Genomic DNA, 57671 nt, shown 5'->3' on the forward strand with positions numbered 1-57671 from the left:
GGATTTCGAGTTGCCGCGCCTGTTGCTGCTTTTCATCCTCCACTTTTTTGCGGTCCGTAATGTCCAGCATGACGGCCAGCAGCCCATCGCCCAGCCGGGTTATGGATACGTCCAGCCACTTGTTCAGGTGCGGATAAAAATGCTCCCGGCGGAGGGGATGCCCCGTTTCAATCAACTCAATATACCGTTTCAGTAGTCCGGGATTTTGCTCTTCCGTCAGCCGTTCCTGGAAGGTGCGGTTGTAGACATCGTCGGCGGTGACGGCAAAAACGGTTTCGTAAGCTGCGTTATGAAAAACCGTTTTCAGGTTGATGATCGGCCCCGGTTTTCCGGCTTGCCCCGGCGCACGCACAGCCTGGTAGGCAATGATGGCGTAGGGCGAGGTTTGTAGCAACTGGTCGAGGAACGTGGCCTGCTCAAGGCGGTTCAGTTCGGCCTTTTTGCGGTCGGTACTATCCAGAAAGCTGACGAGTAAACCGTCTTCGTGCTTGACCCCGGAGATGTCCAGCCAGTGATCCAGCCCATCCCGGGTATACTGAATTTCGGATCGCCGGGCTTCTCCGGTTTCCATCAGTTCGAGCGCCTGATCGAAAAGGCCAAGCTCCTGGTACGACGGTAGTACGGCCAGCATGGGTTGCCCGATCAGGTAGTCGGGCTGGAGCCCAATCAGGCTGGAGGCCATCTGGTTGACTTGCCGAATGACAAAGTCCGTAATCCGGCCGTCGTCGGCGCGCAGCGCCTGGTAGAGTACAATGCCGGTCGGGACGCTTTGCAGGATGTTTTGCATCAGCTCCGACGTTTGCTGTGCTTCCAGCTCCGATGCTTTGCGAACGGTGATATCGAGGAAAGTAATCACCAGCCCGTCGCCCAGCTTGTTAATCGCTACATCGAACCAACGGGCAAGTTCCGGATTAAATTGCTCCGCCCGGACCGGCTGGCCGGTTTGGTAAACGGCTCCGTAAAACGGCCACATCCCGGTTTTTTTCGTCTGCGGATAAATCTGGGTAATGGTCTTGCCCACGACCTCGGCCCGGTTTTTTTCGGCTAGCCGGAGGGCAATTTCGTTGGTGAGTACCACCCGAAAATCCGGCAGATCGCCGTTTGGGTCATGAACCGCCTGGCAGACAGCGATCCCGGCAATCGAAGCATTCAGCACACCGTCGAGCAGGTCGTGCTGCTGCTGAATCTGCTGGCGGGCTTCAACGAGTTGGGTAATGTCGCGGAAGGAAGTGAAAAAACCGTCCCCCAATGGCCGGTTAAAGACTTCGAACCAGCGGCCGAGCCGTGGGTTGAAATACTCCCAGTTCCATTCGTGGCCGGTTTCGACCACCTGCCGAAAGGTGTCGGCAAACCGTTTTCCGTCCGGTTGTCGTTCAAACAGGGTCTGTTGCTGTAATTCAGATTCGGTGAGGCCGGTTATTTCCAGTGCTTTGGGGTTGTAAAAGAGCGTGCGGTAATCGTCAATCGTTCCGTCGGCTGCCCGAACGGCCTGATAAACCACCAGACCGTTTGGCGAATGGGCCGCGATGCCTTCCAGCAGCGAAACGCGGTTTTCGGTGGTGGGCTGTGACAACAGCGTGATGGCGATGCCGTCGGGCGTAGGTACCAGCCGAACCGACTGCTTCATCCGGTTGCCGTCCCTGAGCGTTATCCAGCCGTCGACCGGTGCCGTCGGTCCAACATCGGTCCAGTCGGGGGCCGGGAATGTCAGGAGATGATCAAGCGGCTGTCCCTGTAGCTCGGTGGTTGAATACCCGGTCAATTCTTCCGCCAATCGGTTCAGCAGGCTGATGCGAAAAGGAGTGGAGAGGCTATTAGCAGGAGGGGCGGTTTGGCAGAGAATGATGCTACAGGCGGCATAATCTAAAATGGTACGTGTCAAAGGCAGGCTGGCGGGTAAACTCATATCACAGGTACGGCAAGCAAATTCATATCGTCTGTCTGCCCGGAACAGGGGGCGTTGGGCAAAACTCTAAGGTAGGCATTTTCCCGGATTTAACCGCACGGATTGCGGGCGATGGGTTGGCTGGAAATGCGATCAGACAGGCAGCAGACGGATTTGGATGCGGAAAAGCACAAAAACCGGCCGGACCGGAGTTTATAAAAAGTTCGGACTGAAGGCGTCGATGGATCGTTAAATTTTCATTATTATGCCGGACGAAAAGTGTGCGATTCCTTAATAAGAGCCGGAGATGATTAGAATAAAATTAGACCGAACTTTGTAGAGCAAGCTTATCCGGTTACGGACTTAGGGAATCCAGGTTATGAACGCAGCGTATTGTGCATATTCCGATGAAAATCTCCTGATGATGATCGGTGAAACCGACGACGAACTGGCGTTTGCCGAGCTTTACAACCGTTATTTCCGGCTTCTGTTCAATTACGTTTTCAGCAAAGTCGACGACCGGTTTGTGGCGCAGGAGATTGTTCAGGAGCTCTTCGTTACACTCTGGCAACACCGTCACCGCGGCCCCGTCCTGGCTTGTCGCCCCTACCTGTTTGCCTGCGCTAAGAAACTCGTTATTTCGCATTACCGGAAAGAATACACCCGGCAGTTTCATTACGGCCAGTGGGAAGCGCGGCACGAATCGGCTACGCTACCGACGGACCAGCCCCTGCTGACGGCCGACCTCCAACACCGTTACGAGCAAAGCCTTTACCGGTTACCGCCCAAGTGCCGCGAAGTGTTCGTGCTGAGCCGCCAGGGCCACTCCAACCGGGATATTGCCTTGCAACTCGCCATCTCCGAAAAAACCGTCGAACAGCATGTTACCAAGGCAATCCGGCTGTTGAAAGATTACCTGAAAGAGCATTTTGTCTACGCCTTGCTTCTGAGTGCGTTTTTCTGAGCGAAGTAACTCCGCAGGAGCAGCTTATGGATAACCCCGAGTGCTGGGGCTGTCGGGGATCAGTGTATCCGGCATCCAGGCAGGTCCGGGCGGCTGGGGTGTGCCTCTCCCCGTATACAGGGGCTGTCGGGTGTTGGTGTAGGCGTCCGGTGGGTTCGCGGTCGTCCCGGGGTTGCACCCGGGGATATCCAATGTCAACCCCGTTGGGGTTGGTGGGTCGGGTCGCTGTTTTTGTGAATTTTTTTTCAAACCGACTAAGGGTCGGGTGCTTGGCGGGCGACATGGGGAATAGTTATCATCCCAATCGCTATGCCGCCGTCGAAAATCTCCCCGCTTTTGCTTGAAAAATACCTCCGCAACGAATGCACGGAGGAGGAAAAGAAACGGGTGGAAGCCTGGTATGCCGCCTTGGATGGCAAGCCGGATTACCTGGACACGCTGCCTCAAGAACAGCAGCAGGCGATTCAGAAAGAAACCTTCGCTCAGATTCGGGGCCAGATTCAACCCGCAGAAGCGAAACCGGTGCCGGTTTTCCGCTGGGGCTGGCTGACCGGGCTGGCGGCTTCGGTCGCGCTGGCGATCGGATTTTTCCTGGTGTATCGGTACGCTGATGAGCAAAAGGATTCGACTTCCACCACCGTAACGGCTGCGAAACAACCGGTTGAAAAACCGGCTGAACTGGTTCGGTTCGTCAACCAAAGCCCCCGGCCTGTGAAGCATGTGCTCCCCGACCAGAGTTCGGTCTGGATGCACCCGAGCGCGTCGATTGCTTACCCGAAAAAATTCAGCGCTGACCAACGGCTGGTGACGTTCGCGGGGGAAGGCTTTTTCGACGTTCGGAAAGATCCGGCGCGCCCGTTCCGGATTCAGAGTGGGGAAATGCAGATTAAGGTGCTGGGTACCAGCTTTAACGTAAAGGCCCCGGCGACGCACCCGGTTTTTCAGATTTCGGTCGTCACGGGTCGCGTGCAGGTCAGCGCACCCGACCACCGGCAGCACGAGCAACAGGTGATTCTGAAACCGCAGCAGCAGGCGGTTTTTGAAACCGAATCGAAGCGGCTAATAGCCTCGGCGATTTCGGTGCGGGCTAAAAAGCCGATTTACGAACCTGTCACGATCACGTTTGCCGAAACCCCGCTGGATCAGGTCGTGAAGAAGCTTGAGAAACGGTTTGCCGTCCGGATTCGTCTGGCCAACCCGAAAGCCGCGTCCTGTCTGTTCAGCGCCGATTTTGAAAAGCAGCCGTTGCCGCTGATTCTGGAAATGCTCTGCACGGCTTTGGAGGCAACGTATACCATGAACGGTAATTCAATTCTGCTCGACTGCCCGCCCTGCACAGCATGAACTCAAAACCCATACTCATAAACCAACTTTCATGAAAAACCGCTACCCGCTTCCTCCTTAATGCTAAAAACCGGGAGTGTACCACCACCCCCGGCTCAGGTAACCCCTTCTGCTTCGTACCACCGAACGAAGGGGCAATCATCCAACAGCTCTCAACTATCAGACAACCAAAAGTATGCAAATTTTCATCCCTAACAAGTCCGTCGACTGGCGAAAAATCATGCGTATCGGATTACTGCACTGGATTCTGGCCGTATTGCTGACGGGCATCGCCAATGCCCGGGAAATTGCGGCACAGTCGATCCTGAGTAAGGATATGACGCTCCAGCTTACCAATGTTACGCTCAAGGAAGCACTGGATCAGATCCAGGAAAAAGCCAATACAAAGTTCGTCTACAGCAGCCGCGTTTCCCTGCGGGAACAGGTTTCGATTAACGTGAAAAACCAGAAATTGTCCCGGATCCTGGATCAACTGCTGATGCCCCGGGGCATTACCTACAAAGTGATCAACGAACAGATTGTGCTGGCCCGCGAACGGGGCTTTAAACCGGAAACGGTGCTGCCGAATCTCGACGAAAAAATGGAAACCTACCTGGCCCGCCAGGAAATCCGGCTGAAAGGAACCGTGCGGGCGTCCGACGGACAGGGCGAAACGCTGGCCGGGGTGAGTGTGGTGCTGAAAGGAACCACGCGGGGAACGACCACCGACGTCGGCGGAAACTACGAACTGGTGGTGCCGAATGCGTCGGCGGTGGTGGTGTTTAGCTTTCTGGGTTATACCTCGCAGGAAATAACTGTCGGCAACCGCTCGGTCATCAATGTGACGCTGAACCCCGACAGCAAAAGCCTGGAAGAACTGGTGGTAGTCGGTTACGGAACCCAGAAGAAAGTGAACCTGACCGGCGCCGTGTCGCAGGTGCAGGCCAAAGACCTCGAAAACCGGCCCGTGAACAATATGTCGCAGATTTTGCAGGGAATGATTCCGAACCTGAACATCACGTTCAGCACCGGGCAGCCGGGGCAGGGCGGGAGCCTGAACGTGCGCGGAGAGACCTCCATCAATGGCGGGGGGCCACTGGTGCTGATCGACGGTGTTCCGGGCGACATCAACCGCCTGAACCCGAACGACGTCGAATCGGTATCGGTCCTGAAAGATGCGGCCGCTTCGGCTATCTATGGCGCGCGGGGTGCGTTCGGCGTGGTGCTGGTGACGACCAAAACCGCTAAAAATGGCAAAACGAGCATTTCGTACAGCAACAACTTCGGCTGGTCGAAACCGACCGTGAGCACCGACTTCCTGACGAACGGCTACGAGCACGTCCGGCTGAACGACGAAGCGTTTATCCGGGCGACCGGTAACAGTTACACCCGGTATTCGGAGGAAGATTACAAGGAACTGGAAGCGCGCCGGTACGATAAAACCGAAAACCCGGCCCGGCCCTGGACGGTCGTCAAAAACGTCAACGGCAAGGATATCTACAATTATTACGGCAATTACGACTGGTGGAATACGCTGTTTAACATGACGCAGCCGTCGGCCCAGCACAACCTGAACCTTTCGGGCGGAACCGACAAAATCAATTACTTCCTGTCGGGATCGATTTTCCAGAAAGACGGGATCATGCGGATCAATACCGATAAATTTACGCAGTATACGCTGCGGAGCAAGATCAACGCCCAACTGACGCCCTGGCTGCGGGTGAGCAACAACACCCAGTATTTTGACTCCAAGTACACGTATCCGGGTCTGGAAGGGGGCGCCAATGCCAACTTCGTCGCCATTACGGTGCACGCCTTACCGGCCTATGCACCCCGCAATCCGGACGGTACGGCTACGTACAACACGCTGAAAAACAACTATTCAATCGGCGACGGTTTGTTTGCGAACCTGTTGAAAGGCGTCGCGGGCGGGAAGAAAGGCGTACACGAACTGACGACGATCAACTCGGTGACCATCGACTTCACCAAAACCTGGAATCTGGTAGCCAATCACTCGTACTCGTTCTACATCGCTGACGACTGGTACCGCTCGGCCGTGGCGCAGTACTCCATCCAGCCCGGTATTCTGACGACCGTGCCGAACTACAACACCGACCAGTACCGGCAGACGATGTGGTTTGACCCGATGAACGTCACGAACCTGTTTTCGTCGTATAACCACACCTTTGGCAAGCATTACATGTCGGCCACGGCCGGGATCAACTACGAATCGAAAAAACACCAGCGGTTGTTCGGTGCGCGGAAAAATCTGCTTTCCGAAAGCCTGAACGACCTGAACCTCGGCACCGGGGAGCAATTGTCGGGGGGTGATTCGTACCGGTATTCGTTGTTTGGTGCCTTTTTCCGGCTGAACTATGATTACGTCGGCAAGTACCTGCTGGAAGTCAACGGACGCTACGACGGCACCTCCCGGTTTGGCGAAGGTCGTCGGTACGGTTTTTTCCCGTCGGTGTCGGCAGGCTGGCGGATCAGTGAAGAGAACTTCTTCGAGCCGCTGCGGAATGTGGTAAATAACCTCAAAATCCGGGCGTCGTACGGGACGCTGGGCAACCAGTTACCGTCGAACAACGCATCGGCCAGTTTTTATCCCTACGTCTCGATTATGCCGACGGCCCAGTCGAGTTGGATCAACAATGGGCAAAAACTGTATTACGTCAACAGCCCGACCCCGATTTCGCCCGATCTAACCTGGGAAAAAGCCACGACTTCTAACCTGGGTCTGGATGCCGATCTGTTGAAAAACCGCCTGAATCTGTCGTTCGATGCCTATATCCGGAACACCACGGACATGCTGGTGCCGGGCCAGGTGCTGCCGGCGGTGTACGGCGCGACCGTGCCGACCCAGAACGCCGGAGATTTGCAAACCAAAGGCTTTGAACTGTCGCTGGGCTGGCGGGACCAGTTTAAAGTAGCGGGCAAGACGCTCTCGTACAACGCTTCCTTTATTGTATCCGATTCGAAATCGACGATCACCAAATTCGACAACCCGAACAAAATTCTGTCGAGCCGCTACGTAGGGCAAGTCATTGGCGAGATCTGGGGCTATTCCATCGATGGGTTCTTCAAAACCGACGAAGAAGCGCAGGCCTACACCGTTGATCAGACGCTCGTCAACCGGCAGCGGCTGAGTGCGCCTGGCGAATGGAGCAAACTGCGGGCGGGTGATCTGAAGTTTATTGATGTGGACGGCAATGGCAAAATCGATCAGGGAGCCAATACGCTTTCCGATCACGGTGATCTGAAAATTATCGGCAACAGCCGGGCGCGGTATCGCTACGGAATGAATCTGGGCGCATCCTGGAACGGGTTTGATGTGTCGCTGCTGGCGCAGGGCATTCTGCGGAAACACTGGTATCCGGGCAACAATGCCGACAAGTTCTGGGGACCGTACTCGCGCCCGTATTACTCGTTCATTCCCAAGGATTTCGAAAAGGATGTCTGGACGCCGGAGAATCCGGATGCGTACTTCCCGGTTTTGCGCGGCTACACAGCCCTCAACGATGGGGGTGACCTCAGAGCGGCCAATGACCGCTACCTGCAGAACGCGGGTTACCTGCGGTTGAAAAACGTGGTTATCGGCTACACCTTCCCGGAATTGCTGACCCGGAAAATCCGGATTCCCCGGGCGCGGATTTACGTAAGCGGTGAAAACCTGCTGACTTACACGCCCCTGCGGACCAAGTACATCGACCCGGAACAACTGGACGGCGACGCGACGAACGGCCGGACCTATCCGTTGTCGAAAACCATTTCGGCCGGTCTGAACATCAATTTCTAACAACGACTTTCGATGAAAAAAATAATTAGTCTGATTGCGCTGGCCGTGGGCCTGAGTTCCTGCGATCTGGACCTGCTGCCGCAGGATGCCATTTCGCCCGAGACATTTTTCAATACTGAAAACGATTTGTTGCTGTATACCAATTCGTTTTACAACGCCCTGCCGTCGGCCGAGGACGTGTACAACGAGGATGTGGATAACATCGTAAAAAATAGCCTCCGCGACGAGTTGCAGGGCACGCGGGTGGTGCCTACGAGCGGGGGCGGCTGGTCGTGGGGCAACCTGCGGAACATCAATTATTTTCTGGCCAACTCCAATAAGTGTCCCGACAAGCGGGCTGTGGCCAAATACAACGGGCTGGCGCGGTTTTTTCGGGCGTATTTTTACTACGGCATGGTGAAGCGGTTTGGCGATGTGCCCTGGTATTCACATACCATCGAAATAACGGATCAGGACATGCTGACCAAAGCCCGCGACCCGCGAACGATGGTAATGGATTCCGTGCTGGCCGATATCAACTACGCCATCGCCAACCTCGACGCTTCCCGTCAACTGAACACCGTGACCAAATGGACGGCGCTGGCGCTGAAATCGCGCCTGGCGCTCTACGAGGGCACGTTCCGGAAATACCATCCGGAATTCAACCTGCCCAATTCGGATAAATGGCTGGACGAGTGCATTGCCGCTTCGGACGAGTTGATGAAAAACAGTGGCTATACCATCTACAAAGCCACACCCTCGACGGCTTATCTCCGCTTGTTTTCGTCCGACAACGCCATCCCCGACGAGGTGATTCTGGCCCGGGATTTCAGCGACGAACTCCAGGTGTACCACAACCTGAACTACTACACGATGACGGCTTCGTACGGCCGGCCGGGTTTGGAAAAGAGATTGGTGAACAGTTATTTGATGGCCGATGGGACGCCGTTTACGGATGTCAAAGGCTACGAAACCATGCAATTCGCGGAGGAAGTGCAAAACCGTGATCCCCGCCTGGCCCAGACCATCCGGACGCCCGGCTACACGCGCATCGGCGAAAACACCCCGCTCGTGCCGGAATTCGGTGCGACCGTAACCGGGTACCAGTTGATCAAGTTTGTGTCGGCTCCGAAATGGGATACGTTCAACAAGGACATTACCGACATGCCCATTTTCCGGTACGCCGAAGTGCTGCTGAACTTCGCGGAAGCCAAAGCCGAGCGCGGCACGCTGACGCAGGCGGATCTGGATGCGTCCATCAAGCTAATCCGCGACCGCGTCGGGATGCCGAACATCAACCTGGCGGCCGCCAACGCCAAACCGGACCCATATCAGGCGCAACTGTACACCCAACTGAAAGGAGCCAATACGGGGGTGATGCTGGAAATCCGGCGCGAACGGCGCATCGAACTGGTGATGGAAAACTTCTTCCGCTGGGACGACCTCATCCGCTGGAAAGAAGGCCAGGCCCTCACGAAGCCGTTCAAAGGCATGTACTTCCCCGGCCCCGGCAGCTATGATCTGGATAAAAACGGGAAAGTCGATCTGGTCATTTACGAAGGCACCAAACCGACCGTGCCAGGCGCGCAGTTGCTAAAACTCGGCAGTGAAATCCTGCTCGAAAATGGTACTAAGGGCGGTAATATTGTGATCAACGGGCACATCAACAAGAAGTTCAACGAAAACCGGGATTATCTGTATCCGATTCCGAAGCAGGAGCGGCTGCTAAATCCGAATCTGACCCAGAATCCCAACTGGGAGTGAGTCCGAATTGAATTTAAAATGTAAAACTATAAATGTCGGATGTAAAACTGAGGTGTCCGACCCAATGAGCAGTTCTACTGCTACATTCGACATTTAGAGTTTTACATTTTAAATTAAAAAGCCTTATCTATTCCTAAATCCTTCTTTAAATGCTAGCTGACCGACGTTCGTTTCTTGAAAAAATGTCTCAAATCGGGGCGCTGGGCCTGTTGCCCGGCATCCCGGCGGTGGCCGCTCCGACGGAGGAGAAAAACCACTTTGTCGTGGGGCCGTACCTGCAAAATTTGGGCAACCGCGAGGTAACCATCCTGTGGATCACCCACAAAAACTGCTTTAGCTGGGTCGAATATGGGGCCGGAACCTACACCAGCAAGCGGGAATTCGGCTACCACAACGGCCTGATTCAGGCCAACAACCGCATCAACAAAATCACGCTGACCGGCCTGAAACCTGGCACGGAGCACAAATACAAGATCGTCTCGACGGAAGTGCTGGGCTACAAAGGATCGAAAGTGGAGTTTGGCGAAACCATCAGCAGCCCGCTCTACGGTTTTAAAACCCCGGCCGAGAACGAGGAAGAATTCCGGATGGTGGTGCTGAACGACATCCACGACCGACCCCAGACCATTCCGCACCTGCTCTACCGGCACGGCTACACCGGCAACCGGCGGGATTACGACTTCGTGGTGTTTAACGGCGACTGCTTCGACTGGGTGTCGGACGAAAATCAGATGGTCGACCACCTGCTTAAACCGGCAGTGGATGTGTTTGCCACGGAGGTGCCGTTTATTTTGACCCAGGGCAACCACGAGTGCCGGGGCAGTTTTTCGCGGCAGATTCCGGCCTATTTCGCTTATCCGGAGGGAAAATACTACTACGCCTTCACACGCGGACCCGTGCGGTTTGTGGTGCTCGATTCGGGCGAAGATAAAACCGACGACAGCGTGGAATACGGTGGGTTATCGGCCTTCGACCGTTACCGCGAAACGCAGGCCAGGTGGCTGGAAAAGGAAATTGAAAGCCCGGAGTTCAAAAAAGCGCCGTTCCGGGTGGTGCTGATTCACATATCGCCCTACCACTCGGGCGACTGGCACGGTCCGATGCACGGGCAGCAGGTGTTTGGGCCGTTGCTGAACAGAGCCAAAATCGATCTCCAGATTTCGGGCCATACGCATCGCTACATGACCCATGACCCGGACGCAACCCATAACTACCCAATCGTCATCGGGGGCGGCCCGCTCGAAGGCAAACGGACGATCATCAAACTCCACGCGACCGCCAAAGCCCTGGATCTGAAGATGATCCGCGACGACGGCGAAGTAGTGGGCAAATACACCCTCCCGAAGAAAAACCGGACTTAGCATTCATCCATGAAAACCGTATCATGAAACCACTTTTTGCATTGCTGCTTGCCCTTCTTTCAGGATTTGGATATGCCAATGATGGCACGGCCGCATTGTCGAAAAAACCGAAAAGAGTGCGCGTGATGACCTACAACATTCATCACTGCAACCCGCCCTCGGCCGGAACGAACATTGAAGTCGAAGCCATTGCGCGGGTTATCACGAAGGAAGAACCGGATCTGGTCGCCTTGCAGGAAGTGGATGTCAATACGGAGCGTTCGGGAAAAGGCATCCACCAAGCCCGCGAGCTGGCCCGGCTGACCGGAATGTATTATTTCTTTTCGAAAGCCATCGACCACCAGGGGGGCGATTACGGGGTGGCCGTGCTGTCGCGGTTCCCGATCCTGGATTCGAGCCGGTTTATTCTGCCCGTCGACCCGGTTCTGGGGGGCGAAACCCGGACCATTGCGGCCGTTACCGTCGAGGTGGCGAAAGGGAAGAAAATCATTTTTGCCAGTACGCACCTCGATTTGAAAGAACCGAACCGGCTTTCGCAATCCGAATTGATTGTGAAGCAGTTTGAAAAAACCGGGTTGCCAATGGTGCTCGGGGGCGATTTCAACGCCCGGCCCGACAGCAAAGTCATTCAGTACCTCGACCAGCATTTCGTCCGAAGCTGCCAGGAGTGCGCGCCGACGATTCCGGTGAAAAATCCGAACCGGGCCATCGACTTCGTGATGTACACACCGAATGGCCTGATCAAAAGCCTGTCCACCCGCGTGATTGACGAGCCGTATGCCTCCGACCATCTGCCGGTGGTGGCTGAGTTGGAGGTGAACTAACTCAGAAAAATAGGGTGCGACGGCGAACGCCCGTGTGAATCGGGCCACGGAATACGGTTTTTCCCTTTCTACAGTTTCAATAAATCGGCGGCCAGCAAGCCAAAGGTTTGCACCGCCGAGTCGTCTTTGTTGTTGACCAGCATGATGATCACCATTTGTTTCGTTTTCGAGGTCACGAGCAGGCTGCTAAAACCACCCGTGCCGCCGGATTTCAGCACCCCGTCGAATTCGGGGTCGGTGAGCACCCAGCCCAGGCCCTGACGGCCGTCGGTGGCCGACACAAACGAAACCTGCCGGGTAGGGGCCAGGATCTTCTCCAGCGGGCTGTCGCCCCGCAGGTGTGCCTGTCCGAATTTCATCAAATCAGTACCCGACGACACCAGAATACCGGCGGCTGCAAAACCGCCCAGGTTTTTCCAGCGGGCCACGGTTTTGCCCGAGGCATCATAGCCCTGCGCCATCCGCTTTTCCTGCTCCGCCGACAACGTTATTCCCGTATCATTCATCTGGAGCGGCCCGGTAATGCGCTCGCGGACCAGCGTTTCGTAAGTCTGCCGGGTGTTGCGTTCGAGCAGAATCCCGGCCAGCCCGAACGCCAGATTCGAGTAGCTGTAGGTTGTTCCGGGGGTGTTGGTCAGCCCCCGGTTTTTCAGGTAATTGTAAACCTGAGTGCTGTCGAAATGCTGGAACGGATTAGCCGGATTGTAGCCGGGGGCACTGATTAGGTCCGGGGCCAGGGTGCCGTCTTCGGGCAGGCCGCTGGAATAATCCAGCAAGTGCCTGAAAGTCATCGGTTTGTTGTTCTTGCTGGCTCCCGAACGGGCTTCGGCAGGAAGATAGGCAGCTACCGGGGTGTCAAGTGTCAACTGGTTCTGTTGAAGCCAGTCGATTACCAGAGCGGCCGTGATTGGTTTGGTGATTGAGCCGATTTCGAACAGGGTATTGGCACCGGGGCGCTGGCCCGAGCCTTTGGCCGTCTCGCCGTATTCGTACCAACTCACGGTGCCTTGCCGGTAAACGCCGACCAGCGCACCGACATGCACTTTTTGCCGAAAATAAGGCCGTAGTCGGGCATCGATGGTTTTATCCTGCTCCGATTGAAGCGGATTATTGGTCGAAAGGTCGTCGACGGGTGTACCATCTTCTTGGGTGCAACCGGCCATTGCCAGAACGGCCAAAAGGACAAACCATTTGTTTTTTTTCATCGGTGTGTAAGAAAAACGGGTAAGCCAAAGATCGGTACTGTTGCCCCGCAAATCCACAGAAAACCGGCTGAATCTTGAAAATTACCATGTGAACAGGGCAAATTGAGCCGTAGTGATCAGGGGCCTGGCATAAAAAAAGCCATCGAGAGACAGTTGATAGTCCAAGTGAAAAACATAGCGTGTCAACGTAGGATGATGCGGTTAATATAGAATCGCATCCTAAAATCCGAAGTGGTGTTACGGCACTGACGGTTAATAAGTTAGTTTTCTTCCAGCCACTGCCGGAATTCGCGCACCCGGCTGGCCGACACCACGATCGGCTTCGGCGTTTGAACCGCCAGTTTGATCGCATACCGGCTACCGGGATAGGTTTCTACTTCCCGAATGGCCTTGACATGAATGATATGCTGGCGCGAAATCCGGAAAAAATCGGTCGGCGACAACAGGGCTGTCAAGTCGTCCATGCGGTAGTCGACCACGTATTTACGGCCTCCGGTGTCGTACAGGGTTACGTAATTGCCTTCCACTTCGAAGTAAGCGACCTGGCTGGTGTCGATCAACTTGAGGCCGGTACCGACCCGGATGGCGAAGCGGGTTTTGTAGACCGGTTTCAGGTTTTGCACGGCTTCGCGCAGGTCCGTGAGGTCGGCGCGGGAAATCCGCGATGCGGTTTCCGCTACGCGCTGAATGCTGCCTTTCAGTTCAGCAGGATCGATGGGCTTGAGCAGGTAGTCAACACCTTTGACCTGAAACGCCCGCAGCGCGTACTGATCGAAGGCCGTTGTGAAGATGACCGGCGCACCTGGTTCGGTTTCTTCAAAAATCCGGAAGCTCAGGCCGTCGGACAACTGGATGTCCATGAAAATCAAGTCGATTCGGGGCTTCTCCGAAAACCACGCTACGGCATCCTCAATCGTGGTCAGGTGTTCGACGACCTGCACCTGCGGAGCCACCTCGGCCAGCAACCGACACAACTCCTGGTAAGCAGGGTATTCGTCTTCGATAATTACGGCGTTCATAGTTTTTAGTTAAGAGTTAAGAGTTATGAGTTGCGCTGCCTCAATGGAATAGAATGCGTCAGCCAACTCATAATTCATAACTCATAATTCATCATTCATAACAGTGGTAGTTTAACGGTAAACCAGTCGGTGGTTTCTTGAATGGATAATTGCTTGTCGGTCAGGTAACTGTAGCGGGTTTGGATGTTGGTCAGACCCATGCCCGACGAATACACCTGGTCGATTTTGGGTTGGCGGTTATTGCGTACAATCAGTTGATCGCCCTCCCGGTAGACCTGAATCCGCAGCGGTTTTTTAATCGAAACCATGTTGTGCTTGACCGCATTTTCGACCAGCATCTGCACCACCAAAGGCGGCACGTAACCACTGGAATGAACCGCGTTTCCCGGATCAATTTGCAGGGCCGGGCCGAAACGGGCCTGGAGTAAATTCCCGTAAGCAGTCAGAAACTGAAGTTCCTGCTGCAAAGGCACCAGGTCGGCATCCCGGTTTTCGAGGACATAGCGGTAGACCCGGGCGAGTTGCTGAATGCAGTCGCGGGCGCGGGCGGGGTCCTGGTGCGTGAGCGAGGCCAGCGTGTTGAGCGAATTGAACAGAAAATGCGGATTGAGCTGGCTTTTCAGGGTCGCCAGTTGGGCTAACGCTTTTTCTTTCTCCAGCGTTTCACTGCGCACCAGTTCGCGACGCCAGTAGGCAAAAAAATCCGTCGAACTATAAATTGCGGCCCCGATCATCGTAATCAGAAAAGCAAACAGCAGGTCGTGAAAGTTACGCGAGGGTTCGTTTTCGGCTTCGTTGAACAGCACCATAAACAATTGCAACTCGGCCAGCAGCACCAGTACGGCCCCTAAACCCGACAGGAAAATAGTAAACAATAGTTTTCGGTAGGGTGCATCCCGCCAGCTCAGCCAGCGGTCGGAGAACCACTTGACCGGCCTGATGACCAGCCAGAAGACCACAAGGGTGAGCACAATTCCGTTGACTGTCAGCAACAGCAGCAAATCGGGTTGCCAGCCCACTACATTCAAGTCACTCACAAACCCCAGCAGGAGCGTAAAGCCAAACAACTGCCACAGCAGCGTCCGGGCCGAAAACGGTTTTTTACCAGCCTCTTCAGGTCGGGGAGGAGCAGTCCGTTCGAGGTTATTCATCATCAATCCATTCAGCGGTCCTTTGGCGCAGGTTCGTTGAGGGCCCCAAGTTCCGGAATCGAGCCGGTTTTGAAAAGCAGTATCCCGATGAAGGTAGAATTACCGCCTTTGAAGTCTGGTTTAGACCGGATGAACGGCCAAATACAACGCCAGCCTCCCAAGTTTTCCGCTCTTTCGGGCTGAAATCATGAGAAACTGACGCGGTAATTCGCAATCGGAAGAGACGAGCGATAATGATCAATCGCCAAGAGCAATGCGCTCTATTTTCGGACGGTTACCCGCAGGAAGGTCGCCGGTATGGATGTCTCATTTTCCCGGGAACTTTGATTCTGACTGACAAACAGCGCTTCCAGTTCACGCTGTAGCTCATCCGTTTTTCCGTTCTTTTCGGCGGCTTCAAATGCATTCATAGTCGGGCCGTAGTAGGTCCGGAACCGGCTCAGGAACTCGGCGGGCGGAAAGGCCGCGTTGAAAGTGTAGGTGTCCCTTTCAAACGTGATATTCCCGGCCGGTATTCCGGTTTGTCCGAAGCGTTCGAGCACCTGGCTCTCGACGCCCCACAGCATGGGACTGACAAAGCCCTCCGGGGGCGGGGGCGTGTAAGCCGAACTGATTTTCAGGATCTGGGCGACCAGGGTCGGGTCGCCCGGAATCCAGTTACCCATTACAATGCGGCCACCGGGTCGGGTCACTCGTACCATTTCCCGGGCTACGTCGAACGGTTTGGGCGCGAACATGGCCCCGAAGATGCTGATAACCAGATCGAATGTTTCGTCTTTTAATTCACTCAGATTCGTGGCGTCGCCTTCCCGGAAGGTACAGGTGGTCAACCCTTCGCTTTGTACCCGCTTGTTACCGGCTTCAACCAGATTCCGGGCAATATCGACACCTAACACCTCAGCGCCCGCTTTGGCGGCTGGTATGGCGGTCGTGCCGTCACCGCAACCCAGGTCGAGTACCTTCAGGCCTTCTGTAATGCCGATTTTTTCGACCAGAACGGCACCGCTTTCGCGCATTGTTTCGGCCAGGCGAGTAAAATCACCTTTTTCCCATAATGCTTTGTTTGGATTCATGCTTTATTGTTTAATGCGTTAACATGAAAAGGGATGGATACACATTGCAAGAGCCTGGTTGGGAGCGAAAACCGGTCAGTTTCAGGCTTTAAAACCCGGATGCTACCCAAAACAGGCGCGGTAGGACGCCGGAAACAAACCCCGCTAAACTTGGGCAAAGGTATCGGGCATTTTCGTCGGAACCGTCACCGAAATCAGTGATTTAGAAGTCCCTGAACCGGGTGATTTTGGGCGGCTCGCTACTTGACCGTCTGAACTGGCAGGAAACTGCCAATGGCTTAAAAGTCGGGAAATCAGCCGATCTGGTGACAAATGTCACTGACTTTCCGGTACTTAAGTCCGTGTTTCGTACAAAAAAAGGCCATGAAAAAGAACATTGGATTTTCCGACAAAACCGTTCGTATGCTGATTGCTGCTGTCCTGTTGGGCGTGTTCATCGCCGACCTCCTGAGCGGAGTATGGGCTGCGGTGGCGCTGATCGTCGCTGGACTGATGATTGTGACCAGTCTGGTGAACTTTTGTCCCTTGTATCACCTTCTGGGAATTAGTACCTTCCGTCGGAAAAAGATGTCCTGAAGCCGGATGGCTGGTCTGGAGCGGATTCGACCGATTCCGTACCGACACATCGGGTCCGAATAGATTCGCGAATGGTGAACGACAGTCAACGTGTTTTTGACGCCCTGCAGGGACATTTCGAACCGGCATTGATTGAAGAAATCAGCCGGGTCGGAATTGAACAGGAAATTGAAGAAGGCGACTATCTGATTCGTCCGGGCAGTTACGTTCGGTCGGTACCGATTCTGCTGAGCGGTTCGGTCAAAATCATGCGGCCTGATGCCGAGGGGCGCGAAGCATTGCTCTACCACCTGGGTGGGCTGGATTCCTGCGCCATGTCGCTGACGTGCTGTCTGGAAAACAAACCGAGCGAAATTGTGGCCGTGGCCGAAGAAAAAACGCGGCTGATCGCCATTCCGATTGGAAAGGTGGAAGAATGGATTTGCCGGTTTCCGACCTGGAAACAATTCGTTTTTCGCACCTACCAGCGCCGGTTCGACGACATGATTGCGACCATCGACAGCATCGCGTTTCAGAAACTCGATGAGCGGCTGCTGACCTACCTGCGCAAAAAAACGCAGAATGCCCAGTCGGCGGTTTTGCAGATCACGCACGAAGAAATTGCCCGCGAAATGGCGACCTCCCGCGAAGTGATCTCCCGGTTATTGAAACAACTCGAACGGGTGGGCTACCTCCGGTTGTCGCGAAACAAAATCGAAATTCTGGATAAAAACCGCTTCCGTGTGACATAAATCACGGAAAGCGCCCGGTTTCGTGCCGTGTTTTGCTGAAAAAACGGCATGAGTACACAGGTGATTCTGGGCTTTTTAGCCTCCATCCTGATCGGCGTGGTGCTGGGGCTGGTCGGGGGCGGAGGCAGTATTCTGACGCTGCCGGTGCTGGTGTACCTGCTCGGCATCAATCCGGCTATCTCCACCACCTATTCGCTGTTTGTGGTCGGCACGACCTCGCTGGTCGGCACGGCCCGATACCTGCGGCAAGGGCTGATCAATTACCCGGCCGCGCTGGCGTTTTCGCTGCCCTCGTTCGGCGCCGTTTACCTCACCCGCACCTACCTCGTTCCGGCCCTGCCTGACCCGGTTTTCGCCACGTCGGTTTTCTCGCTGAGTAAAAACGTGACCATCATGGTCGTCTTTGGGCTGGTGATGCTGGCCGCTTCGGGGGCCCTGATTCGTGACCCATTGCCGGATTCCGACGTTTCCGGAAAACCGCCCCGACTGAATCCGCAGTTGCTGGCGCTCGAAGGGGTGCTGGTGGGAGTGCTCACGGGTTTCGTTGGGGCCGGGGGCGGTTTTCTAATCATTCCCTCGCTGGTGATGCTGGCCCGGTTGCCGGTTAAAATGGCGGTCGGAACGTCGCTGCTCATCATCGCGGCCAACTCACTGATCGGTTTTCTGAGCGGGTTGTCACAAGTGGCCATCGATTGGCGGTTTTTGCTCGAATTTACGGCGCTGGCGGTGGTCGGTATTCTGTTCGGGAGTTACCTCGCGCGCTTTATTTCCGGGCAGAAACTAAAAAAGGCATTCGGCTGGTTTGTACTTGTGATGGGGGTGTACATCATCCTAAAAGAAACATTTTTTTAAGCGCATCGTCTTGTAATAAAAGTCACTGACGGCCCGAAAGAAGCGCCGTAGTTTTGCTTTCTGAACGATAAACCTGAAGTATGGAAATAATTGAATGGCTCCGGAAGCCCTGGCCCTGGTACGTGGCTGGCCCGTTGATTGGGCTGACGGTGCCCGCGTTGCTGTTGATTGGCAATAAATCATTCGGAATTTCGTCGTCGCTGCGGCACATCTGCGCGGCTTGCCTACCGGCCGGACTCCCGTTTTTTACGTACAACTGGAAAAAAGAAAGCTGGAATCTGCTGTTTGTTGCGGGCATATTCGTGGGCGGTTTTCTGGCGACGCAGTTTCTGGCGAGTCCCGATGCGATTCGGATTGCGTCCGAAACCGTTGCGGCCCTGCACGGTCTGGGCATTCGGGACTTCTCCGGCTTGATGCCCTCGGATTTGTTCCAGGCCAGCAATTTGTTTACGCTCAGGGGCTTGGTTTTCTTTGTGGCAGGCGGTTTTCTGGTTGGTTTCGGAACGCGGATGGCGGGCGGCTGCACCTCCGGTCATTCGATCATGGGCCTTTCCAACCTGCAATGGCCCTCGCTCGTGGCGACCTGCTGTTTTATGGCGGGCGGTTTTGCCATGACGCACCTGATTCTGCCGTATCTCCTGCAATGGTTTTAACGAACACAACAATCAACGTACACCATGAAAGAGATTATTTCTGAGCAGGAACTAACCTGCGATGCCCCCAACGACATGAAACGGCCCGAAACCGGGTTGGCGAACCTTAAATACGGGCTACTGGGGGTTGCGTTCGGAATTGTTTTTGTCAAAGCCGAAATCATCTCCTGGTTCCGGATTCAGGAGATGTTCCGGCTCCACAGTTTTCACATGTATGGTGTCATCGGCTCGGCGGTACTGGTGGGGATGCTGTCGGTCTGGCTAATCAAACGGTTTGACATCAAAACCCTGGCGGGCGAAAAAGTCGTCTTTCATCCGAAACAATTTCATTCGGGCCAGATTTGGGGTGGTTTGCTGTTCGGCCTGGGCTGGGCCATCACCGGCGCTTGTCCGGGGCCGTTGTTCGCGCAGATCGGCAGCGGTTTTCTGGTCGTCACAGTTACCCTTCTGAGCGCCATTGCCGGAACCTGGGTGTACGGTTATTGGCGAAGTCGGAAGGGCTAAAACCAAATAATTGGATTGCGGATCGGCAGGTTGCGCAGCACTTCTTCCACCTGCGGCTTGTGATCCAGTTTCTGCCAGGCTGTCAGCCAGTTTTTCTCCTTGAACGCCACTGCTCCAAACGCCAGAAATGGGTGCGCCACGGGCCAGTCGTTCCAGTACATTACATCCGGTTTTAGGGGCCAGCGGCTTTTGTCGGCCACGAACGGGTACAGATATCGGATGCCTTTTTCGATGCTGCGCCCGTCGGGGGTCTGATAGGTCCAGAGGTTGTCGGCGGGGGTCGCCAGAATCTGACAAATCGTGGTCATGGCATCCAGGTTGAACAGCGAATAACCGTACGGTTTGGTCCGGCGGAGTTCGAGCGGAAAGCTCCCGTCAGCGGCCATCTGCTCGGGCAGCAACACGGTTTTGTAGCGATTTCGGCAGAAGGCCAACACGGAATCGTTGCGGGTCAGTCGGGCAAACGAAGCTGCCTGCATGACCCAGCAGGTGGCGTGGTTGTTTTTGGCGTTCATCTCGTCCCGGCCGTACGGATGCGTGGTCAGCCAGGTGAGGTAATTGGCAAACCATCGCCGGATGGCGGCCACGGCGCGCGGGTCGCAGCTTTTTGCCTTTTCCATGACCATCAACCCCTGCGCCACTTCCATCAGGTGAATGGTGTCGATGATGCCGATGCCCCGGCCCGTGGCCCGGCCTTTGATGGCCTGTGCGTAGAGCAGGGATGGATTCATGCGGGTAGTCGTGTCGATAAACCAGGCGTTGAGGTGCCGCAAAGCGTGCCGGACGTAGGTTTCATCCCGAGTGACGACGTAAGCCGACGCCAGCGCCCCCACAACCCGGCTGAACCGGATCATGGCCTGGCGGTGGGCCACAAAATTGTCTGGATTGGTCATGCCGTCGCGCTGGATGTATGGCCCCTGCGGATTCGTGGAGTCCGGCCACCAGTAGTCGCCCTCCGAGAAAAAGTCATGTTTGCTGCCCGTGCTCCGGGGCGAGGTCTGGGCCGTCACGGTCACCGGTTGTTGTTGCATCGCCCAGTGGGCTTCGGCCAGAATCGTCGGTTTTAGCGTGGAAACGACGGTTTTGGGCGGTTGGCTGTGTGCTCGCCCAACGACCATCAGGCCAATCAGAAGAAGAAAAAGAAACCGCATCAGTAGCGAATGAAAGATAGAGCCCGGGAAAACAACCATGCATAAACGGATAATAAAGCGGTTCTTCGAGCGATCTACTCGCCTGGCAGTGAGCTAATTTTTATGCTGATAGAACGAAATCAACGAACGGACAAAAGGATACGGCGGTAGCGGGTCAGCGCGGGCTGGCCCGAGTCGGTCACCGTCAACAGCAGCGGAATGGTTTGGGGCTGGGCGGTGGCAGCAATACGCACGGTCAGACGCGGAGTGCGGTCACCTTCCAGCACGACAACCGGCGATGCGGTTTGGGGGTAAACCTGCCAGTGGTACGAGAGCGAATGCCCGTCGGGGTCCGACGACTTTCCGGCGTCGAATCGGATGCGGTTTCCGGGCGCTGCCAACTGCGTGATCGGCTGGTGGGTGGCATCGCCATTGACTACAATCCGGGGGTGATGATTGGCCGCTCCATAAGGTTTCGTACACCACTGCAAACGGGCTTCGAAATCGGCCTGCCAGTCGGCGCGCCAGCGATAGACAGCGGCCATGTACGGCGTCGGATCGGTCGCAACAGCGGCCGTGGAATCGGCCTGATCCTGAAAAAAGCCGGTTTCGTTTCGTCGGAAAAAACCGCTCCATCCACCCAGTTCCGGTTTTTCGGGAATGGGTAAGCCATTGGGAATCAAGCTGAGGAATGAGGGCGTGTCGCCCTCCTTGATGCCCTTTACCCGTCCGATTCGCGCGCTCCAGATGTCGCCCCCCGCGTAGTTAGGGTACAGCGCGCCGAGCCGATTGCCGCTGCCCTGAATGCGGGTAGCCACCCAGGTCGAGTCGACCAGCCGGATGTTGCCGCCCCGGTACATACCCCGGAAATTGTGCCGGTTCAGGATGTAAAAGAGTGATGGAAATTCCGCGCGAATCCACGGACCCGTGGCGTCCTGATCGCTGATGGCGTGAACGCGCAGTTTCCGGACAAAAGCCTGCACGGCCTCGGCCGAACGGGTTTGCCGGACCTTCCAGAGTGCCTGGGCCAGATCCGTCGTGCCACCCCAGACGCACACCCAGACCGGGCGCGGATCGGGCCGGTCAACGACCCGGATGATCCATTCCGACGCATCCGTGTCGAGCCCCAGGCCGACGCTGCCCGTAACCGGAATCGTTGGCCCGGCCAGTGGCTGCCCGGCTTTGACCAACGTTTTTAAGTAACTGGCCGATGGATAGGCTCGGTCGTGCTTTAAAAGGGTCGGCTGAACAGTTTCGTACGCGTCAATTACCTGTTGAATCAAGCCCGGTTTTACCCGTTGACCGTGTCTCAAATTCGAGGAAGCAATCAGGCCCTCAATCTGTAATTCGTTGGTATACAGCATGAGCCGGATCAGCGATTGGCCATCGTCGGGTTCGGCAACGCCCGCTTGCAGGCTGCTGATGTCGGTTAAAATCAGCACCCGGGGCTTTTCCGGATTTTCCAGGCGGGGTGAAGTTTCCATTCCGCTGAAAAGGAACGCCAGCAAGCCCAGCGGGCTGGCCCAAATCCAGGGAATGCCTGATCGTTTCAGCGAGGAAAACCGCATCATGGAGGTCCGTTTTTACTGGGGAGTTTGTACGAACTCGTTTATATTTTCCTTCGTGATGCGCAGCAAACCGGTGTTGACCGTGGCCGGAATCGTGGTGATGTCGGAGCGCGCGCCGGTGTGTCCCAGTTGGTTCGTTTGGTGCACCATGTCGTACAGAAATTGCGCGCCGTACCAGGTGAACAACTCGCGTTTCTGGCCCGCCAGCATCTGAATGACGCCGTCCTGGACCAACCGCAGATGTTCCGGTTCCCAGTCGACGGTCGTGATCTTGACCTTCCCGGCTTTTCCGGCTTCCCGAACCGCCAGTGCCATACCCGGCCCGGAGTTGGAGTCGAAACCGCACAAACCGGTCAGGTCGGGATGAGCCGCCAGCAGGTCGGCGGTGATGCGGGCGGCTGCTTCCACGTTCGCTTTGTCGTCGAATTTTCCCACAACTTCAATGCCCGGATGCTGTTTCAACACGTCGAGCAGTCCCCGAAAACCGTCTTCCATGTTCGTCAGGCCCAGGATGCCCATGTAGGCGATCTTGCCTTTACCGCCCAGCAACTTCACCATTTCGCGGCCCTGCATTTGCCCGATTTCGTACCAGTTAGTGCCCAGAAAAGCGTGCCGGTTCGAGTTCGGAATGTCCGAATCGTACACCACCGTCGGAATCCCGGCGGCCACGGCTTTGTTGATCACCGGAGCCAGGGCTGGATCGGTGCCGTTGATGAGCAGGCCCGACGGCCGCGTGCCGATCACCTCCTCGATGGTGTTGATCTGCGCCGGAACATCCCAGTCGGCCGGGCCAAGAATGGACACCTTGACGTTGCGCGCGTCGCCCCAGCGCCGGAACGTGGCCTGGTCGTGGTTGACGTACATCGGCATGGTCACGGCTGTCGTCACCATCACGTATTCTTCCTCCGCCCCGGTTTCGGCGGCTGTCGTGGCCGTTCGCAGGGCGGTGGAATTGCCCGCGCCCCGGGGAGGCAGTTCGCAGGCCAGCAGCAGGAGCAGCGGGAGGAGGGCCAGTTGTTTCATGGCGAAATCGAAATTAGCGGTTTTGTCGTTGCAGTGCCAGATCGCTCCAGACGGCGGCAATCAGAATCAAGCCAAGGATGATTTCCTGCCAGTAGCCCGACACCCGGGCCAGAATCATGACGTTGCTGACGAGGCCCATGAACAGCGCCCCGAGTAGCGCCCCCAGAATTTTGCCGTGCCCGCCCGACAGGCTGGCCCCGCCCAGAATCACCGCCGTGATGACGCGCAGTTCGAGGCCCCGGCCCGCCGTGGGTAAGGCTGTGCCCAGCCGCGACGCCAGCAGCAATCCGGCGACCCCCGCCAGCAGGGCGGTCAGCACGAAGCTCCATAGCTTCATTCGCCGGACGCGAATGCCCGACAGATCGGCCGCCCGTTCATTGCCGCCTATGTAATAATACCGCCGAAAAAAGACCGAGCGATTGGCCAGAAAGGAGAAAATGCTCACCGTCAGCAGCATGTACCAAACCGGCATTTGCACGCCCAGCAGCCTCGATTGCCCAATGGCGTTGAACCAGTAGGGGAGATTCTGAATACCCGAACCGCCCAGTAACAGCGTGGCCCCCCGCACGATACCCATCATCGCCAGCGTCTGAATCATCGGGTTAATGCCTTGATAGGCAATGAGGTAACCGTTGGTCAGGCCCACCAGCCCGGCGCTGAGCAACCCGAGCAGCAGGGCCAGGGGCACCGGCCAGCCCAGTGAGACCATCGCCATCGCGGCCATTCCGCCCGAAAACGCCACCACCGAACCGACCGACAGATCGAACACCCCGCTGATGAGCAGCAGCATCATGCCGACGGCCACGATGGTATCGATCGACATATTGAGCAGAATCTGACTCAGATTGCCGAAGGTCGGAAACGTTTGCGGAAAAACAACAGCGGCCCCCGCGCCGATTAGCAAAATCAGCCCGGCCAGGGAATAAATCCGGTCGCGCAGCAGGACTCGCATGACGGCCGGGTCTTAGCGTTGCGTGATGTCTTTCACCTGCTCGCGAATGTCGTCCATCTCGAAGATATGCTGCCAGCCCTCGCGGAACAGAATCGGCTTGGCGCGTTTCGAGATTTTGTAGGCCGCATCCGAGAACGTGCCGTTGACTTCCTTGAACAAAACCGCAATCTGGATGCGCAAATGGCCCAGCACAAAATCACGGGCGGCTGCTTCCGGAACGCCCAGCGACACAATTTTGTCGTAGCCTTCCCGCACGACTTCCATGCAGGTTTGCGCCAGTGTCTCGACCATCGCTGGTTCCAGCATCGCCATCTGTTCCAGCGTGATCCGGTGCGTTTTGTCAATCGGCCCGTACATGTCCTGCGATACTTTTTCGCCCAGCGCGTAATGGTCTTCGCTGCCGTGCATCAGGGCCACTACGATGGACTGCTTGGCCGAAATACCGCCGTAGAAATCCCGGAAAGCTGCTTCGGTGGGTTCCCAGTTGAAAACCGAGGGGTGACAGGGGTGGGCGATGACGTAGCCCAGCTCGTCGCGGTGGAAAAGTACGCCGTCGAGCGGGGCGGCCGGGTCCAGCGTCAGCACGAGCGCCCCCGGTTTCATGGCCGGAATAAGGTTTTCCGAAATCCGGCCAATCGCCACATCCGGCACGGCCAGAATCACCACGTCGGCATCCGGAATTACCTCGCCGGGCTGGCTGGTCGTGACGCCCCGTTGCCGGAGGTTTTCGCAGCCCTGCTCACTGACTTCCAGGTAGGCCACGTCGTAGTCGGGATATTTCAGGAAATTGTCGGTCAACCGGCAGCCCATTTTGCCACCCGCACCGACCAGCACGATCTTGCGCATAAAAATTGGGTAAGGAGTTTAAAAATCGAGTCCGTTAATTGTTCGTAAAAACCGGATACTTTCGTCAGCCCAGGCCGCTTCTTTATCAAGGGTGGTCGGCAAATCCGGTTCCGGTACAACCCACTGTTCCAGAATAGCTGTCTGACAACGGCCCTGCGCCTGAATCGTTTCGACCAGCCAGGGAATGTTCAGCATCCCTTGTCCGGCGATTCGCCCGTCGATCTGGAAGCCCATCAGATGCGGCAAACGCGCGATGCCGAAATCCTTCAAATGCAGGTTCACCGTGTACGGGGCCAGCGTCCGAACCACTTCGTGCAACCCTTCGCCCGCACCCATCGAATTGACCGAATCCAGGCAAATTCCGACCCAAGGGCTTCCGACGCGCTCGATGATCCCGGCAAATTCCCGCGCTAACAGCCGGTCGTGGTTTTCCAGCCCCAGCGTTAGGTTGTTGGTCCGCAGCGCCGGTTCGGCATTCCGGAGCAGCGCCACCACCGCATCGACCGACGGTTCGTAACCCGGCGCATCGACCACAAACCGCAGTAGGCGGCTTTCCAACGGCTCGCACAAGTCAATGTATCGCTGCAAATGACTGTCTGTTAACCCACGTGCCCCCACTTCAAGAGCGACGCTTTCCCGTTTCGCCCGTTGGTGCAGCGCGTGAAGTCGTTCGGGCAAGAACTCATGGAGCGGCAAATTGTCGCCAACCTGTACCAACCGAACACCAAATGCCCCGGCCCGGTCCAGTAAACCGACCTCATCCAGCGCAGAAGTGGGGCGGTTTTCCGGCGTACCGACGGCCCAGCCGTAGGTATAGGTGCTGATTCCCAGTTGCATCGGCTCAGAGCGATTGTCGTAACAGTAAACCGCCCGGATTGGCTAGTTTCGCCCGTTTACGCTCGGTCAGCAGTTGCCCAGCGGTTTGGCCCATCTGGGCAAAATCCGTTGAAATCACGGTGATGCCGCCCGCCAGAATCTCCTTCATCGGCGTGTCGTCGTACGAGATCAGACCAATATCCTGCCCCAGTTGCCAGTTCATCCGGCTGGCGTGTTTGATGAACGCAATCAGGTCGCGGTCGGCAAACAGCAGATACGCTTCGCCCGGCTGAACGAGGTCGTCGCGGTAATTGTCGACCACGGCGCATTCAAAACCGGTTTCGTCGCCAAACCGCCGAAAACCGGCCAGCGTGCCCGCCGGAATGTATTGGAAATGCGCTTTCGACCGCACCAGCGTCAGTTTCCGGTAGTTCAGAAGCGACGGCAAACCGGCCACCAGCGACTGATACATATCGGTTTCAAAGTCCTGATAAACAGCCGCGTACTCACCCGGTAAGGACGGAAGGTCCTGGTCGATCAGCAGCAGTTTGTCGGGCGGAATCTGCTGCACAATACCTGTTACGTCAGTATCAAAATGCGGCATGAGCACGTAGGCGTTGTAGCGGCCCAGGCCATTCCGCACCAGACTTTCGAACACCTGCGGGTTGTAATGGTGAAAGAAAATGCTCAGGGCTGTATCGGCGGGCAGAGCGGTTTTTAGCGCTTCGTACAGCGTTTCCTTGTAAGCGTTCAGCGTATCAAAAATCACCAGCACGTTCAGGGGCGTCCGCACGTCGGTGCTGGCCACATAAAAGCCTTTGCCGTGCTGGGAGCGAATGACGCCCCGTTGCCGGAGTTCTTCGTACGCCTTCGCCACCGTTACTTTGCCAATCTGTTGCAATTCAGCTAGTTCGCTAATGGAAGGCAACTGCTGCCCGTGCGTGAGCGTGCCGCGTTCGATGGCCGTCAGCACCGACTCGATAAGCTGCTGGTATTTCGGTTGTCCATCCTGAGAAAGCGCGGGCCAGACGAGCGAAGAAGCTTCCATGTGCCGTATAATTTTTACCGGAAAGGGGGTTGCATTACATGGAAAAACGGCTACTTTTGCTCAGAACCACTAGAGTAGAGTACAGTAGAGTTTCCGGGGCAAAAGTAGTAGCTTTTTATTTTTCTGCAATAATTTCATGCAAAAATTAAAATTTGCGGTGATCGGGACCGGTTTTTGGGCCAATTACCAGATACCGGCCTGGCTGATGCTGGATGGTGTGGAACTGGTAGCGCTTTACAACCGCACCCGCAGCAAGGCCGAGGAATTTGCCCGTCAGTTTGCCGTGCCGCATGTGTACGACAACATCAATGAACTGCTGGACCGGCACGCCGACGAACTCGACTTTGTCGACATCATCACCGATGTGGACACGCACGCCCTGTTCACCGACAAAGCAGCCGCGCGGGGGCTGGACGTGATTTGCCAGAAACCGATGGCCCCGAATCTAGAAACCGCCCGGGCGATGGTCGAAACCTGCCAGCGGGCGGGCGTCCGTTTTTACATCCACGAAAATTTCCGCTGGCAAACGCCCCTGCGGGCGCTGAAAGCAAGGCTGGATTCGGGCATCATTGGTCGGCCGTTCAAGGCGCGGGTGAGCTTTTGCTCGGCCTTCCCGGTTTTTGACAATCAGCCGTTTCTGGCCGAACTCGACCAGTTTATCCTGACCGATATTGGCTCGCACACGCTGGATGTGTGCCGGTTTCTGTTCGGGGAAGCGACTTCGCTATATAGCCAGACCACCCGCGTGAATCCGGCCATCAAAGGCGAAGACGTTGCCCATGTCTTGATACAAATGCGCTCAGGATTAACGTGTTACGCCGAAATGTCGTACGCGTCTATTCTTGAACAGGAAGCCTTCCCGCAAACGCTGGTGGCGGTCGAGGGCGAAACCGGTTCGATTGTGTTGACACACGGTTTTGAACTGCGCATCACGACCCGCGATGCGGCCGGAAAAACCGAAACCCGGTCGGAAAACGCGGTTCCCATGGCTTATCCGTGGGCCGATCCGGCTTATGCCGTCGTGCATTCGTCCATTGTGGATTGCAACCGGAATCTGCTGGCTGATTTGCAGGGCCGGGGCCAGGCCGAAACCACTGGGGTGGATAATTTGGAAACCGTGCGGCTGGTTCACGCGGCTTACGACTCGGCGGCCCGCAACGAGGTGATTCATTTGTAACGCCATGCTCAACCTTCACCAGATCAGCAAAGCGTTTCCGGGCGTCCGGGCTCTCCGCGACGTTTCGTTCGAGGTTCAGGCGGGTGAAGTTCACGCGCTTTGTGGCGAAAACGGGGCCGGGAAGAGCACCTTGCTCAACATCCTGACCGGCAACCTCCCACCCGACACCGGCCGGATCGAATTCCGGGGCAAAACCGTTCAGTTCGGTGGTCCGGCTGAGGCAACGCGGCTGGGCATTGCGATTGTCTATCAGCAACTGAGCCTGGTCGATAGCCTGTCGGTGGCCGAGAATATTTTTGCCAACCGTCAACCCCGCAACCGCTGGGGCCTGATCCGCCAGCGGGCACTTTACGATCAGACCAGCTCGCTATTGACCGAGCTGAACATCGCTCAGATTCAGCCGGATACGTGGGTGGGTGAGTTGTCGGCGGGGCAGAAGCAGATGGTCGAAATTGCCAAGGCGCTGTCGCAAAAACCGGATTTGCTGCTGCTCGATGAGCCAACCGCTTCGCTGACCGAACGCGAAATCCGGACGCTGTTTGAGCTGATCCGCCAACTGAAAACCGCCGGGAAGGCGGTGGTGTACATTTCACACCGGCTTTCCGAAATTTTCAGCATCGCCGACCGGGTTTCGGTCCTGAAAGATGGCACCTACCAGGGCACCTTGCCGGTGCACGAAACCAGCGCCGACGAACTGGTTCGACGGATGGTGGGGCGGAATGTGCTGCTGGAACGCACGGTTTCGAAAGCCCGACCGGAAGTGGTGCTGGCAGTTGAAAAACTGTCGGGACAGCGGTTTTCGAATGTTTCGTTCGAACTGCACCGGGGCGAAATCCTGGGGCTGGCCGGGTTGGTCGGGGCCGGACGCACGGAATTGGCCCGGGCCATTTTCGGTATCGACGGGCGCACATCCGGCGCGGTGCGGCTGCACGGAAAACCGCTGAAGATTCGGCATCCGGCCGACGCCATCCGGGTGGGAGTGGGCTACTTGCCCGAAGAACGTAAAGTCCTGGGCCTGTTTCCGGAGCAAACCGTGACGCAGAATGTGGTGGTCACCCAGCCTTCCTTGACCCCAGCGGGCTGGTTGGATGCGACGGCTAGCGCTGCCAGGGCGGAGTCGTTCCGGCAGCGACTGGACATTCGGACGCCCTCGGTGCAAACCGCCGTTGGCACCTTGAGCGGGGGCAATCAGCAGAAAGTGTTGCTGGCCCGCTGGCTGCTGACGAACCCCGAGGTGTTGATCGTGGACGAGCCGACCCACGGCATCGATGTGGGAGCTAAAGCCGATATTTATGCCCTGCTCCGCCAACTGGCCGCCGAGGGAAAGGCAATTTTGTTAATTTCGAGCGAATTACCGGAATTGTTGCTGCTTGCCGACCGGATTCTGGTGATGCGCGAAGGCCACCTGACCGGCGAACTGCCGGGCGAATCGGCCACCGAGCAGCAGGTGATGCAACTGGCAATGGTTGACTAACTACGCGGTTTTTCGCTATCCGAACCCTTCTATGCAAAAAAAGACCCTTCTCACCTGGGTGTGCGGGCTGCTGCTCATGGCCCCGGCTACGCAGGCGCAGGACCATCCGAAAGCTAATGGTTACCAGGGAATCTGGTATTTCATCGGCCCCACCAAAAACGAGTATGCCTACAAATACAGCGGGGGCTTGGGCACCTATCCGGCCAATCACTACCCGTTTTCGGTGTATGCGCCAGCCGTCGATAAAACGTTTTTCTGTTACGGGGGCGTTACTGACTCGACCTCGCGCGAGCTTTGTCACATGATTGGCGTGTTCGATCACAAAACCGGGATGGTGTCGAAGCCGACGCTGTTGCTTAACAAACAAACCGACGATGCCCACGACAACCCGGTTATTCAACTCGACGCGCAGGGTTACGTCTGGATTTTTTCGACTTCCCACGGTACCGAACGGCCCTCGTTCATTCACCGGAGCCGACAACCGTACCGCATCGATGCGTTTGAAAAAATCGAAGCGACGCGCCTGGACAAAACCGGGCAGCGGGTTCCGTTCGACAACTTCTCCTACCTGCAGGTGTATTACCAGAACGGACGGGGTTTTCTGAGCCTGATGACGCACTACGACCGGGGCGTGTTGCGCTACGGCGAGAAGAAACCCCGTCGGACCACTTCGGCCATCACTAGCCCGGATGGGATCACCTGGTCGGGCTGGCAGGACATCGGGACCATCGAAGAAGGGCATTATCAGAGCAGCGGGCAATGGCGCAACAAAGTCGGGAGTGCGTTTAACTACCATCCTGACACCCAGGTTGGGGCCGGGCTCGATTACCGAACCAACCTGTATTACGTAGAAACCGACGATTTTGGCCAATCCTGGCACACTGCCGACGGGAAACCGGTGCAACTCCCGCTAACGGAAATTACGAATCCGGCACTGGTGAAAGACTACAAAAGCGAGAGTCTGAACGCCTACATCAGCGATGTAAATTACGACGACGCGGGCCACCCAATCATTCTTTACGTGACCAGCAAAGGACCGGAACCCGGCCCCGCCAACGGCCCGTATGCCTGGCACGTTGCTCACTGGACGGGCCGGGCATGGGCCATTTACCCCGTTATGGAATCCGATCATAATTACGACATGGGATCGTTGTACGTGGAAGGCAAAACCTGGCGGATCATCGGAACACTGGAAGCGGGTGCACAAGCGTACGGAACCGGGGGCGATCTGGTGTTGCTGGAAAGCCGCAACGGGGGAAAAAGCTGGAAGAAGGTCAAAGCTGTCACGAACAACCCGGCCCGGAATCAGTCGTACCCGCGTCGGCCGGTGGCGGCTCATCCCGACTTTTACGCCTTCTGGGCCGATGGCAACGCCCGAAAACCGTCGGCTTCGTACCTGTACTTCTGCAATCAGAAAGGCCAGGTTTTTCAATTGCCCGCCCGGATGCAGAATGATTTTGAGAAACCGGTTCCGGTGCGGTAAGGAAGCGGTTTTCTGATAAACTGCTCCATCGACCGTTCACTCAAAACCGGATCAGGTGATGAAAAATATCTTATCGTAATATTGCGATGAATAAAATCCGGCTTACCTTTGTGGCATGGGAGTGACAAAAACGGAAATTTTCTCGGAACAACAAAACCGGATAGCGGATCTGGCCAAGGCGTTTGCGCATCCGGCGCGGGTTGCCATTCTGCAATTGTTGATCGCTAAAAAAGCTTGTGTCTGCGGGGATCTGGTCGATGAGTTGCCGCTGGCCCAGCCGACGGTTTCCCAGCACCTGAAAGAATTGAAACGCATCGGGATTATTCACGGCGAGATTGATCCGCCCCGCGTTTGTTACTGCATCAACGAAACCGTGTGGGAAGAGGCTCGACAGGCTTTTGGTTCCTTGTTAGACGCTTCCATTTCGGCGGGCTGCTGCTAAGCAGACCGCTATTTTTTGCGAATATTAATCGTAATATTACAATAAATAAATGAACATGGAAACGACGGAACAACTGAAAGAAATCGTGCGCCAGCAGTACGGCGCTATTGCGGAGCAAACCGACACCAGCGGAGCCTGTGGGTGCGGACCAACCTCGTGTTGCGGCCCGGCCAGCGACATACCGGTTAACATGGCGGAAGGCTACGAAGGCTTGAATGGCTACGTGGCTGAGGCCGATCTGGGCCTGGGATGCGGTTTGCCGACGCAGTTTGCGCAGATCAAACCTGGCGATGTGGTGGTGGATCTGGGGTCGGGAGCTGGCAACGACTGCTTCGTGGCCCGGGCCGAAACCGGAGAAACGGGCCGCGTCATCGGGCTGGACATGACCCCGGCGATGATTGACCGGGCGCGTCGGAATGCAAAAGCACGCGGGTTTACCAATATCGAATTTGTGTACGGCGACATTGAGGAGATGCCTTTGTCCGACAACCTGGCCGATGTGGTCGTCAGCAATTGCGTGATGAACCTGGTGCCCGATAAGGTCAAAGCGTTCCGCGAAACGTTCCGGATTCTGAAACCGGGCGGGCATTTCAGCATTTCCGACATTGTGCTGCAAGGAAATTTACCGGCGGGTGTCGTGAAAGATGCCGAGCTGTATGCCGGATGTGTAGCGGGCGCCATTCAGAAGGATACTTACCTTCAAATCATTCAGGACGCCGGGTTTGTCAACCTTGTGCTGCAAAAAGAGCGCGAAATTTTCTTGCCCGACGAGCTGCTGAAAAACTACCTGACGGCCGACGAAATTGCCGACTACCGCCAACAGGCCAAACGGGGCATCTACAGCGTGACGGTTTATGCCGAAAAACCGGACTCTACCGGAGAGAAACCGGTTGAAAGTAAGGCGACCACGGGTTCGTGCTGCGGTCCGGAATGCTGCAACTAGTCTGTCTGTTAACTCTTCTTCATGATGCATCTGTCTATTGAAAAAGCCCGCCCGGAAGACCGGGAAGAAGCGCTTGCGCTCCTGGCAAAAACGCAGTTGGTGACGGACGATTTGCCGCCTGATTTAGCCGGTTTTTGGGTCATTCGCGACAAAACCGCCTGCATCGGTGTCGCGGGCCTGGAGCGTTTTGGGACGGTTGGCCTACTGCGTTCGGTAGCCGTTGATCCGGCGTTTCGGGGAAACCGGCTGGCTGCCCGGCTCATCAGTCGATTGCTGGAAACCGCCGAAGCCGACGGTCTAGACTCCATTTACCTGATCACGACCACGGCCGACCGGTATTTTGAGCGACACGGTTTTGGGACTGTCGACCGGCAGGACGTACCGGAGGCCATTCGGCAGACGCAGCAATTTAGTGCCCTCTGTCCGGCTTCTGCCGTTGTCATGAAACGAACCGTAAACCGCCTGAACGAATGAGCAACCCCCAACTTTCTTTTCTCGACCGCAACCTGACGCTATGGATTTTTCTGGCCATGCTGACTGGCGTAGGTATCGGCTATGTATTTCCGGAAACCGAACAGGTGATCAACCGTTTTAACGCAGGTTCGACCAACGTGCCGCTGGCGATCGGTCTGATTCTGATGATGTATCCGCCGTTGGCCAAAGTACGGTATGAGCAACTGCCCAAGGTATTCGCCCATACGAAAATACTGGGGCTCTCGCTGCTGCAAAACTGGATCGCCGGACCGCTGCTGATGTTTGGGCTGGCGGTACTTTTTCTGCCCGACAAACCCGAGTACATGACCGGGCTGATTCTGATCGGGATTGCCCGCTGCATTGCCATGGTGATAGTCTGGAACGATCTGGCTGGGGGCGACCGGCTCTATGCCGCCGGGCTGGTGGCTTTCAACAGCCTTTTTCAGGTGCTGTTCTATTCGCTGTATGCCTATGTTTTCATCACGGTTTTGCCGCCCCTGTTCGGGCTGAAGGGTTACAGTGTCGACATTACCATCGGTGATGTGGCACAGAGCGTCTTCATTTACCTCGGCATTCCGTTTCTGTTGGGCCTGCTGTCGCGACTGATTCTGCCCCGGCTTTTGGGTCGAAGCTGGTACGAGCGAATCTTTCTGCCCGCCATCAGCCCGATCACCTTGCTAGCCCTGTTGTTCACCATCGTCGTTATGTTCAGCCTGAAAGGGAAGCTGATTGTGACCATCCCGCTGGATGTGCTGCGAATCGCCCTGCCTCTGACGGCCTATTTTGCGATCATGTTCTTCTCGGCTTTTTACCTCTCGAAACGGGCCGGGGCCGATTACGCTAAATCCACCTCGCTGGCCTTCACAGCAGCCGGGAACAATTTTGAACTTGGCATTGCCGTCGCCATTGCGGTATTCGGCATCAATTCCGGAGCAGCTTTTGCCGCCGTCATCGGACCGCTGATCGAGGTGCCGGTGCTGATTCTGATGGTCAATTTTGCCCGGAGACAACAGAAAAAATTTGGCGTGTTTTCTTTAAAAACGATTCACAAAACCGCATGAAACTGGCTCTTTTCTCCGATATCCACGCCAATCTGCCCGCCCTCGAAGCCGTTTTGGCCGACATTGACGACCGAAAACCGGATGCCGTGTACTGCCTGGGTGATCTGGTCGGCTACAACGTCTGGCCCAACGAAGTGATTGCCGAAATTCGCCGTCGGAACATTCCGACGATTGCCGGAAACTACGATTTCGGCATTGGCCGGTCGTCGGACGATTGCGGTTGTGCGTACAAAACCGATGACGAAAAAGCCAACGGCAAGGTGTCGATTGCCTACACGAATAAAACCGTAGGTGACAATGAACGAGTTTATCTGCGCAGCCTGCCGACCCAAATCCGGGTCAACTACGAACTGGCCCACGATGCGGATCACCTTTGGCAGCAACAGACACCGGTTTCGCTGCTGCTGGTGCACGGCAGTCCCCGGCGCGTCAACGAATACCTGTTCGAAGACCGGGGGGACCGGAGCCTGGGCCGGGTGCTGGAAGCGGCCCAGGCCGACATTCTGTGTTTCGGGCATACGCACAAACCGTATTACAAAGTGGTCAACGCGCGGGGCGACGATGAAACGCCGTATTTTCGGCACGCCATCAACATCGGTTCGGTCGGCAAGCCGAAAGACGGCGACCCCCGCGCCGGGTATGTAATCCTGACGATTGATGAAACCGCCAAACCGGGGGTGGCCGGGGGCGTGAGCGTCGAGTTCATCCGGGTGCCATACGATGTGGAACGGGCGGCCCGGGCCGTGGAGGAAAGTGAATTGCCGGACGTTTATGCCCAGGCGTTACGACTGGCGAAGTAAACGGTTGGCTGGCAAAAACGGCGTAATAAACAATGAATGAACCGGTCATACGGGATGTGATCATTATCGGTGGAGGGCAGTCGGGCCTGGCTACAGCCTACAACCTTCGGCGCAGCTCGCTGGATTTTCTGCTGCTGGACGAACAGGCCCAACCCGGCGGAGCCTGGCTGCACGGCTGGAAATCGCTGCGTCTGTTTTCGCCGGCCGACGCCAGTTCGTTGCCGGGCTGGCTGATGCCGCGCACCCACGAACTGTACCCAACCCGGCAGGACGTGATTGATTACCTGACGCACTACGAACAGCGGTACGGTTTTCCGGTGCAGCGGCCCGTGCGGGTAGCGTCCGTCGAGCAGATCGATGCCGGTTTTCGGCTAAAAACCGATCGGGGCGAGTACCAAACCCGGGCGCTGGTTTGCGCCACGGGAAGCTGGAGCCAGCCGTACAGTCCCGATTACCCCGGCCGGAAAACGTTTCAGGGCCTTCAGCAGCATTCGGCTTTTTATGCGACGCCCGACGAATTCCGGGGCAAGCGGGTGCTGGTGGTGGGCGGAGGCAACTCGGGTGCCCAGATCCTGGCCGAAGTCTCAAAGGTGGCCGATGCAACCTGGATGACCTTGCAGGAACCAACCTTTTTGCCCGACGAGGTAGACGGCCGGTTTTTATTCCAGGCCGCTACCCAGCGGTTTCAGTCAGGCAATACGGCGCAGGGCGGTGGGCTGGCCGATATTGTCATGGTCGATTCCGTGAAGGAAGCCCGCAGCCGGGGCGTGTTGCAGGCGGTTCGTCCGTTTACAGCGTTGATCCAAAACGGAGTCGTCTGGCCGGATGGTCGTCAGGAAAGTATTGATGCCATCATCTGGTGTACCGGTTTTCGGCCCGCCCTCGGTTTTCTGGAACCGCTCGGTGTGTTGACGCCGGAAGGCAGGGTTCAGGTGCAGGGGACGCGGTCGGTTCGGCAGCCCGGTTTGTGGCTGGTTGGCTACGGCAACTGGACCGGTTTTGCCTCGGCGACCCTGATCGGCGTTAACCGCTCGGCCCGTCAGACGGCCCGGGAAGTGATCGACTATTTGCAATCGCCAAACCGTTCGTAACAAGCCAAACCGGAGATGAACTCCGGTTTGGCGATCATTACCTTTTTTGTCAAACCGCAGCCACTTCCTTGCGCTCGCCGATCTGTTGCCGCCACATGGCGTAGTATAGCCCCTTCTGTTCCAGCAGGTCGGCATGGCGGCCCTGCTCGGCGACGTGGCCCTTTTCGAGTACAAAAATCCGGTCGGCGTGAAGAATGGTACTGAGCCGGTGGGCAATCAGAATCGTGATGTGCTGCCGGGAACCCGACAACTGGCGGACGGTTTTGCCGATTTCTTCTTCCGTCAGCGAATCGAGCGCCGAGGTCGCTTCGTCGAACACCAGCAGCGTCGGACGGCGCAGCAGGGCGCGGGCGATACTCAGCCGCTGTTTTTCTCCACCGGACACTTTCACGCCCCCTTCGCCGATGACGGTATCCAGGCCCTGCGGGGCGCGGTTCAGCAGCGAATCGGCGGCTGCCTGACGGAGCGCCCGGAGGCATTCTTCGTCGGTGGCGTTTGGGGCGACGAAGCGGAGGTTCTCGCGGATGGTTCCGGCAAAAAGCTGGGTATCCTGCGTCACAAAACCGATTTGTTCACGGAGTTGGTCCAGATCAACATCCGTACTGGGGATGCCGTTGTAGAGAATACGGCCCGCCAGCGGAGGGTACAGGCCCACCAGCAGCTTGACGAGGGTGGTTTTGCCCGAGCCAGATGGACCGACAAACGCGATGGTCTCGCCCAGTTCCACGTCGAATGAAATGCCATCGAGCGCCGGTTTGTCGGCCGATAAGTGTTTAAACCGGACGTCTTCAAACGCCAGGGTCTGAATCTTTTTGACGGGTTGCGGATGGGCCGGTTTTACATCGCGGGGCGTGTCGAGAATTTGCTGAAAATTAGCCAGCGACGCTTCGGTTTCCCGGTAAATGTTGATGATGTTGCCCAACTCCTGCAACGGCCCGAAAATGGCAAAGGAATAGATGAACAGGGAGAAAAACTCGCCGACCGTAATGCGTTCCTGCACCACCAGAAACAACATCATCAGCATGATGGCATTGCGAAGCAGGTTGACAAAGGTGCCCTGCACAAATGAGAGCGAGCGGACATACCGCACTTTTTTCAGCTCCAGCCGCAGAATTCTGTCGGTTGTGGCGTTGAGCCGTTCGGTTTCCTGCTGGGCCAGGCCGAGGCTTTTCACCAGTTCGATGTTGCGCAGGCTTTCGGTGGTTGATCCGGCCAGAGCGGTGGTTTCAGCCACAATGGTTTTCTGCACGACCTTAATTTTTTTGCTCAGCAACGAACTGACGAAACCGAGCAGCGGGATGGTCAAAAAGTAGGCCGGAGCGATGGGCCAGTATACCGTGCTGGCGTACCACATCACGAAGACAATGCCGACGACGGACGTAAACAATACGTTGACGAACGACTGAATCAGTTTTTCGACATCCGTCCGCACTTTCTGCAACTTGCCCAGGGTTTCACCCGAGCGCTGGTCTTCAAACACCTGATAGGGCAGGTCGAGCGAGTGACGCAGGCCGTCGGAGTAGAGCTGGGCACCGAGCCGTTGCGTGATGACGTTGACGTAATAATCCTGAAAGTTTTTGGCAATCCGGCTGACCATCGCAACGCCCAACGCCTGCAAAATCAGCAGACCGGCGCCGTCGCTGAGGAAGCTCACGAAATCCAGCCGCTGAATGGCCGAACCCGGTTTGACGACGTACTGGTCGATGATCTTCCGAAAAATATACGGATCGAGCATCGAGAAAATCTGGTTGATGGCAGCCAGCAGCAGGGCCAGCCCAAGGAGCGGCCAGTAATGGCGCAAATACCCGTAAAGAAGTTTCATACCGTAAAAAAGAGGTTGGAGCCGGACTGTTGGCGAAGGTAGTGTACGGTTTATGGTTTTAGTTTATAATCACAGTCTGAAATATTATTGACTATCAGTCTGTTAGAAGACTATGAGTTATAAACTAAAAACCGTAAACTATAAACTATTGCACATTCCGAAGGCGGTTTTCCCGCTGAAATTCTTTGATCAGCTTGGTGTTTCCGGCCAGCCAGATAACATCGCCCGGATTAAAAAAGGTCGTTGAATCCGGATTTAATATGCGGGTGCCCTGGCGTTCGATGCCGACGATCAGTCCCTGCGTTTTTTCGCGGATGCCGGAGTTCCGGATGCTCAGCCCGAGGTAAGGGAAGGTGTCGTCGACGGCGATCTTCTGGAGCGAGATTTCCTGCGCGGGCGTGACCGGCGCTTTGCTGGCCGGAGCCGGTTCGATCAGTGTATTAAACTGCTCAAGTTGCTGGTCGGTGCCGATGACGGCAATTTTATCGCCGGGAAACAACCGTTCGTTGCGGCCGGGTACCAGCATGGTCATGCTACCCCGGGCAATGGAAATGACGTTGACGCCGTACTTTTCCCGAAGTGCCAGTTCAGACAACGTAAAACCGACGCCCGGCGACTCGGCGCTGACTTCAAAATAGGAGAGGTGGGCGTCCCAGGGCAGCAGGTTCCGGCCCATACGGGTTTCCTGATAAATCTGGCGGGCGTTCAGATTGAGTAAAAACCGGTTTTCGATGAGTTCGTACACCAGCGGAAGCCGTTTGCCGAGCAGGAGCCACAGGACCAGGGAAATGACAATGACGAACAGCAACAGGCTGACCGAGAAAAACTGATCCATGAACAGCAGAATCAGCCCGCTGGCGATGGTTGCCCGAGTGACGGCCAGCGTCACGAGCGGCCCCCGATACGCCCGCCGTTCGGTCCAGAGTCGGGTATACACGGGTCGATTGATTCGTTTAAGCGCCAATGCCCAGAGAAACGGCGCCATCAGGACAAACGACAGAAAACCGGTCAGAATCCCGTCCCAGGGACTTCTCAGGAGTTCCTGGGACACCATCGGGAGCAGCCAGCGCGATGCCAGCAGCATGATGCCCAACACCACGACGGTGTTGACGACAATCACCTGAATGTGTTCCCGAACCAGGCGGTACCAGTCGCTGACGCTGCCGATGGTTTGCGCTCCGGAACTGTAACTGCTTAAAAATAAGCGGGTACGCACCGGAAGCCTGCGTTCCAGCCAGGTATACAGCGGATTGGCGGCCCGAATCAGGTATGGCGTGGTGAAGGCCGTCAGGGCCGAAACCGCCACGGCAATGGGGTACAGAAAACCGCTCGTCACGTTCAGGTTCAGGCCCAGAGTGGCAATAATGAACGAAAATTCGCCGATCTGGGCCAGGCTCAACCCAGTTTGCAGCGCCTGCTTCAGCGGCTGGCCCACCACCAGCGCCCCGAGCGTAACGTTGACGGCTTTTCCGACGATCACGACCACCGTAATCAGCGCAATCGGACCGGCGTACTGAACCAGCAAAGCCGGGTCGATCAGCATTCCGACAGACACGAAGAAAACCGCCCCGAACAGGTCTTTGATCGAGGTCAGCAACGTTTCGATGCGCTCGGCGTAGATGGTTCCGGCCAGGATGGACCCCATGATGAAAGCCCCTAACGCGGGTGAAAATCCGACGTTGGTGGCCACCACGACCATTAGCAGGCAGAGGGCTAACGAGATGATGAGCAGCGTTTCGTCGTTGATGAATTTCCGGCTGCTGCGCAACAACGATGGGACCAGGAAAATGCCCCCCAAAAACCAGATGACCAGAAAGAACGCCAGTTTCAGGATGGCCACCAGCATGTCGGCGCTGAAAAATTGCTTGCTGATGGCCAGCGTCGACAGCAGCACGAGCAGCAAAACCGCTACAATGTCTTCGATAACGAGAATCCCGAACACAATACCGGCAAATTGCTGGGTTTTGATGCCTAGTTCGTCGAAGGCGCGGATGATGATGGTGGTGGACGAGATGCAGACGATGCCGCCCAGGAAGATGCTGTCCATCGTCGACCAGCCGAGGCCCATACCGGTCAGGTAGCCCAGCAGCAGCATCCCCGCAATTTCGATGACGCCCGTTAGCGAAGCCGTACCGCCGATTTTGACGAGTTTCTTGATGTTGAATTCCAGTCCCAGGCTAAAGAGCAGGACAATCACGCCGATGTCGGCCCAGATGCGGATGGTAGTCGGATCGGAAACCGTCGGGAAAATGGAAAATTTTGGACCCACCAGCACCCCGGCCAGAATGTAGCCCAGCACGAGCGGTTGTCTGAGCCACTTAAAGAGGAGCGTCGTGACGGCAGCAGTTCCCAAAATAATGGCAAGATCGATGATCAGGTTTGGTAAATGCGCCATATTTCAATAAAATCGTGTGTAAGATCGGTTCGGTAGTCAGCCAAGAGGCCCGAACCGGCAAAGTTTAAGTACTCTTACAATAATACGACCTTTTTAGCCCTTACCGAATGGATCAACCGGATAACCGTCGTAAATTTCCCAGCGATGTAGCCACCGCCCGGCTTAGGATCGGTGGGCTATATTCCGCTTTTTCAACGCATCCGGCAACGTACAGGCTTGAGCGCTAACGGTTTGGCCACACGAATTCTGGTATTTGATGACTAACCCCTTAAACGATGCAATCTTCCTCTTCTTCCCGTCGGGATTTTCTCCGAAAAACCGCAGCCGGTACCGCCGTTTTGTCGCTGGGCGGGGTATTACCCGGTTTTAGTCCCCGCAGCTACGCCAACATTCTGGGCGCCAACGAACGCATCAAGGTCGGTGTGATGGGCGTCAATTCGCGGGGGCTGGCGCTGGCGAGCAACTTTGCGCTTCAGAAAAACTGCGAAGTCATTGCGATTTCCGATGTCGATTCACGGGCTGCCGATAAATGCATCAAGGCGGTGGAGGAATTGCAGAAAAGCCGCCCGAAAGCCGCACCGGATTTCCGGAAAGCCCTCGAAGACAAGGACCTGGAAGCCCTGGTGGTGGCGGCTCCCGACCACTGGCACGCGCCGGCGGCCATTCTGGCCTGCCAGGCCGGGAAGCACGTATACGTCGAAAAACCGTGTAGCCACAATCCCCATGAAGGCGAATTGCTGATGGCGGCCACGGAAAAATACAAACGAGTGGTGCAGATGGGTAACCAGCGCCGGTCGTGGCCCAACGTCGCCAAAGCAATCAAGGAGGTCAAAGAAGGCATCATCGGGCGACCGTATTTTGCCAAGGGCTGGTACACCAACAATCGACCGTCCATCGGGGTGGGCAAGGAAGCGGCCGTACCGACCTGGCTCGATTTCGACCTTTGGCAGGGACCGGCCCCGCGCCGACCGTTCAAAGACAACCTGCTTCATTACAACTGGCACTGGTTCTGGCACTGGGGCACGGGTGAAGCGCTCAACAACGGTACGCACATGGTCGATCTGATGCGCTGGGGGTTGAGTGTCGAATACCCTACGCGGGTATCGTCGTCGGGTGGGCGGTATCGCTACCAGGACGATTGGGAAACACCGGATACCCAGGTGATTACGATGGAGTTCGCCAACAATACGAGCATGGTCTGGGAAGGACGGAGTTGCAACGGCCGGACCGTTGAAGACAATAGCGTGGGAGTGGTTTTTTACGGCGATACCGGTTCGGTCGTGATCGAAAGCGGCAATACGTACAAGGTGTATGATTTGCAGAACAAATTGGTGAAAGAAGCCAAAAATGACTTTGTGATCGACCCCCGCGACCGCATGAATCCCTCGCAGGCGCTGGATGCGATTCATATTCAGAACTTTTTCGAAGCCATCCGAAACGGCGCGGCCCTGGCAGCCGACATCAAGGGCGGTCACCAGAGTACGCTGCTCTGTCAGTTGGGCAATATCGCCCTGCGCTCGGGCGAAACCCTGAACATTGACCCCGCCAACGGCCACATCAAGAATAAGGGCATCATGAAAAAGTACTGGAAACGGGAGTACCAGTCTGGCTGGGAGCCGAAGGTATAAACCGGTTTTTCACTCTTTCGCTCTTTGACTCTTTCACTCTTTCGCTCGTTTAAACCGGATGAAAACCTCCGTTGCCGCCGTTGAAGTCAGTACGTTAAGCCGCCGGGATACCCTGATTTCGATCGGGATCATTGGCCTGTTGTTCTTTATTTTCGGATTCGTGACCTGGGTCAACGCCATCCTGATTCCGTATTTCAAAATTGCCTGTGAACTGACCAACTTCCAGTCGTACCTGGTCACGTTTGCTTTTTACATTTCGTACTTCGTCATGTCGGTGCCGTCGTCGTATCTGCTGAAACGGACCGGTTTTAAGAAAGGCATGATGGTCGGTTTCTGGGCAATGGCGCTGGGGGCATTCATTTTTGTCCCGGCTGCGCTGACCCGTACCTATGAAATTTTTCTGCTGGGGCTGTTTATGATTGGCGTCGGGCTGGCGGTTTTGCAGACGGCCGCGAATCCGTTCATTACCATCCTGGGGCCACAGGAACGGGCCGCGCAGCGCATCAGCATCATGGGCATCTGCAACAAGGGCGCGGGCGTGCTGGCACCGATTCTGTTTGCCGCCGTCATTCTGCGGGCTACCGATACCGACCTGTTTGCGCAACTGCCGAGTATGTCGCCCACCGAGAAGAATGCGGCCCTCGACGCGCTGATTCGCCGGGTCATCACGCCTTATACGCTGATGGGTTTTGTGCTGATCGGACTGGGGTTGATGGTGCGGTTTTCGCCTTTACCCGAAATTGATACGGAGCAGGAAACCGCCGAAGTGGCGGCTGCCAATTCCGGCAAAACCAGCATTTTTCAGTTTCCGCACCTGATCCTGGGCGCGGTAGCGATCTTTCTGCACGTTGGGAGTCAGGTCATTGCCGTCGATACCGTGATTGGGTACGCCAACTCAATGGGCATCGATTTGCTGGAAGCCAAGACGTTTCCGGCCTACACGCTAACGGCCACCATCTGTGGCTACTTGCTCGGGATTGCGCTGATTCCCCGGACCATCAGCCAGGTGACGGCCTTCCGGTTTTGCACGGTGTTGGGCGCGGTCCTGACGCTGCTGATCCTGTTTACCAGCGGCCCGGTTGAGTTGCTGGGCCATTACGCCGACCGCTCGATCTGGTTCGTTGTCTTGCTGGGGCTCGCCAACTCGCTGGTCTGGGCCGGAATCTGGCCGTTGGCGCTCGACGGGCTGGGGCGGTTTACGAAGTTGGGCGCGGCCATCCTGATTATGGGCCTGTGCGGCAACGCCATCCTGCCGTTGTTCTACGGCTACTTCGCAGATGCCTACGGGGTGAAAACCGCCTACTGGGTGCTGTTTCCGTGTTATTTATACCTGATGTTTTATGCGTTTTGGGGGCATAGAGTGAGGAGGTGGGGTTGAAAACCGGGTTGCTCCGAGGATGAACACGGTTTTGCAGGGAGTTATGTCGTGAAGGTCAACTTCGTTTCAACGAGCCATCGATCATGTAAAGCAGCGGGTGCAAAAACCGGTTGTGAACGTCACCGCACTAAGTGAATAGAAATATTATTTTTAGAAGTTAGCACCATGAAAAAGGGAAAAGACTTCAGCGTTGACTTTCCGAATCAGATCCGGTTTATGCAACTCGAAGCCGACAACCGGGAAACGGAATTACAGTTGGAAATTCTGAATCTGGATTTCCAAGCTCAGCAACGGCAATATGCCGAAAAGGTGCTGGAACTGGCCGAACTCCGCCACCAGCTACGTAAGGAAGTAGAGCGAACCGCTATCAACGAGGATGAGGAAGGGGGCCGTCGGGAAGCGATAGCCAAGCTTAGTAAACAGATCGACGGTTTTGTGATGCCATCATCACCCGACAGAAAACGGTTTGAAACGCAAAAAGCGATTCTTAAAATGAAATTGCTGGAGAATAACCGGCTCAATGTAAATCTGTTGATTGGGCAGGCGATTGCATGGAAAAACTAATGTACCAGTTCCGAACTTCATTGCCTTATTATCCTCGTCTTCTTCCCGGAAGAACGATTCGGAATAGTGGGTGACCAATATCCTAAAATTCTTTAATTGGGAAGGGTTTATACTGACCTTAGTCCTAATCCTGGACTGTCAAAACTACCGAACTGGAATTGTATATTCTTTCTTCTTCACCCTCATTCTGACTTCAGATAGGGATAGTTTTCTGGTGGCCTATGAGGGCGAAATGACTGTACGCTTGGGTGAATCTTGTTGTTTCTATAAATATTTTTTATGTATGCTATAACAAATATAAATAAAATTTTATAATTAGTCTAGATAACTTTGCGGAAGTAAAGCAACCAGCTCAGCACCCTTATACATTACTGCTGAAAGCGTTGGTATCTAAAATTCACCAGTTTAAAAATCTAATGCAATGAACGAAACTGAAAAGATAGTTCTTATTGATGGAACTTTCCTGTGCAAGGAGGCAAAAGAAATTTTAACAAGTGTTCTTACGACCAAGATTAATTTCCATCAAATGAAAAATTTTAGTTCGCATGAGTTGTTCGGGAAAGATGATGTAATTGCAAAAAAAAGAATTCCAGCATTAAAAAAAGAAATGCAGAAGGTGCAAAGTATTCTACAGAAGGCCGAGGAAAAAAACAAGCATCTTATAATAAGTTCAGAAATAAAAATAGCTCTAACTGACAATCTTGATGCATAGAGACCCTGGAATGATTGAATTTCTGTACACATTCAATTCTGCATTTGAAGGCCCGGCAACTCCGGGCTTTTTTTTGGTCGGTAATCGACAGCCACTGCTGAATGCCCGCGTTGTTGATCGGCACCGTCGGGTCGGGGTGCTTCCAGCCAAACCGGTAGCTGACTCAACCTTGCAATTCCGTCAGATCGATCTGTTCCAGGTAAGGTTCCAGCCGTTGCTCGTTTGTGAAGGAACAGATGCAGGTCAATTGTTCAGTTTCTTTGTCGTAGCACATTTCAGCAAAGAAACCGCTAAAGCTGTAGAGATGGAGGACGCGGCACAGATCGACGCGCTTGAGGAGTGGTGTGCCCCACAGGTGCAAAGCACCCTGTTTGATCATGAGGGGTTTACGATCATACTCTTCCCGAAGGATATTCATTTTCTGTCAGATTCGTTGAGTTCCTACTAAATGGCTGCAAAAAACAACGAACCCAGTGAATTCGTCTCCTTCTCCCCATTTAGTTAGCGAACGGCCCAGCCTGTGCGATCTACCGACGGATGCCCTTTTTCGTACGCCAGGAGTGGGTACCCCGGAAAACCGTTGTAGCATAAAACCAGGCTGGCAGGGGCTAAATCCCTCAGAGCAGCTTGCCCTCAATCAGCAAGACCCGCTCGATCGATTGCTCTTTCAGGCTCATCCACCGGATGCGTTGCGGGTCATCGCGGTAGGCTTCAAAATCCGCTCGGCTGGCAAAACTGACGAAGTGAATTTCGTACGGATGGCCGAACGTCGTTGTGATCACCGAGGTTTCCGGGGGCCGGACTCGGTACAGCAACTCGCCATTGTGATGCGTCAGTAATGGCAGTACCTCCTCCTCAAATCGGTGGAATGTCTCCTCTTGTCCTGCTTTTAAATACAGAACCTGGGTGTAATAAAGCATGATATATTGATGTAAACGGCCTTCTTGCAAGATCCGAACGAACCGATTGTACTTGTCAAAAAACTTGGCTTATTTCGGTGCAGTCAGCAGCGAGCGCAGGGCGGCTTCGTCCTGAAAACCGATTTTTCGCTCCACCAGCTTCCCGTTTCGGTACACCAGCACCGTCGGCAATTCCTCTACCTGAAGTTCTTTCAGCATCGTTTTCTCCTGATCGGCATCCAGCTTGACAATGGTGGCTTTTCCAGCCCACTCGGTAGTCAGCTTCTCAACCACCGGAGCCATTTTCTTACAGGGCGCGCACCAGGGCGCGTACACATCGACCAGCACCAGCGATTGGGCGCGGGTCAGGCTGTCGAGCCGTTTTGGACTCCACTGTGCCGGCCCTGAGTCCGACCGCGAAACGCCCTCCACCGGCAGCAACCGTGCCGACCATTTCAGGTAACCTCCGCCGAGTTCATACACCGGGCCGTAGCCCCATTCCCGCAGTTTTTCGGCGGCTGCCCGGCTGCGTCCGCCCGAGAGGCAGTACACAAAAACCGGTCGTTTCGGGTCCAGCTTTTGGGCCGCTTGGGCAAAATCGGCCTGGTTGTAATCGATATTGACAGCATTGGTCAGGTGACCTTCCGAAAATTCCTTAGGCGTCCGAACATCGATCAACTGAGCCTGTGGACTTTGGGCAAGCTGGCGGGCAAAGGAATCGGGTGGCATCGTCTGCGCCAGGGTTAGGCGGGCAAGCAGTAGCGCACAAAACAACAAGGAATATTTCATAGGGTAGCGAAGGTAGGTTGGCAACCGGGTTTATTGATTGAACGTGTTTTCAAAACACGCAACGCATTCATTCTGGTTTCCTGTTGCAAAAATAACCGGTTTTTTGGGTGGAAACCCATCGGGAACACGCCCGGAAAAGGATAACATTCAACCCGTACCGCGAGTTAAGAACGGGATGAAAAGACTATCATTTCCTTTCGGCCTCGGGCAATTTGCCGAAAACCGCCAGGAATCCGCTTTCGGGCGCAGGCTCGTTGTCTACGTTGGTTATGGCATCCATTAATTTGTTGCTGGTCGTGTTGGGAATCGCCGTTTTGGTGGTTGCCTGGTTACCATCTTTTCTGAAAGATTATCCGCTGTCGTATCCGACGATTGTCGTGGGATTGGGGATGGCCATTTACCTGTTCGATGTTCCGCTGCCGGAGCCTGATCCGCTGCAGTATACGGCCATCACCACCCACTTGAGCGAACTTTGCGTCATCATTGCGCTAACGGGAACCGGCCTGAAAATCGACCGCCCGTTTTCGTTCAAAAACTGGCGAATGCCGCTTCGGCTGGTGACGTGGGCCATGATACTGACCATCGGCGCAATGGCACTGGTAGCTTGGTACGGCGTTGGCCTGCATCCGGCTTCGGCCTTACTACTGGCGGCTTCGCTGGCCCCCACCGATCCGGTGCTGGCGGGCGATGTGCAGGTGGGCGACCCCGGCGAAGGCGGTGAAGACAACGTGCGGTTTGCTCTGACCGGCGAAGCGGGCCTGAACGATGGCCTGGCCTTTCCGTTCGTTTACGGAGCCATTGCTTTGTTGCCAGCAGAAATGCCCTTGTCGGAACGTTTCTGGAACTGGCTGGCAATGGATGTGCTCTACCGGGTTGGCGTCGGAGTGCTGGCGGGTTGGTTGTCGGGGAAGCTTCTGGCTGCGCTGATCTTCCGGTTGCCCGAGAAAATAAGCCTGAAGGCGTCGGCCAACGGGTTTGTGGTGCTGGCCGTGACGCTGACGACCTACGGAGCCACCGAACTAGTGAAAGGATATGGCTTTTTGGCGGTTTTTGTAGCGGCTATTACGCTCCGGAGTTACGAACGGACGCACGAATATCACCGGCACATGCACGATTTTTCGGATCAGATTGAGCGGATTTTTATCGTCATTTTACTGCTGTTGTTCGGGGGAGCGATTGCGTACGGTTTACTGGCTTCGCTAACCTGGCCGGATGCTTTGCTGGGCCTGACGTTGCTGCTGGTGATTCGTCCGTTGGCCGGGTTGGTGTCGCTGGCCGGAACGCCGTCGGTACGGAGCGAACGTTGGGTGATTACTTTTTTCGGAATTCGCGGAATTGGTTCGTTTTTCTATCTTTCGTTTGGTCTGGAAAAGGCTGATTTTCCGGAAGCCGACCGGCTTTGGGCCATTTTGGGATTCGTGGTGCTGATTTCCATTGTCATCCACGGCATTTTGGCGACACCGGTCATGAAAAAACTGGACCAGCAACACATTCCCCCGCATTCGTGAACGCATTGGTTCAGGTTCTCTAGGCTCAATCTGTTCAAACTGAGCCTAGAGAAGAAGGGTAATTTATTGGCAATTTGTATAATCGAGCGCTACCTGCCTGATGTCGAACGAAGCGTTACCTTTTCCATATTTTTCGTTCAACATCTTGCATTCTTTGAGGTAATCAAGAATGTTCCGACGGGCATTCAGGTACGAAGATTTAACGCCTTTATCGTCGCCGGGTTTCTGAACAACATATTCGCTGGCATTGGGTAATACTGAGCGGTATACGGTTAATTTGGGCGATTGGTAATCCGACCGTAGTAAATACCAGGTCGCGCCATTTCCCAATCCGACGGTGCCAAATTTACGCAGCAGATACGGAGTCCCATCGGCTCCGGTGAGGGATTTGACGACTGCGCTTCGTACAGTCAGCGGTTTTCCGGAAGAGCCAGCGTTCGGAATGGTAATGAGCAAATCTTCTGCGCTTAAATTCATCATTCGGGAAGGGTTTTCATTGCTTTCCTGACCGGCGGGCTCAGGTTCCGGCCGTTTGACCAGAATCCGGCCTTGATACGTACCAGCGTTCTTGCCTTCCAGAACGATTGTTCCATCGATTGGCAGGTACGTATTCAGATTCAATACTTCCGTGAGGGTTAATTCCTTATCTGAAAAGGGCTTGATTTCCTGCCGGGCTTTGGCTTGAAGCAAATACAAAAGTACCTCCAAATCATCGCTATTGCGGGTACTCACCAGGCCAAACAGCGCTTTTACTTTTTTGTCAATGGGCTTGTAAGCCGCAATGTAAGCATCCGCCTTCTCGAAGTCCCCTTTTAGGATACTAACCAGAGAGAGATTCTGCAAGGCCGCCCGTTTCACCTCGTTGACATCGCCTTCGCCCTGGTAATTAGCCATTTTCTCCCAGAAAGGAAGGTACGCTTCACTAGCCGTCAGAAATTTGGCGACATCGTCTTTTCGGAGAATGGTTCGCAGTTCATCAACCTGCTCTTCAAATTTTTTTAACTCGGATTTTTTTTGACATCATCCAGGTAGGCCAGTTTGGAAGATAACCGGGGCGTAAATCCGTAAATTTGGTTAACGAAAGGAACCAGTGAGGCCGAAATGGCTTGCTGTGTAGCAATCAATAGTTTGGTCTTGGGGTCTTTGCGGTCATAACCGCTACCCCATTCGCTTTCGGCCGGGATTGTTAATTCCGGAAAATTCGAGGAGTCGTCGTAGAGCAGCGTGCCAAACTTGTCGTAGACACGGGTATGTAAGGCCACCTGGGCGGTCAGGCCCGGTGCTTTGGGCTGTGACATGGGCATAGCCGTCGGTGTGAAGCCCTGCGTTGGCTTCACCCATTTAAACCGCTGGATAAGCGATACAACGTGAAAATCACCCGTGGAATCGACCTGTGAGAACTTTCCAAACTGAACCCGCATGGGCGACCGGAACACGGTTTTCATCTTTTCTAACTCATCCGATGATAAAAATGAGTCTTTGATACGTTCAGTAACGGAAGCCCGAGCATCAAACGAAATGTTCTGTTGCAGAGTTGGATAAAGCGCCGGGACAGAATGGGTGAAGGACACATCATCGTAGTTGACTTCCTGTGCGGCAACAGAGCCTGCGAAGCAGGCCAGAAGGCAAGCGGATAGAATTCGGTACATGAAAAAAAGTGACGGTAGGTAGAACGAGCGCAAAAAAAGCAATTTGTTTTTGCAATCAAAAGAAACGTTGGTCCAATCTTGAAAAAGAATACGGTTTACCGATTACCGGATGCCTGACTCCAGTAGCTAAGTCGGTCGCCAACGAGAAAAGCCGTCTAAAAAATAACCCGTTCGGCGGTTTTCCAGATGTGTTCGTCGTACTGCAACCCCAGGCCCGGCCGGTCCGGAATCCGCATTTTTCCGTTGGCGATGGTGAGGGCGGGCAAGTACCAACCCGCCGGTTTTTCGTTCAGATTATATACAAATTCCTGTAAACCAAACAGATTCGGACAAACGGCGGCCACTTGCCAGAACGGCCCCAGCAGCGGGTCGGCTTTGGGCGAGTGCGGAGCCAGCGTCTTGCCCGACTGCCGCGCAATCTCGGCCACCTGCAACGTCCGCAAAATCCCGCCGTTGTAGTACACATCGGGTTGCAGCAGGTCGTACACGCCCGTCCGGGCCAGTCGCTGAAACCGGTACAGACTCGTGTCCTGTTCACCACCCGCCAGCACCAGTTTTTTTAGGGCCTGGTTGACGGTTCGGAGCCCTTCTTCATCCTCGAAATTGCACGGTTCCTCAAAAATCGCCACGTTGTAATCCTCCAGAAATTTCCCGGTTTCAATCCCGTCTTTGACCGAATACGAACCGTTGCCATCGGCGTAGATCGTCACGCGGTCGCCCAGTTTTTTCCGAACCAGCGGCACAAACGCCCGGGTTCGCCGGTCGTCTTCGGGGGTGTTGCGCATCCGGCCACCTACTTTGATTTTGACGCCCGTAGCGCCGGTCTGCGCCAGTTTTTGCGCCAGCCGGTCGACCACCACCTCCGCCGGATCGGTGCCCCGGTCGAAATCGGAAATGTAAACGCCGTAGTCGGTGCGAACGGTTTTACCCAGCAGTTGATAAACCGGTTTTTGGGCCAGTTGGCCGAGCAAATCCCAGGTCGCAATCTCAACCGTGCCGATGCAGTTCCAGAGCGGCATTCCGGCGTATTTGTAGTTGCTGTTCAGCCGGTAAGCATTATCGACCAGTGTGGGCAGGTCGCGGGCGTCTTTCCCGACAAAATGGGGCAAAACCAGCCCTTTGAGCAGCGAAACGAGGTGCGCCATCCGGTCGTTGCATTGCGTAACGCCCCGCGTTTCGTTCTCTGCGCTGACCACCAGCAGGAGTTCGCCCTGCGTCCGGAGTAACTCGACCGACCGAATCGGAATGGCCTCGGGAAAGGCGGTTTTTAGATCGGGCAGCGGCCAGACGGGCAACGCGTCCGGGTTGGTTGGGGGAGCGGCCCGCAACGGCCCGGCTATTGCCAGCGTCCCGGCCAGTCCAAGCGTCTGCTGGATGAAGTCAATGCGTTTCATCGGGTTTGAGAGGGTTTTGGAGTTAAATCTGACCGTAAGAAATGCTGGAAAAACGGATAAATTCGTTTATCCGTCCAATCCGTTTTATCTGTTAAATCCGCGTTCCCATCCCTCACTGCTTCTCCAGCTTCTTCAATTCCTTCTGAATGTAGGCTTTCGACAGCCAGTTGGTGCCGATCATGACGCCCTCGATGTGCTGCGTCTGGCTGATGTCCTTCAATGGGTTGCCGCTCAGCAGCACCAGGTCCGAGACGTTGCCGGTTTTGATCGTGCCCGAATCCGGTTTTCCGAAATACGACGCGACATTGACCGTGCCTGTCCGCAGGGTTTCGTAGGGCGTCAGACCCGCGCCGACCAGGTACCGCATTTCGTGGTGAATCGAAAAACCGGGTACGTTGAACACCTGGGGCGCGTCGGAACCGAGCAGAATATCGACGCCGTTTTTCTGGCATTCGTAGAGGATTTTCCGGCGCATCTGAATGTACTTCTCCGCTTTTTCGATCGAAAAATTGGGGTTGTTGTTGTAGTTATTTTTGGTATTTGTCCAGTTGCGCACGTCTTCGGCGCGCATGTACTTCATTTCGGGCGCTTTCACAAATTCGTCGGCCGGGAGCGGGGAGAGCCAGCGTTCCGCCAGGGCTTCCGTGGGCACCACCCGGATGTTTTTTTCGCGCAAACCGTTCACCAGTTTCGGAATGCGGGCGGGGTCGGCGCGGTAACCGATCCAGGAACCGAACAAACCGGCTTCCTGCTCCACGAGCGTGTCGGAACCGGGCGTGATGGCTTCCATGAAACTGTCTAAATGGTCGATGGACGAATACCCCGCGTCGATGGCCATCCAGGCCCCGACGTTGAACGAAACGTGGCCCACGAACGGAATCCCGACTTCTTTGGCGGTTTTGGCAATGGCCGGAAAGGTTTCTTTCGTCAGACCGGGGTGCAGTTTCAGGAAATCATATCCGGCGGCTTTCTGATCGCGCACCATCTTCGCGCCCTGCTCCGGCGATTTAACGGTTTGCCCGCTGAACGACGGCCCGGACGCGTAAAAATGCGGCCCCAGAATGTCACCGCTGTTGATCTTGCTGCGGAGTTCGAGGTGTTTGGGGTGACCCAGCATCCCGCGAATGGTGGTGATGCCATTGGCGAGGTAGAGGATCAGCACCTCTTTCATCGGCTCGATGTCGTCGATGGGCGGCACGTGGGCGTGAATTTCGGCCCAGCCGGGCGTCAGGTATTTGCCCCGGGCATCGATCACCTGCGCGTTCCGGGGATAATTTACTTTGCCATCGGCCCCCATCGCTACGATACGGCCATTTCTCACGACAACGGTCTGGTTTTCCAGGACACGTTCCTGGTCCATCGGGATGACATTCACCGACTTGAACACGATTTCGCGGTCGCGGTTGCTGATGAGGTCCTGGGCAAAAACCGACTGAGTCAGCAGGATGAAGACAAGAGCGAGGAAACTGCGCATGGTCTTGAGAAGGTTAGGGTTTTCGGGGATAGGAGTGGTTCGGCTGGCGTTGCACGGATCTTCCTTTTCTTGCCGCAAGGTCTTCGAAAAAAATTACAAAAGGAAGCATTCTCCGGCTGGTTTTCGCGGAACTGATTGACAAGAAATTTTTTCTGTTTAATTAAAACAATTCTAAATAAATTAATCAAAACCGTTTTAAATAAGCCCCGGCTGCTGTTACTTTGTGCTGTCATCTGTTGACTGCTTCGGCGCAGGTCGGGCGGTTTTCTTCACTTAACCAGACGGTATGAAGCTGTTTATTAAATCCTTCCTCTTTTTGGCCTGTTTCTGCCTGGCAGTCGCGGGCAGTTTTGCCAATAACAACCTGAACGACACGACCCGGGCCTACGCAACCCCGTTGTTGACGAAAACGCCGAAAGGGACCGTGGCGTTGTCGTGGACCGAGAAAGACGCCGACAATGTCATTCATTTTTATTGGGCCGAATCGAAGGACAAAGGCAAAACCTTTGGCGATAAGAGACTGATTTATTCGTCGGCCGGGATTGGTAACTCGCGGCTGATGAAACCCCGGCTGCTGTTCCGGAAAGACGGCTCGGCGGTGGCGGTTTTTGCCCTGCGTGGTGAAGCTCCGGCGGCTTCGACCGATCACAGCAACCACGGCGGTGGGCATCAGGGCCACGGGGAAGCCCCCAAAGCCGCTGTGGGCGGTGGACGGCCCAGCGATTTGCAGATCGTGTACGCCGTCTCGAAAGATCAGGGCACGACCTGGACCAAACCGCAACCGGTGCATCAGGACAAAACGCCGAACGTGGTTCGCGGTTTCTTCGATGCCACGGTGTTGGCCAACGGCGAAATCGGCGTGGCTTACCTGAACGACATTCCGGGCAAAGCCCACCAGCGCGACCTGCGGTTTGTGACGTCCAATGGTGACCAGTTCGGCGCTGAGCAAGTGGTGGATGCGTTCGTTTGCGACTGCTGCCCGATCAGTTTGCTGGTCGATGCGTCGGGAACGCTGAACATGTATTACCGGGAAAACCAGGAGAACATCCGCGATATTTACAAAACCACGTCGAAAGACAACGGCAAGACGTTCTCGCCCGCCGAGCCGCTGTACAAAGACAACTGGCAGGTGAACGGTTGTCCGCACTCCGGCCCCACGTCGGCCACCGGAACCGGCACCAACCTGATTGCCTGGTTCTCCGGCACGAAAGACGCCCCCGGCGTTCGGCTGGTTGATCAGCAGGGCAAGCGGTTGCTGGTGCTCGACGATCCGTCGGCCAAGAGCGCCTTCCTGGTGTCAGGGCCAAAATCGTCGGTGCTGCTGTGGGAACAAAGCCTGGCGTCGGAAAGCGGTCGCCTGTCGACCATCGGTTTTAAAAACATCACAGGCGCGGCTTCCAATCCGACGACGCAGTTTGTGAAAGATTCTCGCAACGCCATGAATGCCAGCGGCATCGTTGTCGACAACCAATTGGTGGTAGCCTATGAGGTCATGAACGAGAACAAGAAAACCGGGGTGGCGCTGGCGCAGATCAAGCTGTAGGAGACAGCCAGGAAAAGAAGTAAAATGTAAAATTTCAAATGATGAATGCTGAATGTAAAAGTGAAAGGGGCTTGGCGCTTCTAAAACACTTTTACATTCAGCATTTCACATTTGAAATTTTACATTAAAAGATAGTCCGCCTTCACGGGCGACCTGCTCTCAGGCGTTGGCCGGTTCAAATCCCGTCGAAACCGTCACGTCTTTCCAGGTTTCGAGGTCATTCCGAACCGCTTCTATTTTTTGATACGCCAAGTCATACGCATCCTGGCCCAGAAACAGGTGCAGGGGCGGGTTGGCTTCCGAAGCGACCCGAATCAGGGCCGCTACGGCTTTTTCGGGATCGCCGGGCTGGTTGCCATTGATCTGCTGCTGGTGAGCCGCCTGCACCTCCCGCACGGTCTGATACGCTTCGATTGGGTTCTGCGGAACCGCCAGGGAACCGGATGTCAGGAATTCGGTCCGGAAATAACCGGGTGAGACGATGGTGACATTGATACCGAATGCTTTCGCTTCGGCGGACAGTGATTCCGAAAATCCTTCGACCGCAAATTTGGTCGCGCAGTAGATGCCAAAACCGGGGAAGGCACCCGTAAAACCGCCGATGGACGAGATGTTGAAGATGTGCCCGGATTGCTGCGCCCGGAGTTGGGGCATCACCTGCCGGATGACGTTCAGCGTACCGAACACATTGACCTCAAAGTTTTCGCGGGCTTCGGCATCGCTCAGCTCTTCCAAACCACCCACCAGCCCGTACCCGGCGTTATTCACCACTACATCGATGCGACCAAACCGGCTGACTGTTTTCTCCACCGCATCGGCTACGCTCGACTCGGTTTTCAGATCGACTGCCAGCGGCAGAAAATCATCGCTGCTGGTGCCGACAGCCCGGCGCAGTTCGTCGGCGTTCCGGGAGGTAGCGGCTACCCGGTAACCGCCGTTCAACAATTGTTTAACCAGAGAGAGTCCCAGGCCTTTCGAGGCTCCGGTGACAAACCATACGTTTTGTGTGTCCATGATCTGTTTGTTTTTGTTGAGACAAAGGTAGACTGGACACGTGGGGTATGCCTTGCAGTTTTCAAACCGATCCTTGCAAAATTCAAACAGTACGGAAAGCCGAGGGCGTCTGGCGGGTGTGTTTCTTGAAGAAATGGTTGAAATGGGCCGGTTCTTCAAAGCCAAGTGTGTAACTAATCTCCGAAATATTCCAGTCGGTGTGTTTTAGGAGCGCTTTGGCTTCGGTAGCGAGTCGCTCGGCGATGTGGTCGGTGGTGGTTTTGCCGGTAGTTTCCCGAATCGAGCGGTTTAGGTGATTGACGTGGACCGCCAGTTGGTCGGCAAAATCCCGCGCCGACCGCAGCCGAAACCGTTGCGAGGGCGACTCAATCGGGAATTGCCGTTCGAGCAGTTCGGTAAAGATGGCCGTCAGCCGCGACTTGGCATCGACCTGGTGGTAAAGCGTTTCGCTCGGCTGCATTTTGAGCGCATAGTGAATCAACTCCATGACGTAATTACGCAGCAGATCGTATTTAAAGGGATAATCCGAGTTGATTTCGTCCAGCATCTTGCCGAACAACTGGCTAAGCTGCGCATTCTGTTCATCGGTGAGCAGGTAGGTGGGTTTTCCGCCGATGGCAAACATGGGCAGTTCGTTGAGGTTGCCCCGAAACCGCTCGGTGAAAAAGGCTTCTGTGAAAATGCAGAAAAAACCGGTCGAATCGTCGGACAGCGGTTCCCAACTGTACGGCACCTGCGGGTTGAAGAAAATCAATGTGGTGCCGTTGGTTTCCAGGCTTTTATCGGCGTAGTGGTACACGTTCCGCCCCCGGATCAGCGTCACTTTGTAAAAGTCCCGGCGGCTGTACTGGATCGGTTCCTGCCCTTCGCCGATGCAGTCTTCCAGCCGAAAGACGTTGAAATGCCCCCGATCCTGCTGGCGGTTGTCGGGGAGCCAATTGATTTTTTTCTGATAAAAATCTTCGAGGGTTTCCGGTTTTTCCATTCGGCAAACTTATGAAATTCAAACGTGGGATTCAAGACGATACCTGCTTCTGCACTATTTCGATAAATTTGTAAGATGGTTTTATCGTAAGATAAACTTGTCTTACGATGCTTTTATCTTAGATTTGGACTTTCAACTTTCTCTGTTCATGAAGCCATATCTACTTTCACCTACCGTTGGTACAATACCACCCGACAAAATAGTAGGGCGCGAAAAAGAACTGGAACGTCTCCGTAAGCTACTTCTAGCGCAAAGCGTGACAATTGAGGAGTTTCGCCGGATGGGCAAAACGCTATTGGTTCAGAAGCTGGAACACATAAGTGTACGAGATAAAGAGCCGAATCAAGTAGTTTACTTCATGCTGCAGGGTGTAAAAGATGTTACCGAGCTAACCGATGTTTTGCTGGATGTGCTACGGAAAAAGGAGTCACTGGGTGGCATCAAGACCGCCTGGAACTTCGTTCGGACACTTTACAACAAAGTAAAACCAGAAGAAGTAACGATTGATGAGGTTACTTTCAAATTACCCGAGTTCAAAACGAAGTGGAAAGACGCTTTGACGGCTTGCATCCGGGACCTGTCCGCCCGAAACCGGAAAAACGACGAAATTCTGACACTGGTGCTGGACGAATTCCCGGTTATGTTGTGGGATTGGTTGCAAAATGATAAGGCACAGGATGCCATTGAGTTGCTGGACTTGTTTCGGAAATTACGGATCGACTTGAAAGAACAAGGGCAAATACGGTTTGTCATTTGTGGTTCTGTGGGGATGCAGGTAGTACTGGATCGGCTTCGGCTCAAGCATAAATACACCGGTGAGCCGTTTAATGATACAAAACCGTTTCGGCTGGATGCAATGCAGGAACATGACGCTTTCTTTTTATGCCAATGTCTGGCCCTTTCCGGTTTTACGTGTGTTGTTGATCCGGAAGTACTCTATCGTCGGATCTGCCGGTTTGCGGAGAATCTGCCCTTTTACATCAATGCGCTTTTTCAGATCATCCAGTCAAATTTTGAAAGTATAATCAGTGAAGAGACCCTGGAAAAATCGGAAGCCATTTTGCTGAATGATCCGGACGAAGCCAAAATATTCAATCAGCTTCATCAGCGAATTGGTATCTACTATGAGCCAGCAAAAGCGGAGCGGATGATTTCAATTTTGAATCACGTATCGAAGCAACCTGGTCTGGTTTCGGAAGAGAATTTGCAGCAACATGTGCCCCATGCCGATCCGGCCGAGATTCTGAATTCGTTGGAAACCTTACGGAGTGAGCAATACCTGATTCGAGCGATTGAAGACGGTGCGCGAAAGTACCAGTTCAAATACAACCTCATCAAGCAGTGGTGGAGACTCAACAAAGCATAGGAACGAAAGGAATCAGTACGTTTCTGAGTTTCGGGGCCAAGAATGTGCAGCCCGATATTCTGGAAAAAATGCTGATTGGTCGCCGGAAGACGGTGGATTTGCTGGAGCAATACGCCCGCGAAATCGCCGGACATGGCGTCAATCACCAGGTGTTCATCGTCGGGCCGCGCGGTTCCGGCAAAACGCATCTGCTGCGCGTTTTGTACCACCGTATCCGCGATCTGGTGCAAAACCGGGCGCTGGTGGTAGCCTATTTTGCGGAGGAAGAGTACGGGATTTCAGGGTATCTCGATTTTCTGATCCGGATCATCAACGCCTTCATGCGCTGGTACGACGCCGACCGGCCCGCGCTGGAAGCCCAGTTGAACATCCTGCGCGAAACACCCGAAAGCCGCCAGGAATACGTGGCCGAAAACCTCATCGGCGAGTACGTGGGCGACAAACCGCTGCTAATCCTGAGCGAAAACTTCGATGACATTCTGGAAAAACTCGATAAAATCGGGCAATCCAAACTGCGGGCCTGGCTGTACCGGCATAACCGCATCAGCATCGTGGCAACT

The 57671-nt window shown here is 55.2% G+C and carries 51 protein-coding genes (2 of these 51 cut by a window edge); 29 read left to right on the forward strand and 22 right to left on the reverse strand.

The window, feature by feature from the left end; all coding sequences use genetic code 11:
• On the reverse strand, positions 1–1882 hold the 5' portion of the coding sequence (locus ACO2Q8_RS23655) for a PAS domain-containing protein (RefSeq protein WP_423347349.1). The gene continues 752 nt to the left of window position 1, outside the view; the window shows 1882 of its 2634 coding nt (coding positions 1–1882); its start codon is at positions 1880–1882; its stop codon lies beyond the left edge, outside the window.
• A 382-nt stretch (positions 1883–2264) separates the two neighbouring features.
• Here ACO2Q8_RS23655 and ACO2Q8_RS23660 point away from each other — a divergent pair, with 382 nt between their 5' ends.
• The 6 genes from ACO2Q8_RS23660 (at position 2265) to ACO2Q8_RS23685 (ending at position 11899) form a co-directional block, all read left to right on the forward strand.
• Positions 2265–2849: a sigma-70 family RNA polymerase sigma factor gene (locus tag ACO2Q8_RS23660; RefSeq protein ID WP_423347350.1), complete on the forward strand. Its 585-nt coding sequence runs from the start codon at positions 2265–2267 to the stop codon at positions 2847–2849.
• A 309-nt stretch (positions 2850–3158) separates the two neighbouring features.
• Positions 3159–4193 carry a FecR family protein gene (locus ACO2Q8_RS23665; RefSeq protein WP_423347351.1) on the forward strand — a complete coding sequence of 345 codons (1035 nt, stop codon included), beginning with the start codon at positions 3159–3161 and terminating at the stop codon, positions 4191–4193.
• Positions 4194–4368: 175 nt separating this feature from the next.
• The gene (locus tag ACO2Q8_RS23670) at positions 4369–7971 is read left to right on the forward strand and encodes a TonB-dependent receptor (RefSeq protein ID WP_423347352.1); all 3603 of its coding nucleotides are present in this window, start codon (positions 4369–4371) and stop codon (positions 7969–7971) included.
• 12 nt (positions 7972–7983) lie between these two features.
• The gene (locus ACO2Q8_RS23675; protein WP_423347353.1) at positions 7984–9714 is read left to right on the forward strand and encodes a RagB/SusD family nutrient uptake outer membrane protein; all 1731 of its coding nucleotides are present in this window, start codon (positions 7984–7986) and stop codon (positions 9712–9714) included.
• Between the two features lie 182 nt (positions 9715–9896).
• Entirely contained in the window at positions 9897–11075 is a 1179-nt protein-coding gene (locus ACO2Q8_RS23680; RefSeq protein ID WP_423347354.1) for a metallophosphoesterase family protein, read from the forward strand.
• A 23-nt stretch (positions 11076–11098) separates the two neighbouring features.
• A complete protein-coding gene (locus tag ACO2Q8_RS23685; RefSeq protein WP_423347355.1) occupies positions 11099–11899 on the forward strand; it encodes an endonuclease/exonuclease/phosphatase family protein in 801 nt (266 codons plus the stop codon).
• Positions 11900–11967: 68 nt separating this feature from the next.
• On the opposite strand, the gene ACO2Q8_RS23690 is transcribed toward ACO2Q8_RS23685, so the two are convergent.
• The 4 genes from ACO2Q8_RS23690 to ACO2Q8_RS23705 all read right to left on the reverse strand — a co-directional run bounded on the left by ACO2Q8_RS23690 (position 11968) and on the right by ACO2Q8_RS23705 (position 16347).
• Entirely contained in the window at positions 11968–13104 is a 1137-nt protein-coding gene (locus ACO2Q8_RS23690) for a serine hydrolase domain-containing protein (protein WP_423347356.1), read from the reverse strand.
• A 260-nt stretch (positions 13105–13364) separates the two neighbouring features.
• Complete coding sequence (locus ACO2Q8_RS23695; RefSeq protein WP_423347357.1) at positions 13365–14123, reverse strand: LytR/AlgR family response regulator transcription factor; 759 nt, start codon at positions 14121–14123, stop codon at positions 13365–13367.
• 95 nt (positions 14124–14218) lie between these two features.
• Positions 14219–15274, reverse strand: coding sequence for a sensor histidine kinase (locus ACO2Q8_RS23700; protein WP_423347358.1), 1056 nt, complete (start codon positions 15272–15274; stop codon positions 14219–14221).
• Positions 15275–15534: 260 nt separating this feature from the next.
• A complete protein-coding gene (locus ACO2Q8_RS23705; protein ID WP_423347359.1) occupies positions 15535–16347 on the reverse strand; it encodes a class I SAM-dependent methyltransferase in 813 nt (270 codons plus the stop codon).
• A 363-nt stretch (positions 16348–16710) separates the two neighbouring features.
• On the opposite strand from ACO2Q8_RS23705, the gene ACO2Q8_RS23710 reads away from it, so the two are divergent.
• The 5 genes from ACO2Q8_RS23710 (at position 16711) to ACO2Q8_RS23730 (ending at position 19663) form a co-directional block, all read left to right on the forward strand.
• Complete coding sequence (locus ACO2Q8_RS23710) at positions 16711–16923, forward strand: YgaP family membrane protein (protein WP_423347360.1); 213 nt, start codon at positions 16711–16713, stop codon at positions 16921–16923.
• Positions 16924–16994: 71 nt separating this feature from the next.
• Entirely contained in the window at positions 16995–17654 is a 660-nt protein-coding gene (locus tag ACO2Q8_RS23715) for a Crp/Fnr family transcriptional regulator (protein WP_423347361.1), read from the forward strand.
• Positions 17655–17702: 48 nt separating this feature from the next.
• Positions 17703–18506: a sulfite exporter TauE/SafE family protein gene (locus ACO2Q8_RS23720; protein WP_423347362.1), complete on the forward strand. Its 804-nt coding sequence runs from the start codon at positions 17703–17705 to the stop codon at positions 18504–18506.
• A gap of 80 nt (positions 18507–18586) precedes the next feature.
• The gene (locus tag ACO2Q8_RS23725) at positions 18587–19159 is read left to right on the forward strand and encodes a YeeE/YedE family protein (RefSeq protein WP_423347363.1); all 573 of its coding nucleotides are present in this window, start codon (positions 18587–18589) and stop codon (positions 19157–19159) included.
• 24 nt (positions 19160–19183) lie between these two features.
• Complete coding sequence (locus ACO2Q8_RS23730; protein ID WP_423347364.1) at positions 19184–19663, forward strand: DUF6691 family protein; 480 nt, start codon at positions 19184–19186, stop codon at positions 19661–19663.
• On the opposite strand, the gene ACO2Q8_RS23735 is transcribed toward ACO2Q8_RS23730, so the two are convergent.
• The 7 genes from ACO2Q8_RS23735 to ACO2Q8_RS23765 all read right to left on the reverse strand — a co-directional run bounded on the left by ACO2Q8_RS23735 (position 19660) and on the right by ACO2Q8_RS23765 (position 27046).
• Positions 19660–20814 carry an alginate lyase family protein gene (locus ACO2Q8_RS23735; RefSeq protein ID WP_423347365.1) on the reverse strand — a complete coding sequence of 385 codons (1155 nt, stop codon included), beginning with the start codon at positions 20812–20814 and terminating at the stop codon, positions 19660–19662. The two genes, ACO2Q8_RS23730 and ACO2Q8_RS23735, sit on opposite strands and share 4 nt — an antisense overlap.
• 119 nt (positions 20815–20933) lie before the next feature.
• Positions 20934–22364, reverse strand: coding sequence for a nucleoside hydrolase-like domain-containing protein (locus ACO2Q8_RS23740; protein WP_423347366.1), 1431 nt, complete (start codon positions 22362–22364; stop codon positions 20934–20936).
• A gap of 12 nt (positions 22365–22376) precedes the next feature.
• A complete protein-coding gene (locus ACO2Q8_RS23745) occupies positions 22377–23384 on the reverse strand; it encodes a substrate-binding domain-containing protein (protein ID WP_423347367.1) in 1008 nt (335 codons plus the stop codon).
• A 13-nt stretch (positions 23385–23397) separates the two neighbouring features.
• Positions 23398–24336 carry an ABC transporter permease gene (locus ACO2Q8_RS23750; protein ID WP_423347368.1) on the reverse strand — a complete coding sequence of 313 codons (939 nt, stop codon included), beginning with the start codon at positions 24334–24336 and terminating at the stop codon, positions 23398–23400.
• Between the two features lie 12 nt (positions 24337–24348).
• Positions 24349–25182 carry a phosphogluconate dehydrogenase C-terminal domain-containing protein gene (locus tag ACO2Q8_RS23755; RefSeq protein ID WP_423347369.1) on the reverse strand — a complete coding sequence of 278 codons (834 nt, stop codon included), beginning with the start codon at positions 25180–25182 and terminating at the stop codon, positions 24349–24351.
• An 18-nt stretch (positions 25183–25200) separates the two neighbouring features.
• Positions 25201–26019 (reverse strand): sugar phosphate isomerase/epimerase family protein, encoded by an 819-nt coding sequence (locus ACO2Q8_RS23760; protein ID WP_423347370.1) that lies wholly within the window; start codon positions 26017–26019, stop codon positions 25201–25203.
• 4 nt (positions 26020–26023) lie between these two features.
• Complete coding sequence (locus ACO2Q8_RS23765; protein WP_423347371.1) at positions 26024–27046, reverse strand: GntR family transcriptional regulator; 1023 nt, start codon at positions 27044–27046, stop codon at positions 26024–26026.
• 136 nt (positions 27047–27182) lie between these two features.
• Here ACO2Q8_RS23765 and ACO2Q8_RS23770 point away from each other — a divergent pair, with 136 nt between their 5' ends.
• The 9 genes from ACO2Q8_RS23770 to ACO2Q8_RS23810 all read left to right on the forward strand — a co-directional run bounded on the left by ACO2Q8_RS23770 (position 27183) and on the right by ACO2Q8_RS23810 (position 35991).
• Positions 27183–28223: a Gfo/Idh/MocA family protein gene (locus ACO2Q8_RS23770; protein WP_423347372.1), complete on the forward strand. Its 1041-nt coding sequence runs from the start codon at positions 27183–27185 to the stop codon at positions 28221–28223.
• A gap of 4 nt (positions 28224–28227) precedes the next feature.
• Positions 28228–29697 (forward strand): sugar ABC transporter ATP-binding protein, encoded by a 1470-nt coding sequence (locus tag ACO2Q8_RS23775; protein WP_423347373.1) that lies wholly within the window; start codon positions 28228–28230, stop codon positions 29695–29697.
• 31 nt (positions 29698–29728) lie between these two features.
• The gene (locus ACO2Q8_RS23780) at positions 29729–31180 is read left to right on the forward strand and encodes a BNR-4 repeat-containing protein (RefSeq protein WP_423347374.1); all 1452 of its coding nucleotides are present in this window, start codon (positions 29729–29731) and stop codon (positions 31178–31180) included.
• A gap of 115 nt (positions 31181–31295) precedes the next feature.
• On the forward strand, positions 31296–31622 hold the full coding sequence (locus tag ACO2Q8_RS23785; RefSeq protein ID WP_423347375.1) for an ArsR/SmtB family transcription factor: 327 nt from the start codon (positions 31296–31298) through the stop codon (positions 31620–31622).
• Between the two features lie 55 nt (positions 31623–31677).
• Positions 31678–32565, forward strand: a complete 888-nt coding sequence (locus ACO2Q8_RS23790) for an arsenite methyltransferase (RefSeq protein ID WP_423347376.1) — start codon at positions 31678–31680, stop codon at positions 32563–32565.
• Positions 32566–32586: 21 nt separating this feature from the next.
• On the forward strand, positions 32587–33039 hold the full coding sequence (arsN2, locus tag ACO2Q8_RS23795; protein ID WP_423347377.1) for an arsenic resistance N-acetyltransferase ArsN2: 453 nt from the start codon (positions 32587–32589) through the stop codon (positions 33037–33039).
• Positions 33036–34100, forward strand: coding sequence for an ACR3 family arsenite efflux transporter (gene arsB, locus ACO2Q8_RS23800; RefSeq protein ID WP_423347378.1), 1065 nt, complete (start codon positions 33036–33038; stop codon positions 34098–34100). The genes arsN2 and arsB overlap by 4 nt, the downstream gene beginning before the upstream one ends.
• A complete protein-coding gene (locus tag ACO2Q8_RS23805; protein WP_423347379.1) occupies positions 34097–34900 on the forward strand; it encodes a metallophosphoesterase family protein in 804 nt (267 codons plus the stop codon). The genes arsB and ACO2Q8_RS23805 overlap by 4 nt, the downstream gene beginning before the upstream one ends.
• A 32-nt stretch (positions 34901–34932) precedes the next feature.
• Complete coding sequence (locus ACO2Q8_RS23810) at positions 34933–35991, forward strand: ArsO family NAD(P)H-dependent flavin-containing monooxygenase (RefSeq protein ID WP_423347380.1); 1059 nt, start codon at positions 34933–34935, stop codon at positions 35989–35991.
• A gap of 49 nt (positions 35992–36040) precedes the next feature.
• Here the strand turns inward: ACO2Q8_RS23810 and ACO2Q8_RS23815 are convergent, their stop codons facing one another.
• Both ACO2Q8_RS23815 and ACO2Q8_RS23820 read right to left on the reverse strand, forming a co-directional pair.
• The gene (locus tag ACO2Q8_RS23815) at positions 36041–37813 is read right to left on the reverse strand and encodes an ABC transporter ATP-binding protein (protein WP_423347381.1); all 1773 of its coding nucleotides are present in this window, start codon (positions 37811–37813) and stop codon (positions 36041–36043) included.
• Between the two features lie 145 nt (positions 37814–37958).
• Positions 37959–40208 (reverse strand): cation:proton antiporter, encoded by a 2250-nt coding sequence (locus ACO2Q8_RS23820; protein WP_423347382.1) that lies wholly within the window; start codon positions 40206–40208, stop codon positions 37959–37961.
• Between the two features lie 275 nt (positions 40209–40483).
• Here ACO2Q8_RS23820 and ACO2Q8_RS23825 point away from each other — a divergent pair, with 275 nt between their 5' ends.
• From ACO2Q8_RS23825 to ACO2Q8_RS23845, 5 genes are all read left to right on the forward strand, one after another.
• Positions 40484–41836, forward strand: coding sequence for a Gfo/Idh/MocA family oxidoreductase (locus ACO2Q8_RS23825; RefSeq protein WP_423347383.1), 1353 nt, complete (start codon positions 40484–40486; stop codon positions 41834–41836).
• 58 nt (positions 41837–41894) lie between these two features.
• Positions 41895–43214: a sugar MFS transporter gene (locus ACO2Q8_RS23830; protein ID WP_423347384.1), complete on the forward strand. Its 1320-nt coding sequence runs from the start codon at positions 41895–41897 to the stop codon at positions 43212–43214.
• 165 nt (positions 43215–43379) lie between these two features.
• On the forward strand, positions 43380–43778 hold the full coding sequence (locus ACO2Q8_RS23835) for a hypothetical protein (protein WP_423347385.1): 399 nt from the start codon (positions 43380–43382) through the stop codon (positions 43776–43778).
• Positions 43779–44199: 421 nt separating this feature from the next.
• Positions 44200–44490: a hypothetical protein gene (locus ACO2Q8_RS23840; RefSeq protein WP_423347386.1), complete on the forward strand. Its 291-nt coding sequence runs from the start codon at positions 44200–44202 to the stop codon at positions 44488–44490.
• Between the two features lie 10 nt (positions 44491–44500).
• A complete protein-coding gene (locus ACO2Q8_RS23845) occupies positions 44501–44938 on the forward strand; it encodes a hypothetical protein (RefSeq protein ID WP_423347387.1) in 438 nt (145 codons plus the stop codon).
• Positions 44939–45107: 169 nt separating this feature from the next.
• On the opposite strand, the gene ACO2Q8_RS23850 is transcribed toward ACO2Q8_RS23845, so the two are convergent.
• Together ACO2Q8_RS23850 and ACO2Q8_RS23855 are read right to left on the reverse strand one after the other, a co-directional pair.
• Positions 45108–45410, reverse strand: a complete 303-nt coding sequence (locus ACO2Q8_RS23850; protein WP_423347388.1) for a DUF1330 domain-containing protein — start codon at positions 45408–45410, stop codon at positions 45108–45110.
• Positions 45411–45479: 69 nt separating this feature from the next.
• Positions 45480–46178, reverse strand: coding sequence for a thioredoxin domain-containing protein (locus tag ACO2Q8_RS23855; RefSeq protein ID WP_423347389.1), 699 nt, complete (start codon positions 46176–46178; stop codon positions 45480–45482).
• A gap of 269 nt (positions 46179–46447) precedes the next feature.
• Between ACO2Q8_RS23855 and ACO2Q8_RS23860 the strand changes: the two genes are divergently transcribed.
• Positions 46448–47686, forward strand: a complete 1239-nt coding sequence (locus tag ACO2Q8_RS23860) for a cation:proton antiporter (protein WP_423347390.1) — start codon at positions 46448–46450, stop codon at positions 47684–47686.
• A 63-nt stretch (positions 47687–47749) separates the two neighbouring features.
• Here the strand turns inward: ACO2Q8_RS23860 and ACO2Q8_RS23865 are convergent, their stop codons facing one another.
• From ACO2Q8_RS23865 to ACO2Q8_RS23880, 4 genes are all read right to left on the reverse strand, one after another.
• Entirely contained in the window at positions 47750–48580 is an 831-nt protein-coding gene (locus ACO2Q8_RS23865; protein WP_423347391.1) for a hypothetical protein, read from the reverse strand.
• Positions 48581–48684: 104 nt separating this feature from the next.
• Positions 48685–49131 (reverse strand): hypothetical protein, encoded by a 447-nt coding sequence (locus tag ACO2Q8_RS23870; RefSeq protein WP_423347392.1) that lies wholly within the window; start codon positions 49129–49131, stop codon positions 48685–48687.
• 359 nt (positions 49132–49490) lie between these two features.
• Positions 49491–50729 (reverse strand): mandelate racemase/muconate lactonizing enzyme family protein, encoded by a 1239-nt coding sequence (locus ACO2Q8_RS23875; protein WP_423347393.1) that lies wholly within the window; start codon positions 50727–50729, stop codon positions 49491–49493.
• A gap of 112 nt (positions 50730–50841) precedes the next feature.
• Positions 50842–52203 (reverse strand): amidohydrolase family protein, encoded by a 1362-nt coding sequence (locus ACO2Q8_RS23880; protein ID WP_423347394.1) that lies wholly within the window; start codon positions 52201–52203, stop codon positions 50842–50844.
• 286 nt (positions 52204–52489) lie between these two features.
• On the opposite strand from ACO2Q8_RS23880, the gene ACO2Q8_RS23885 reads away from it, so the two are divergent.
• Positions 52490–53746, forward strand: a complete 1257-nt coding sequence (locus ACO2Q8_RS23885) for a sialidase family protein (protein WP_423347395.1) — start codon at positions 52490–52492, stop codon at positions 53744–53746.
• Between the two features lie 159 nt (positions 53747–53905).
• Here ACO2Q8_RS23885 and ACO2Q8_RS23890 read toward each other — a convergent pair whose 3' ends face one another.
• Together ACO2Q8_RS23890 and ACO2Q8_RS23895 are read right to left on the reverse strand one after the other, a co-directional pair.
• Positions 53906–54760 carry an oxidoreductase gene (locus ACO2Q8_RS23890; RefSeq protein WP_423347396.1) on the reverse strand — a complete coding sequence of 285 codons (855 nt, stop codon included), beginning with the start codon at positions 54758–54760 and terminating at the stop codon, positions 53906–53908.
• Positions 54761–54842: 82 nt separating this feature from the next.
• On the reverse strand, positions 54843–55745 hold the full coding sequence (locus ACO2Q8_RS23895) for a helix-turn-helix domain-containing protein (RefSeq protein ID WP_423347397.1): 903 nt from the start codon (positions 55743–55745) through the stop codon (positions 54843–54845).
• Positions 55746–56103: 358 nt separating this feature from the next.
• Between ACO2Q8_RS23895 and ACO2Q8_RS23900 the strand changes: the two genes are divergently transcribed.
• Positions 56104–57111: a hypothetical protein gene (locus ACO2Q8_RS23900; RefSeq protein WP_423347398.1), complete on the forward strand. Its 1008-nt coding sequence runs from the start codon at positions 56104–56106 to the stop codon at positions 57109–57111.
• Positions 57090–57671 carry the 5' portion of a tetratricopeptide repeat protein gene (locus tag ACO2Q8_RS23905; RefSeq protein WP_423347399.1) on the forward strand. It continues 1431 nt past the right edge of the window, so the window shows 582 of its 2013 coding nt (coding positions 1–582); it begins with the start codon at positions 57090–57092; the stop codon falls past the right edge of the window. The genes ACO2Q8_RS23900 and ACO2Q8_RS23905 overlap by 22 nt, the downstream gene beginning before the upstream one ends.

The organism is Larkinella sp. VNQ87 (assembly GCF_049445795.1).
GTDB lineage: Bacteria > Bacteroidota > Bacteroidia > Cytophagales > Spirosomataceae > Larkinella.

Bases quoted from the DNA above. Each gene is read 5' to 3' on its own strand.
- ACO2Q8_RS23660 (WP_423347350.1), top strand. From the start codon at position 2,265: ATGAACGCAGCGTATTGTGCATATTCCGATGAAAATCTCCTGATGATG.
- ACO2Q8_RS23665 (WP_423347351.1), top strand. From the start codon at position 3,159: ATGCCGCCGTCGAAAATCTCCCCGCTTTTGCTTGAAAAATACCTCCGC.
- ACO2Q8_RS23670 (WP_423347352.1), top strand. From the start codon at position 4,369: ATGCAAATTTTCATCCCTAACAAGTCCGTCGACTGGCGAAAAATCATG.
- ACO2Q8_RS23675 (WP_423347353.1), top strand. From the start codon at position 7,984: ATGAAAAAAATAATTAGTCTGATTGCGCTGGCCGTGGGCCTGAGTTCC.
- ACO2Q8_RS23680 (WP_423347354.1), top strand. From the start codon at position 9,897: ATGTCTCAAATCGGGGCGCTGGGCCTGTTGCCCGGCATCCCGGCGGTG.
- ACO2Q8_RS23685 (WP_423347355.1), top strand. From the start codon at position 11,099: ATGAAACCACTTTTTGCATTGCTGCTTGCCCTTCTTTCAGGATTTGGA.
- ACO2Q8_RS23690 (WP_423347356.1), bottom strand. From the start codon at position 13,104: ATGAAAAAAAACAAATGGTTTGTCCTTTTGGCCGTTCTGGCAATGGCC.
- ACO2Q8_RS23695 (WP_423347357.1), bottom strand. From the start codon at position 14,123: ATGAACGCCGTAATTATCGAAGACGAATACCCTGCTTACCAGGAGTTG.
- ACO2Q8_RS23700 (WP_423347358.1), bottom strand. From the start codon at position 15,274: ATGAATAACCTCGAACGGACTGCTCCTCCCCGACCTGAAGAGGCTGGT.
- ACO2Q8_RS23705 (WP_423347359.1), bottom strand. From the start codon at position 16,347: ATGAATCCAAACAAAGCATTATGGGAAAAAGGTGATTTTACTCGCCTG.
- ACO2Q8_RS23710 (WP_423347360.1), top strand. From the start codon at position 16,711: ATGAAAAAGAACATTGGATTTTCCGACAAAACCGTTCGTATGCTGATT.
- ACO2Q8_RS23715 (WP_423347361.1), top strand. From the start codon at position 16,995: ATGGTGAACGACAGTCAACGTGTTTTTGACGCCCTGCAGGGACATTTC.
- ACO2Q8_RS23720 (WP_423347362.1), top strand. From the start codon at position 17,703: ATGAGTACACAGGTGATTCTGGGCTTTTTAGCCTCCATCCTGATCGGC.
- ACO2Q8_RS23725 (WP_423347363.1), top strand. From the start codon at position 18,587: ATGGAAATAATTGAATGGCTCCGGAAGCCCTGGCCCTGGTACGTGGCT.
- ACO2Q8_RS23730 (WP_423347364.1), top strand. From the start codon at position 19,184: ATGAAAGAGATTATTTCTGAGCAGGAACTAACCTGCGATGCCCCCAAC.
- ACO2Q8_RS23735 (WP_423347365.1), bottom strand. From the start codon at position 20,814: ATGCGGTTTCTTTTTCTTCTTCTGATTGGCCTGATGGTCGTTGGGCGA.
- ACO2Q8_RS23740 (WP_423347366.1), bottom strand. From the start codon at position 22,364: ATGATGCGGTTTTCCTCGCTGAAACGATCAGGCATTCCCTGGATTTGG.
- ACO2Q8_RS23745 (WP_423347367.1), bottom strand. From the start codon at position 23,384: ATGAAACAACTGGCCCTCCTCCCGCTGCTCCTGCTGCTGGCCTGCGAA.
- ACO2Q8_RS23750 (WP_423347368.1), bottom strand. From the start codon at position 24,336: ATGCGAGTCCTGCTGCGCGACCGGATTTATTCCCTGGCCGGGCTGATT.
- ACO2Q8_RS23755 (WP_423347369.1), bottom strand. From the start codon at position 25,182: ATGCGCAAGATCGTGCTGGTCGGTGCGGGTGGCAAAATGGGCTGCCGG.
- ACO2Q8_RS23760 (WP_423347370.1), bottom strand. From the start codon at position 26,019: ATGCAACTGGGAATCAGCACCTATACCTACGGCTGGGCCGTCGGTACG.
- ACO2Q8_RS23765 (WP_423347371.1), bottom strand. From the start codon at position 27,046: ATGGAAGCTTCTTCGCTCGTCTGGCCCGCGCTTTCTCAGGATGGACAA.
- ACO2Q8_RS23770 (WP_423347372.1), top strand. From the start codon at position 27,183: ATGCAAAAATTAAAATTTGCGGTGATCGGGACCGGTTTTTGGGCCAAT.
- ACO2Q8_RS23775 (WP_423347373.1), top strand. From the start codon at position 28,228: ATGCTCAACCTTCACCAGATCAGCAAAGCGTTTCCGGGCGTCCGGGCT.
- ACO2Q8_RS23780 (WP_423347374.1), top strand. From the start codon at position 29,729: ATGCAAAAAAAGACCCTTCTCACCTGGGTGTGCGGGCTGCTGCTCATG.
- ACO2Q8_RS23785 (WP_423347375.1), top strand. From the start codon at position 31,296: ATGGGAGTGACAAAAACGGAAATTTTCTCGGAACAACAAAACCGGATA.
- ACO2Q8_RS23790 (WP_423347376.1), top strand. From the start codon at position 31,678: ATGGAAACGACGGAACAACTGAAAGAAATCGTGCGCCAGCAGTACGGC.
- arsN2 (WP_423347377.1), top strand. From the start codon at position 32,587: ATGATGCATCTGTCTATTGAAAAAGCCCGCCCGGAAGACCGGGAAGAA.
- arsB (WP_423347378.1), top strand. From the start codon at position 33,036: ATGAGCAACCCCCAACTTTCTTTTCTCGACCGCAACCTGACGCTATGG.
- ACO2Q8_RS23805 (WP_423347379.1), top strand. From the start codon at position 34,097: ATGAAACTGGCTCTTTTCTCCGATATCCACGCCAATCTGCCCGCCCTC.
- ACO2Q8_RS23810 (WP_423347380.1), top strand. From the start codon at position 34,933: ATGAATGAACCGGTCATACGGGATGTGATCATTATCGGTGGAGGGCAG.
- ACO2Q8_RS23815 (WP_423347381.1), bottom strand. From the start codon at position 37,813: ATGAAACTTCTTTACGGGTATTTGCGCCATTACTGGCCGCTCCTTGGG.
- ACO2Q8_RS23820 (WP_423347382.1), bottom strand. From the start codon at position 40,208: ATGGCGCATTTACCAAACCTGATCATCGATCTTGCCATTATTTTGGGA.
- ACO2Q8_RS23825 (WP_423347383.1), top strand. From the start codon at position 40,484: ATGCAATCTTCCTCTTCTTCCCGTCGGGATTTTCTCCGAAAAACCGCA.
- ACO2Q8_RS23830 (WP_423347384.1), top strand. From the start codon at position 41,895: ATGAAAACCTCCGTTGCCGCCGTTGAAGTCAGTACGTTAAGCCGCCGG.
- ACO2Q8_RS23835 (WP_423347385.1), top strand. From the start codon at position 43,380: ATGAAAAAGGGAAAAGACTTCAGCGTTGACTTTCCGAATCAGATCCGG.
- ACO2Q8_RS23840 (WP_423347386.1), top strand. From the start codon at position 44,200: ATGAACGAAACTGAAAAGATAGTTCTTATTGATGGAACTTTCCTGTGC.
- ACO2Q8_RS23845 (WP_423347387.1), top strand. From the start codon at position 44,501: ATGATTGAATTTCTGTACACATTCAATTCTGCATTTGAAGGCCCGGCA.
- ACO2Q8_RS23850 (WP_423347388.1), bottom strand. From the start codon at position 45,410: ATGCTTTATTACACCCAGGTTCTGTATTTAAAAGCAGGACAAGAGGAG.
- ACO2Q8_RS23855 (WP_423347389.1), bottom strand. From the start codon at position 46,178: ATGAAATATTCCTTGTTGTTTTGTGCGCTACTGCTTGCCCGCCTAACC.
- ACO2Q8_RS23860 (WP_423347390.1), top strand. From the start codon at position 46,448: ATGGCATCCATTAATTTGTTGCTGGTCGTGTTGGGAATCGCCGTTTTG.
- ACO2Q8_RS23865 (WP_423347391.1), bottom strand. From the start codon at position 48,580: ATGGCTAATTACCAGGGCGAAGGCGATGTCAACGAGGTGAAACGGGCG.
- ACO2Q8_RS23870 (WP_423347392.1), bottom strand. From the start codon at position 49,131: ATGAAAACCGTGTTCCGGTCGCCCATGCGGGTTCAGTTTGGAAAGTTC.
- ACO2Q8_RS23875 (WP_423347393.1), bottom strand. From the start codon at position 50,729: ATGAAACGCATTGACTTCATCCAGCAGACGCTTGGACTGGCCGGGACG.
- ACO2Q8_RS23880 (WP_423347394.1), bottom strand. From the start codon at position 52,203: ATGCGCAGTTTCCTCGCTCTTGTCTTCATCCTGCTGACTCAGTCGGTT.
- ACO2Q8_RS23885 (WP_423347395.1), top strand. From the start codon at position 52,490: ATGAAGCTGTTTATTAAATCCTTCCTCTTTTTGGCCTGTTTCTGCCTG.
- ACO2Q8_RS23890 (WP_423347396.1), bottom strand. From the start codon at position 54,760: ATGGACACACAAAACGTATGGTTTGTCACCGGAGCCTCGAAAGGCCTG.
- ACO2Q8_RS23895 (WP_423347397.1), bottom strand. From the start codon at position 55,745: ATGGAAAAACCGGAAACCCTCGAAGATTTTTATCAGAAAAAAATCAAT.
- ACO2Q8_RS23900 (WP_423347398.1), top strand. From the start codon at position 56,104: ATGCTGCAGGGTGTAAAAGATGTTACCGAGCTAACCGATGTTTTGCTG.